General features: G+C 72.6%; 54 protein-coding genes, 2 pseudogenes and 1 riboswitch (1 of these 57 running past the window's edge). Of the genes and pseudogenes, 32 read left to right on the forward strand and 24 right to left on the reverse strand.

All coding sequences use genetic code 11. The annotated features are described in order from the left end of the window. Window positions 1-515: 515 nt before the first annotated feature. The gene (locus tag CHF16_RS41015) at window positions 516-1001 is read right to left on the reverse strand and encodes a hypothetical protein (protein WP_218826896.1); all 486 of its coding nucleotides are present in this window, start codon (window positions 999-1001) and stop codon (window positions 516-518) included. A 38-nt stretch (window positions 1002-1039) separates the two neighbouring features. Between CHF16_RS41015 and CHF16_RS29290 the strand changes: the two are divergent. Then, window positions 1040-1637: pseudogene (locus tag CHF16_RS29290) on the forward strand (MFS transporter); the annotation flags it as partial. 137 nt (window positions 1638-1774) lie between these two features. On the opposite strand, the gene CHF16_RS29295 reads toward CHF16_RS29290, so the two are convergent. The 3 genes from CHF16_RS29295 to CHF16_RS29305 all read right to left on the reverse strand — a co-directional run bounded on the left by CHF16_RS29295 (window position 1775) and on the right by CHF16_RS29305 (window position 3978). Beyond that, the gene (locus CHF16_RS29295) at window positions 1775-2461 is read right to left on the reverse strand and encodes a hypothetical protein (protein WP_089329379.1); all 687 of its coding nucleotides are present in this window, start codon (window positions 2459-2461) and stop codon (window positions 1775-1777) included. A gap of 132 nt (window positions 2462-2593) precedes the next feature. Then, window positions 2594-3103, reverse strand: coding sequence for a GNAT family N-acetyltransferase (locus CHF16_RS29300; RefSeq protein WP_089329380.1), 510 nt, complete (start codon window positions 3101-3103; stop codon window positions 2594-2596). Window positions 3104-3105: 2 nt separating this feature from the next. Next, complete coding sequence (locus tag CHF16_RS29305; protein ID WP_089329381.1) at window positions 3106-3978, reverse strand: SDR family NAD(P)-dependent oxidoreductase; 873 nt, start codon at window positions 3976-3978, stop codon at window positions 3106-3108. A 77-nt stretch (window positions 3979-4055) separates the two neighbouring features. Here CHF16_RS29305 and CHF16_RS29310 point away from each other — a divergent pair, with 77 nt between their 5' ends. Beyond that, window positions 4056-4655 (forward strand): TetR family transcriptional regulator, encoded by a 600-nt coding sequence (locus CHF16_RS29310; protein WP_089329382.1) that lies wholly within the window; start codon window positions 4056-4058, stop codon window positions 4653-4655. Here CHF16_RS29310 and CHF16_RS29315 read toward each other — a convergent pair. From CHF16_RS29315 to CHF16_RS29330, 4 genes are read right to left on the reverse strand one after another with little or no spacing between them, the layout of a single operon-like run. Next, window positions 4621-5118, reverse strand: a complete 498-nt coding sequence (locus CHF16_RS29315) for a GNAT family N-acetyltransferase (RefSeq protein WP_089329383.1) — start codon at window positions 5116-5118, stop codon at window positions 4621-4623. The two genes, CHF16_RS29310 and CHF16_RS29315, sit on opposite strands and share 35 nt — an antisense overlap. After that, on the reverse strand, window positions 5115-5639 hold the full coding sequence (locus CHF16_RS29320) for a MerR family transcriptional regulator (protein ID WP_089329384.1): 525 nt from the start codon (window positions 5637-5639) through the stop codon (window positions 5115-5117). The genes CHF16_RS29315 and CHF16_RS29320 overlap by 4 nt, the downstream gene beginning before the upstream one ends. Window positions 5640-5653: 14 nt before the next feature. Further along, complete coding sequence (locus tag CHF16_RS29325; RefSeq protein WP_089329385.1) at window positions 5654-6661, reverse strand: MDR family NADP-dependent oxidoreductase; 1008 nt, start codon at window positions 6659-6661, stop codon at window positions 5654-5656. Window positions 6662-6717: 56 nt separating this feature from the next. Further along, on the reverse strand, window positions 6718-8136 hold the full coding sequence (locus CHF16_RS29330; RefSeq protein WP_245869459.1) for an MFS transporter: 1419 nt from the start codon (window positions 8134-8136) through the stop codon (window positions 6718-6720). A gap of 81 nt (window positions 8137-8217) precedes the next feature. Here CHF16_RS29330 and CHF16_RS29335 point away from each other — a divergent pair, with 81 nt between their 5' ends. Together CHF16_RS29335 and CHF16_RS29340 are read left to right on the forward strand one after the other, a co-directional pair. Then, entirely contained in the window at window positions 8218-8796 is a 579-nt protein-coding gene (locus CHF16_RS29335; RefSeq protein WP_089329386.1) for a TetR/AcrR family transcriptional regulator, read from the forward strand. Window positions 8797-8873: 77 nt separating this feature from the next. Beyond that, complete coding sequence (locus CHF16_RS29340) at window positions 8874-9281, forward strand: phosphoribosyl-AMP cyclohydrolase (RefSeq protein ID WP_089329387.1); 408 nt, start codon at window positions 8874-8876, stop codon at window positions 9279-9281. Here CHF16_RS29340 and CHF16_RS29345 read toward each other — a convergent pair. Then, entirely contained in the window at window positions 9274-11133 is a 1860-nt protein-coding gene (locus CHF16_RS29345; RefSeq protein ID WP_089329388.1) for a cellulase family glycosylhydrolase, read from the reverse strand. The two genes, CHF16_RS29340 and CHF16_RS29345, sit on opposite strands and share 8 nt — an antisense overlap. A gap of 86 nt (window positions 11134-11219) precedes the next feature. Here CHF16_RS29345 and CHF16_RS29350 point away from each other — a divergent pair, with 86 nt between their 5' ends. After that, entirely contained in the window at window positions 11220-11864 is a 645-nt protein-coding gene (locus CHF16_RS29350) for a TetR/AcrR family transcriptional regulator (RefSeq protein WP_179271756.1), read from the forward strand. A 137-nt stretch (window positions 11865-12001) separates the two neighbouring features. Beyond that, window positions 12002-12817 carry a transporter substrate-binding domain-containing protein gene (locus tag CHF16_RS29355; protein WP_089329390.1) on the forward strand — a complete coding sequence of 272 codons (816 nt, stop codon included), beginning with the start codon at window positions 12002-12004 and terminating at the stop codon, window positions 12815-12817. A 62-nt stretch (window positions 12818-12879) separates the two neighbouring features. Here CHF16_RS29355 and CHF16_RS29360 read toward each other — a convergent pair whose 3' ends face one another. Further along, window positions 12880-13623 (reverse strand): hypothetical protein, encoded by a 744-nt coding sequence (locus CHF16_RS29360; protein ID WP_089329391.1) that lies wholly within the window; start codon window positions 13621-13623, stop codon window positions 12880-12882. Continuing rightward, the gene (locus CHF16_RS29365) at window positions 13620-14249 is read right to left on the reverse strand and encodes an RNA polymerase sigma factor (protein ID WP_245869461.1); all 630 of its coding nucleotides are present in this window, start codon (window positions 14247-14249) and stop codon (window positions 13620-13622) included. Before CHF16_RS29365 ends, CHF16_RS29360 begins: the two co-directional genes overlap by 4 nt. Before the next feature lie 117 nt (window positions 14250-14366). Between CHF16_RS29365 and CHF16_RS39715 the strand changes: the two genes are divergently transcribed. The 3 genes from CHF16_RS39715 to CHF16_RS29375 all read left to right on the forward strand — a co-directional run bounded on the left by CHF16_RS39715 (window position 14367) and on the right by CHF16_RS29375 (window position 17864). After that, window positions 14367-14888 (forward strand): hypothetical protein, encoded by a 522-nt coding sequence (locus CHF16_RS39715; protein WP_143228164.1) that lies wholly within the window; start codon window positions 14367-14369, stop codon window positions 14886-14888. A gap of 2 nt (window positions 14889-14890) precedes the next feature. Continuing rightward, window positions 14891-17053 (forward strand): bifunctional polysaccharide deacetylase/glycosyltransferase family 2 protein, encoded by a 2163-nt coding sequence (locus tag CHF16_RS29370; RefSeq protein WP_245869463.1) that lies wholly within the window; start codon window positions 14891-14893, stop codon window positions 17051-17053. Between the two features lie 202 nt (window positions 17054-17255). Beyond that, window positions 17256-17864 carry a TenA family protein gene (locus tag CHF16_RS29375; RefSeq protein ID WP_089329393.1) on the forward strand — a complete coding sequence of 203 codons (609 nt, stop codon included), beginning with the start codon at window positions 17256-17258 and terminating at the stop codon, window positions 17862-17864. Between the two features lie 9 nt (window positions 17865-17873). Here CHF16_RS29375 and CHF16_RS29380 read toward each other — a convergent pair whose 3' ends face one another. Further along, window positions 17874-18998 (reverse strand): alkene reductase, encoded by a 1125-nt coding sequence (locus CHF16_RS29380; protein ID WP_089329394.1) that lies wholly within the window; start codon window positions 18996-18998, stop codon window positions 17874-17876. Then, window positions 18995-19387 carry a RidA family protein gene (locus CHF16_RS29385; RefSeq protein ID WP_245869465.1) on the reverse strand — a complete coding sequence of 131 codons (393 nt, stop codon included), beginning with the start codon at window positions 19385-19387 and terminating at the stop codon, window positions 18995-18997. The genes CHF16_RS29380 and CHF16_RS29385 overlap by 4 nt, the downstream gene beginning before the upstream one ends. Before the next feature lie 104 nt (window positions 19388-19491). On the opposite strand from CHF16_RS29385, the gene CHF16_RS29390 reads away from it, so the two are divergent. Then, window positions 19492-19929: a MarR family winged helix-turn-helix transcriptional regulator gene (locus tag CHF16_RS29390; protein ID WP_089329396.1), complete on the forward strand. Its 438-nt coding sequence runs from the start codon at window positions 19492-19494 to the stop codon at window positions 19927-19929. 86 nt (window positions 19930-20015) lie between these two features. Here CHF16_RS29390 and CHF16_RS29395 read toward each other — a convergent pair whose 3' ends face one another. Genes CHF16_RS29395 through CHF16_RS29405 form a run of 3 tightly spaced genes read right to left on the reverse strand, consistent with a single transcriptional unit; the run spans window position 20016 to window position 23590 of the window. Beyond that, on the reverse strand, window positions 20016-22295 hold the full coding sequence (locus CHF16_RS29395) for a heavy metal translocating P-type ATPase (RefSeq protein ID WP_089329397.1): 2280 nt from the start codon (window positions 22293-22295) through the stop codon (window positions 20016-20018). 32 nt (window positions 22296-22327) lie between these two features. Further along, window positions 22328-23323 (reverse strand): hypothetical protein, encoded by a 996-nt coding sequence (locus CHF16_RS29400; protein ID WP_089329458.1) that lies wholly within the window; start codon window positions 23321-23323, stop codon window positions 22328-22330. Window positions 23324-23383: 60 nt separating this feature from the next. Beyond that, entirely contained in the window at window positions 23384-23590 is a 207-nt protein-coding gene (locus tag CHF16_RS29405) for a heavy-metal-associated domain-containing protein (protein ID WP_089329398.1), read from the reverse strand. 199 nt (window positions 23591-23789) lie between these two features. Here CHF16_RS29405 and CHF16_RS29410 point away from each other — a divergent pair, with 199 nt between their 5' ends. Then, the gene (locus CHF16_RS29410; RefSeq protein ID WP_089329399.1) at window positions 23790-24653 is read left to right on the forward strand and encodes an Fpg/Nei family DNA glycosylase; all 864 of its coding nucleotides are present in this window, start codon (window positions 23790-23792) and stop codon (window positions 24651-24653) included. A 127-nt stretch (window positions 24654-24780) separates the two neighbouring features. Beyond that, complete coding sequence (locus CHF16_RS29415) at window positions 24781-25656, forward strand: LURP-one-related/scramblase family protein (protein WP_089329400.1); 876 nt, start codon at window positions 24781-24783, stop codon at window positions 25654-25656. A 258-nt stretch (window positions 25657-25914) separates the two neighbouring features. Here CHF16_RS29415 and CHF16_RS29420 read toward each other — a convergent pair whose 3' ends face one another. After that, window positions 25915-26376 (reverse strand): SSI family serine proteinase inhibitor, encoded by a 462-nt coding sequence (locus CHF16_RS29420; protein WP_089329401.1) that lies wholly within the window; start codon window positions 26374-26376, stop codon window positions 25915-25917. 47 nt (window positions 26377-26423) lie between these two features. Between CHF16_RS29420 and CHF16_RS29425 the strand changes: the two genes are divergently transcribed. The 4 genes from CHF16_RS29425 (at window position 26424) to CHF16_RS29440 (ending at window position 31328) form a co-directional block, all read left to right on the forward strand. After that, the gene (locus CHF16_RS29425) at window positions 26424-26759 is read left to right on the forward strand and encodes a rhodanese-like domain-containing protein (protein WP_089329402.1); all 336 of its coding nucleotides are present in this window, start codon (window positions 26424-26426) and stop codon (window positions 26757-26759) included. Window positions 26760-26814: 55 nt separating this feature from the next. Continuing rightward, a riboswitch (TPP riboswitch) is annotated at window positions 26815-26932 on the forward strand. Continuing rightward, window positions 26925-28328 carry a purine-cytosine permease family protein gene (locus tag CHF16_RS29430; protein WP_089329403.1) on the forward strand — a complete coding sequence of 468 codons (1404 nt, stop codon included), beginning with the start codon at window positions 26925-26927 and terminating at the stop codon, window positions 28326-28328. It overlaps the preceding riboswitch by 8 nt. A gap of 76 nt (window positions 28329-28404) precedes the next feature. Then, window positions 28405-30411: a sensor histidine kinase gene (locus tag CHF16_RS29435; protein ID WP_089329404.1), complete on the forward strand. Its 2007-nt coding sequence runs from the start codon at window positions 28405-28407 to the stop codon at window positions 30409-30411. Between the two features lie 395 nt (window positions 30412-30806). Then, window positions 30807-31328 carry an ATP-binding protein gene (locus CHF16_RS29440; protein ID WP_281259408.1) on the forward strand — a complete coding sequence of 174 codons (522 nt, stop codon included), beginning with the start codon at window positions 30807-30809 and terminating at the stop codon, window positions 31326-31328. A gap of 431 nt (window positions 31329-31759) precedes the next feature. Here the strand turns inward: CHF16_RS29440 and CHF16_RS29445 are convergent, their stop codons facing one another. Further along, window positions 31760-32962, reverse strand: coding sequence for an arginine deiminase (locus CHF16_RS29445; protein WP_245869467.1), 1203 nt, complete (start codon window positions 32960-32962; stop codon window positions 31760-31762). A gap of 34 nt (window positions 32963-32996) precedes the next feature. Here CHF16_RS29445 and CHF16_RS29450 point away from each other — a divergent pair, with 34 nt between their 5' ends. The 3 genes from CHF16_RS29450 to CHF16_RS29460 all read left to right on the forward strand — a co-directional run bounded on the left by CHF16_RS29450 (window position 32997) and on the right by CHF16_RS29460 (window position 36831). After that, entirely contained in the window at window positions 32997-34214 is a 1218-nt protein-coding gene (locus CHF16_RS29450) for an MFS transporter (protein ID WP_179271757.1), read from the forward strand. 349 nt (window positions 34215-34563) lie between these two features. Then, complete coding sequence (tuf, locus tag CHF16_RS29455; RefSeq protein WP_089329408.1) at window positions 34564-35748, forward strand: elongation factor Tu; 1185 nt, start codon at window positions 34564-34566, stop codon at window positions 35746-35748. Window positions 35749-35952: 204 nt separating this feature from the next. Next, window positions 35953-36831: an endonuclease/exonuclease/phosphatase family protein gene (locus tag CHF16_RS29460; protein WP_089329409.1), complete on the forward strand. Its 879-nt coding sequence runs from the start codon at window positions 35953-35955 to the stop codon at window positions 36829-36831. Window positions 36832-36888: 57 nt separating this feature from the next. Here CHF16_RS29460 and CHF16_RS29465 read toward each other — a convergent pair whose 3' ends face one another. From CHF16_RS29465 to CHF16_RS40510, 3 genes are all read right to left on the reverse strand, one after another. Beyond that, window positions 36889-38445, reverse strand: a complete 1557-nt coding sequence (locus CHF16_RS29465; protein WP_089329410.1) for a long-chain-fatty-acid--CoA ligase — start codon at window positions 38443-38445, stop codon at window positions 36889-36891. An 87-nt stretch (window positions 38446-38532) separates the two neighbouring features. Continuing rightward, the gene (locus CHF16_RS40505) at window positions 38533-38703 is read right to left on the reverse strand and encodes a hypothetical protein (RefSeq protein ID WP_179271758.1); all 171 of its coding nucleotides are present in this window, start codon (window positions 38701-38703) and stop codon (window positions 38533-38535) included. Window positions 38704-38819: 116 nt separating this feature from the next. Further along, window positions 38820-39395, reverse strand: coding sequence for a hypothetical protein (locus tag CHF16_RS40510; RefSeq protein WP_089329411.1), 576 nt, complete (start codon window positions 39393-39395; stop codon window positions 38820-38822). A 135-nt stretch (window positions 39396-39530) separates the two neighbouring features. Between CHF16_RS40510 and CHF16_RS29475 the strand changes: the two genes are divergently transcribed. Together CHF16_RS29475 and CHF16_RS29480 are read left to right on the forward strand one after the other, a co-directional pair. Next, window positions 39531-40238, forward strand: a complete 708-nt coding sequence (locus tag CHF16_RS29475; RefSeq protein ID WP_089329459.1) for a response regulator transcription factor — start codon at window positions 39531-39533, stop codon at window positions 40236-40238. Continuing rightward, entirely contained in the window at window positions 40235-41359 is a 1125-nt protein-coding gene (locus tag CHF16_RS29480; RefSeq protein ID WP_245869469.1) for a sensor histidine kinase, read from the forward strand. The genes CHF16_RS29475 and CHF16_RS29480 overlap by 4 nt, the downstream gene beginning before the upstream one ends. Window positions 41360-41445: 86 nt before the next feature. Here CHF16_RS29480 and CHF16_RS29485 read toward each other — a convergent pair whose 3' ends face one another. Then, window positions 41446-41829 (reverse strand): hypothetical protein, encoded by a 384-nt coding sequence (locus CHF16_RS29485; RefSeq protein ID WP_245869471.1) that lies wholly within the window; start codon window positions 41827-41829, stop codon window positions 41446-41448. A gap of 203 nt (window positions 41830-42032) precedes the next feature. On the opposite strand from CHF16_RS29485, the gene CHF16_RS29490 reads away from it, so the two are divergent. From CHF16_RS29490 to mptB, 3 genes and pseudogenes are all read left to right on the forward strand, one after another. Beyond that, window positions 42033-42368, forward strand: a complete 336-nt coding sequence (locus CHF16_RS29490; protein ID WP_089329461.1) for an STAS domain-containing protein — start codon at window positions 42033-42035, stop codon at window positions 42366-42368. A 165-nt stretch (window positions 42369-42533) separates the two neighbouring features. Beyond that, complete coding sequence (locus CHF16_RS29495; protein WP_089329413.1) at window positions 42534-43265, forward strand: glycosyltransferase family 2 protein; 732 nt, start codon at window positions 42534-42536, stop codon at window positions 43263-43265. A gap of 80 nt (window positions 43266-43345) precedes the next feature. Then, window positions 43346-44086: pseudogene (gene mptB, locus CHF16_RS42300) on the forward strand (polyprenol phosphomannose-dependent alpha 1,6 mannosyltransferase MptB); the annotation flags it as partial. Window positions 44087-44603: 517 nt separating this feature from the next. Here the strand turns inward: mptB and CHF16_RS41605 are convergent. Then, on the reverse strand, window positions 44604-46841 hold the full coding sequence (locus tag CHF16_RS41605) for a hypothetical protein (protein WP_089329417.1): 2238 nt from the start codon (window positions 46839-46841) through the stop codon (window positions 44604-44606). A 54-nt stretch (window positions 46842-46895) separates the two neighbouring features. Between CHF16_RS41605 and CHF16_RS29520 the strand changes: the two genes are divergently transcribed. From CHF16_RS29520 to CHF16_RS29555, 8 genes are all read left to right on the forward strand, one after another. Beyond that, the gene (locus tag CHF16_RS29520; RefSeq protein WP_245869480.1) at window positions 46896-48200 is read left to right on the forward strand and encodes a glycosyltransferase 87 family protein; all 1305 of its coding nucleotides are present in this window, start codon (window positions 46896-46898) and stop codon (window positions 48198-48200) included. Continuing rightward, the gene (locus CHF16_RS29525; protein WP_089329418.1) at window positions 48200-48655 is read left to right on the forward strand and encodes a DUF4446 family protein; all 456 of its coding nucleotides are present in this window, start codon (window positions 48200-48202) and stop codon (window positions 48653-48655) included. The genes CHF16_RS29520 and CHF16_RS29525 overlap by 1 nt, the downstream gene beginning before the upstream one ends. A 112-nt stretch (window positions 48656-48767) precedes the next feature. Beyond that, the gene (gene pheA / locus CHF16_RS29530; protein ID WP_089329419.1) at window positions 48768-49709 is read left to right on the forward strand and encodes a prephenate dehydratase; all 942 of its coding nucleotides are present in this window, start codon (window positions 48768-48770) and stop codon (window positions 49707-49709) included. A gap of 57 nt (window positions 49710-49766) precedes the next feature. Further along, window positions 49767-50480 carry a DsbA family oxidoreductase gene (locus CHF16_RS29535; RefSeq protein WP_089329420.1) on the forward strand — a complete coding sequence of 238 codons (714 nt, stop codon included), beginning with the start codon at window positions 49767-49769 and terminating at the stop codon, window positions 50478-50480. 124 nt (window positions 50481-50604) lie between these two features. Further along, a complete protein-coding gene (locus CHF16_RS29540) occupies window positions 50605-52239 on the forward strand; it encodes a hypothetical protein (protein WP_089329421.1) in 1635 nt (544 codons plus the stop codon). 20 nt (window positions 52240-52259) lie between these two features. Further along, window positions 52260-53060, forward strand: a complete 801-nt coding sequence (locus tag CHF16_RS29545) for a class I SAM-dependent methyltransferase (protein ID WP_089329422.1) — start codon at window positions 52260-52262, stop codon at window positions 53058-53060. Window positions 53061-53139: 79 nt separating this feature from the next. Next, window positions 53140-54399 carry a serine--tRNA ligase gene (serS, locus tag CHF16_RS29550; protein ID WP_089329423.1) on the forward strand — a complete coding sequence of 420 codons (1260 nt, stop codon included), beginning with the start codon at window positions 53140-53142 and terminating at the stop codon, window positions 54397-54399. A gap of 63 nt (window positions 54400-54462) precedes the next feature. Further along, on the forward strand, window positions 54463-55266 hold the full coding sequence (locus tag CHF16_RS29555) for a Cof-type HAD-IIB family hydrolase (RefSeq protein WP_089329424.1): 804 nt from the start codon (window positions 54463-54465) through the stop codon (window positions 55264-55266). 69 nt (window positions 55267-55335) lie between these two features. Here CHF16_RS29555 and CHF16_RS29560 read toward each other — a convergent pair whose 3' ends face one another. After that, a protein-coding gene (locus CHF16_RS29560) for a bacterial proteasome activator family protein (RefSeq protein WP_089329425.1) crosses the window boundary here: on the reverse strand, window positions 55336-55631 show its 3' portion. The gene runs 253 nt beyond the window's last position; 296 of the gene's 549 nt are visible here — the last part of the coding sequence; its start codon lies beyond the right edge, outside the window — the gene reads right to left on this strand; its stop codon occupies window positions 55336-55338.

The following is a 55631-nucleotide window of genomic DNA, read 5'->3' on the forward strand; positions in this document are numbered from 1 at the left end:
CCCGCAACTGGCCCTGGGCCGACGCCTGGCGGCAGTTGTTCACCACCCTCCACGCCCCACCCGACAGCCGCTGACCTGCCGTTATCCACCGCCCGAGCGGGCCCGACCGGAACCGAACACGTGGAAAAGCTGGGCAGACCAGCCGATCACCCCTGCCCGCGGGCGGCCGACAACTCAACCGTCCTCCCGAAAAGACCGAGAGATCGACCTCGATACACCATCGGTGGATCGAGGCTAAGAGGCGCCCTCCGGGCGGTTCCTCGAGCATCCGCGCATGCCTGCACCGTCCAAGTCGCACCGTCGGCGCCGGCCCGGCATCGTGTACGGCGGCGCCCCACCCGTGCGCCCACTACTTGGCGGCCTCATCCCTGAGCCGACCCCCGAACCCGGTCGGCACCACACCAGACCAAGCCACGGCAAGCCCCGCCTGCGCCCCGGCCTGAAGCGCCGTTGCGGCCCCGAGCCATCGCCGTCCTACGGCAGTACGAGCGCACCCGAGAAGAAGGGGCCACGATCTAGCTCCGCGGTGCGAAGTCGGGTGCCGATTCACGTGAGCAGGACGACGTGCGCAGGCTGATCCTCATGATGATGGTACGTGCCGATGCTGGCCCATTCAGAGGGAGACGGCGGCCGGGGGCGTGCGGCAATGGGTGGGCTAAATCAACCTTCGGCGGGCAGGATGATGGCGGAAACTCGCGACAGATTTTCTGATATCGGCTGTTGGGTGGGATGCGCTTCCACTGAAGTTTCTCCACCCACAGGACGGAATCGATGTCCATGGCAGGCACCGCCACGTCGCCGCGCTCGTCGACGGCAGGCTGGGCGGCGGTGCTTTCGGTGACGATGGGGATCTTCTCGATCGTCACCACCGAGATCCTCCCGATCGGACTGCTGACCTCCATCGGCCCCGGCTTCACTGTGTCAGACGGAACGGCCGGGTTGATGATGACCATGCCCGGATGCTTGGCGGCGGTCGCGGCTCCGACGGTCACCATCGCCACGGCGCGGATCGACCGCCGGCCGAATGCTGTGCGCCTGCATGGTGCTGCTGGCGTCGGCGAACTTCCTCGCGGCCGCCGCGCCGGGCTACTGGGCGATGCTCGTGTCGCGCGTCCTGGTCGGAGTCGTCATCGGCGGCTTCTGGTCGGTCGGCGCGGGTCTGGCCGACCGGCTGGTGCCCGCGGGCTCGACGCGCCAGGCCACCGCGGTGATCTCCTCGGCCGTCCCGCTGGGGTCGGTGCTCGGTGTGCCGCTGGGGACGCCGGTCGGCGATCTGGCCGGGTGGCGGGCCAGTTTCGCGGTGATGGGCGTGCTGTCAACGGCGGTGCTCGCCGCCCTCGCCGTGCTGGTTCGCGCTGCTGACGACCTTTCTCGTCGTCCTGGCGCATTTCGCCGCCTACACGTACGTGACGCCCTCTCTGGAGCGGGTCACGCATGTGCCGTCGGAGCTCACGGTGTTCCTGCTGATCTACGGGCTCGCCGGAATACTCGGCAATTCCCTCGGGGGCGCGGCGGTCGCTCGTTATCCCTTCGCCGCCTTCGGTGTCGCCGGGGGGCTCATCGCGATCGCCACGCTGGCCTTTCCTCTTCTCGGCCGATGGGAGGCCGACGCCATCGCGCTGCTGATCGTGTGGGGCGTCGGCTACGGCGCAGTTCCGGTCTGCTCGCAGATGTCGTTCATCAAGTCCGCCCCGCGGGCCATGCCGGTTGAAGGCCGCGCGGAGAATCATTCGCCTGAACTGGGCTGGGCGAAGGCGGCCGATCGCGTGCCGGGTCAGGGCCAGGCGGGTGGGGGTGGGCCGAAGGCGCGGCGGCTGGCTCGGACGGTCAGGGATGCCATGGCGGCGTTGGCGCCGCCGCCGATCACGGCGCCGATGCCGAACGGGGCCACCCGGCCGAGGACGATGATCCCCTGCTTGGTCCCGAATTTGGTGATGAAGTTCTTCCCCAGGATCTTGTTGATCTGGCGCAGTGTCTCGACCGGTACCTTGGCGACGACCTGACGGCCCCAGTGCTGGCCCGTGCGCTCGGCGACCTTGGAGATGGTGGCGGAGCCGCCTCCGCCGAGCATGATGCCCATCACGATCGTCCGGCGCCGCTCGAGCTCGTCGATGGAGACTCCGTGGATCTCGGCGACCGAGAGCGCGAAGAGGGTGCTCAGCTCCAAGGTCGAGAACGTCTCGCCCGCCGACAGCGCCAGCGCGACTCCCGTGCCGACTCCGGGCGCGGCCGCGGTTCCGCCGACCGCGGCGCCCGCACCGGTCACAGCGCTGACGTACATCTTCTCCAGCGTGCGGATCACCTGTTCCGGTGTCGCCTCCGGATCGCGCTGGCGGGCCCGCGCGATGTTCCTGCGCACCAGGGGGCTCTGGATGTCGATCGCCTTGTCCAGGAGCTCGAGGACTCGCTGCCCGCGTCCGGCCGCTTCCGGAACCAGTTCGCCGGGGGCATCTGTCGTCATGCCTTGAACTCCTCGGGTCCGCCATGTCCTGACCGCCCCACTCAAGCAGGCGAGCGAATCTTGCGGTGTGGAAATCCGGACGGAGAAAGGCCGAAGTCGGCCAGTCATTTCTGACCGGGAATCGTCAGCTCTCTACGAGGCGGGGTTCTGCTGGCCGTAGATGAGGGCGGGGGAGTTCTTGTAGTCGGTTTCGCGGAGGAGGCGGTGGCCGATGCGTTCGGCCACCGAGATGGAGCGCTTGTTCCCCGGACGGATGACCGAGATGACCTCGTCGGCCCTCAGGTCGGTGAAGCAGTAGGCGATGGCGGCGCGGGCCGCTTCGGTGGCGTAGCCCTTGCCCCAGTGCGGGCGGGCCAGGCACCAGCCCACGCCCAGACCCGGGAAACCGTGCGGCTGCCAGGGGCCTGCGCGTCCTATGAATCGGCCCGTGGCGCGTTCGATCACGGCCCAGTGGGAGTAGCCGCGGATTTCTCGGTGCCCTATGAACAGGGCCAGGCTGCGCCAGGCGTCGGCGGGTGTGCGGCCGATCGGGTCGGCCAGGCCGTCCGCCACTTCGGGGTCGGCCATCATCGCGGCGTAGTCGTCGAAGTCGTCTCCGGTGAGGGGGCGGAGGGTCAGGCGTTCCGTTTCCAGGACGGTCATGATCACAGTGTGCGCGGGCTCTGGAGGGTGAGGCCCGAGAGTTGCTCGCAGAGGCGCTGGACGGCCTCGGCGGTCTGTTCGTCGCGGGCTCCGGGCGGCCAGGGCACGCGCTGGAGTCTCGCGTTGACGTAGATGTCGGTGACGCCGTCCAGGGTGGGGCTCGCGGCCAGGTGGACGCTTGAGCGTGCCGCCTTTGCCAAGTCGTTCAGCAGGCGAGGGCCGAAGAAACGGATGAGCGGGGCCACGGGCCGGTAGGCGTAGGGGAATGCGCTGATCGCCGTGGCCTTGTTGCCCGGCGTGTAGGCGTGGCCGGGGTAGGCGACATTGACGGTGATGTCGTCGGGGGCTAGGTAGTCGGCCATCCTGCGGCTTACGGCCATCAGTGCTGTCTTTGCGTGGTTGTACTGGGAGAACGTCCAGCCCAGGTACTTCTTCTCGCCCTGGAGATTGGCGACGTCCAGGGGCTTGCCCGGGAACCCGCCGGTCAGGTTGACGACGCGCGCCCCTTGCGTGGCGCGCAACTGCGGCAGGAGTCGGCACGTCAACGCGTAGGGCGCCAGGACGTTGAGGGCGAAGGTCCTTTCCACGCCATCTTCGGTGAGGGCGCGGGACGGGCTCATGCCGCCGGCGTTGTTCACCAGGACGTGCAGGTGGCTGTGCCGGTCCGCGATCTCGTCGGCCAGGCGGCGCACGCCGTTCAAGGTGGTGAGGTCGCCGGTGCAGGCGGTCGCTCCGATCTCGGCGGCGGCCGCCTCGGCCCGTCCGGCGTCGCGCCCGATGAGGATGACGCGGGCGCCGAGGCGTGCGAGTTCCCGCGCGGTCTCCTTGCCGATCCCGCCCGTACTGCCGGTCACCAGGGCGGTCTTACCGCTCATCGGTTGCATGACGCCTCCTGTCATGTGTGGCACTTAGTGCCATACACGCTAACAGGTGCCAGAAGTATCCTCCATGCGTGAGCGGTGGAGAGCGGGCGGGGCTGCGGGAGCGGACGCGGCGGGCGGTTCGGGCGGAGCTGTCCGCGCTGGCGGTCGAGCTGTTCCTGGAGCGCGGCTACGAAAGAACGACGGTTGAGGACATCGCGACGGCGGCGGGGATGTCGCGGCGCAGCTTCTTCCGCTACTTCCCGTCCAAGGAGGACGTGGTCTTCGGCGAGGCCGGTGACGTCGCCGAACGGGTCGCCGACGCGATCCGCGATCGTCCCGGCGAGGAGGCGCCATGGGCGTGCCTGCGTGCGGTGCTGCGCGAATGGCAGGACGCGATCCACACGGTCGACCTGCGGACGCTCCGGCTGATCGAGGAGGCGCCCGCACTCCGGGCGCGGCTGCACGCCGAGCGTGACCGGATGCGCGAGCTGGTCAGCGCCGCGTTGCGGGAGCATCCCGGCGGAGTCGACGCCTTCACCGCCGACCTCCTCACCGGAGCGGCGGCCGCCGCCCTGGACGCCGCCGACCGGGAGTGGCTCCGCAGCGGCGGCACGGCCGACCGCGCCGCCCTGCTCGACCGCGCGTTCGGTGTGCTCAGCCTGCCGGGTGAGGGGCGTCCAGGTCCTTGACGTAGCGGTGGACGGGGACGTTGACGGTGCCGGACGCGGTCGGGGCTTGGTAGGTCATGAGGCCGGTGTCGCGCCAGCCGTGGAACTCGTAGAAGCGGCGGGCGCGCGTGTTGCCGGGGACCACCGCGAGCCACGTCTGTGTATGCCTGCCCTGGAAGCGGTCTTCCGCGGCTTGTAGCAGCGCGCCGCCCACGCCCCGGCCTCGGGCCGACTCGTCGACGGCGAGCTGGATGACCTCGCCGTCATCGTCGCCGAGGATGATCAGGCCGAGGATCCCGTCGGTGGGATCGGCCGCGACGAGCGTGGAGCCCGCGTACTTCTCGATGTGGGACGCGAAGTGGTCGGGGCCGCGCGCGTCCATCAGCGCTGCGGGGACGTGGCCGGTGTGGCCGTCGAGCCACGCCGCTCGCCACAGCGGTGCGAGCACCGGCAGGTCGGCGGGTTCGGCCGGTCGGACGATCATCGGGTCACCTTTCTCGGGCGGTGCGGCTCGGACGGTGCGGCTCGGACGGTGCGGCTCGGACGGTGCGGCTCGGACGGTGCGGCTCGGACGGTGCGGCTCGGACGGTGCGGCTCGGGCGGTGCCGGGTGTGCGGCGCCGGGGTCGGTGTCGCGAGGTGGGACGCCTATCTCGGCGGCCAGGCGGTTGCGGAGGGCGAGCAGGCGGGTGATCTCGGTGTCGAGGGCGGCGAGGCGGCGTCGGGCGGTGCCGCCGGTGCTCTGCGCGCAGGCGGGGCCGTCGTAGGGCGGGAGTTCGTCGCCGTCCAGGAGGTGGAGCCGGTCGGCGCAGCCGCGGACATCCTCGATGGTGAGACCCAGGGACAGCAGCCGGCGGATGGTCCGGACGCGGGCGACGTCGGCCGGGTCGTACCGGCGCTGCCCGCTGGACGTGCGCGCCGGCGGCGGCAGCAGGCCGCGCTGCTCGTAGAAGCGCAGCGCCCGCGGGGTCGTCCCGGCCGCCGCGGCGGCGTCGCCGATCCGCATGGGTCCCCCTCCGGCTACGGTTCCACGATGACGGCGCCCAGGTGCTGTCCGGCGATCAGATCGTGCAACGCCCGCGGGGCGTTGTCGATGCCCGTGACGCGTGCGTGCGGGAAGGTGACGTCGCCCGAGCGCAGCCAGTCGCCGAAGTGCTTCGCCCACGGGACGTCGGCGTCGAGTCCGGCGAAACCGCGCATCTCGACGCTCTTGGCGATCAGCTGGAACGTGTCGATCTCGACAGGGGCGGTGGTGCCGGTCAGGTTCGGTGCGAGCTGCCCGGCCAGGGTGCCCACCAGGACGAAGCGCGCGCCCGGCCGGGCGGCGGCGATCGCGGCCCGCAACTGCTCTCCGCCGACGTTGTCCACCAGGACGTCGATGCCCTCCGGTGCTGCGTCCGCCAGTTGTGCCGAGATGGGGCGTTCGCCGCGGACCAGGGCCGCGTCGTAGCCCAGTTCGCGCAGCATGCGGTCGGCCTTGTCCCGGGAGCCGGTGCTGCCGATCACGCGGCCCGCGCCGAGGCGCCGGGCGAACTGACCGGTCAGCGAACCGACCCCGCCGGAGCCGCCGGACACGAACACCGTGTCGCCGGGGCGGAGCCGCGCGTCCCTTGTCAGTGACGCGTACGCGACGCCCGCCTGGCCGAGGTGGGCGGCCGGGTCGGGGAGCGTGTCGTCCAGCGGCGTGCACTCGGCGGCCGGCATGACGGCGTGCTCGCGCCAGCCGAGCCAGTGCCGCACCAGGTCGCCGGGGTGCAGGCCGGAGCCGGGCGGCGCCGCGACGACCTCGCCGACCGCCGCGCCGAACAGCGCGTCGCCCGGACGCAGTGGCGGGAAGGGGGTGCCCTCCACGCCGCCGCCGATCAGGGTGCGCAGCGAGGGAAAGACCTGGAAGAAGCGGTTGCGGACGAGCACCTCGCCTTCGCCGGGCGCCGGGACGGGCTCCCGGACGACGGCGAAGTGCTCCGGCCCCGGCAGCCCGTCCGGCACGGCGGCGAGACGGACGATCCGGGACTTGTAGGACGGCATCGGACACTCCTCAAGGGTGAGGTTCCGGGCGCGGCACCCGGAAGCGCGCCGTGACGCTATTCGCTGACCCGCACGTCAGGGTCAAGCCCCGCGGGACGCTCGGGCGGGGTCGCCGGGCGCTTGGGCGGGGTCAGGGCGGCGGCCGCCAGGGCGGCGACGGCGGCGGCGATCGCGGCCAGGACGAAGCCGTCGGTGAAGCCGTCGAGGGTGTCGCCGGTGAGGCTCGCGGCGGCGACGCTGGAGATCACCGCGGCGCCGATGGACGCGCCGAACTCGTGGAACGTGCTGACGATGCCGGACGCGATGCCGGATTCGTGCGGTGCCACCTGCCCCAGCGTGGTCGCCGACGCGACGACGAACATCGCGCCCGTGCCGGCGCCCGCCACCGCCGTGCCGATCACGACCGACACCGGGTTCAGGGACAGGACGGGCAGCGCCATGCCCAGCGCGGCGGTGAGCAGGCCGATCACGGCCGGGCGGCGGGCGCCGGCGGTGGCGATCGTCCGGCCGGTGACGTTGGCGCCGGCCATCGTCGCGACGGCCACCGGCAGGAACAGCAGGCCGGTGCGCAGGGCGCCGTAGTCCTCCGCGTGCTGGAAGTAGAACGTGCCGAGGAAGAACACCGCGATCATCAGGGCGGTCGCCATCAGGATCAGGAAGGTGCCGGTCGCGACCGGCCGCCTGACGAGGAGCGCGAGGTCCATCATCGGCGAGCGCGCGGTCCGCTGCCGGACGACGAACGCCAGGTAGCCGAGCGCGGCGAGCAGGACCAGCACGCCGGTCGCGGCGGTGAGCCAGCCGCCGTCGCCGGCGCGGATGAGCGCGTAGATCAGCGAGCCGGACGAGGCCGTGACCAGGACCGCGCCGAGCACGTCCAGCCGGGGCCGGGGCGCGGTGACCGGCTGGGACGGCAGCATGCGCGCCAGCGCCGCGATGATCACCACGCCGATGGGGACGTTGACGAAGAAGACCCACGCCCAGCCGGGGCCCGCGGTCAGCGCCCCGCCGAGCAGGACGCCCAGCGCGGCGCCGCCACCGCCGAGCGCCGACCAGATGCCGAGCGCCCGGTTCCGCTCGTCGCCGTCGAACAGGCCGACCACCAGGGAGAGCGCGGAGGGGGAGAGCAGCGCGGCGCCGAGCCCCTGCGCGACGCGTCCGCCGATCAGGACCTCGGCCGATCCGGCTAGGCCGGTGGTGAGGGACGCGGCGGTGAAGACCAGGAGCCCGACGAGGACGACGCGCTTGGCGCCGATGAGGTCGGCGGTCCGGCCGCCGAGGAGCATCAGCCCGCCGAACGTGAGCGTGTAGGCGCTGACCGTCCAGGTCACGGCCTGGCGGCTCAGGCCCAGGTCGGCCTCCATGTGCGGCAGCGCGATGGCCACGACGGTGACGTCCAGGATCAGCATGAGCTGGGCCACACCCAGAAACCCCAGGATGCGCCAGCGCAGCGGGTGCGCCGATGTCTGCTCTTGCACCGTGTCCTCCTTAAGTCGTACACCTTCATACGATTTCTTGGAGAGTAACACGTACTGCGGTGTACGAGTTAGGATGCGGGCATGCCCACCGCCTCCTCCGGCCGCCGCCGGCGCGCGGACGCCGAGCGCAGCATCGCCCGCATCGTGTCCGCGGCCCGCAAGTGCCTGAGCGCCGACCCGAACGCGAGCATCGACGACATCGCCGCGGCCGCCGGCGTCGGCCGGATGACGCTCTACGGCCACTTCCGCAACCGGCGCGAACTGGTCGAGGCCGCCCTCACCGACGCGCTCCGCGCCGGTGAGGAGGTGCTGTCGGACGTCGATCTCGACGGGCCCGCGCGGGACGTGCTGGGCCGCCTGCTCGAATCGAGCTGGGCGCTCGTGGCCGAGTCGACCGCGCTGCTGGCGGCGGCCCAGGGCGTCCTCCCCGCCGGACGCATCCGGGAGATGCACGCCGGGCCCGCGAAGCGCGTCGAGGGGCTGGTCCGCCGAGGCCAGGACGAGGGCGCCTTCCGCACCGACATGCCGCTCGAATGGCTGGTCAACGTCGTGCAGTACGTCCTGCACGGGGCCGCGGAGGAGACCCGCGCCGGCCGGTTGCGGCCCGAGGAGACCGGCCGGGTCGTGATCGCGACCGTCCAGTCCATCCTGGCCGCGTAGCGGCGACCGGCGGCGGGCGGGACGCCGGGCGAGTGTCATGGGGCGCGGCCGGACGGTCCGGCGGGCAGGATGGCGGGGTGAACGAACTCGAAGAAGGCACCCGGCTGACCCTGGACTTCGACAAGCTCGCCGGCGTCGCGGCGACCGGGGCGCGCGTCGTGCCCGTCGTCCTGCAGGACGCGTCGAGCGGCGACGTCCTGTTCATCGGCTACGCGAACGACCAGGCGCTCAAGGCCACGCTGGACGAGCGGATCGCCGTGCTGTGGTCGACGTCCCGCAACGAGCTGTGGCGCAAGGGCGCGACCTCCGGGGACGTCCTGGAACTGGTCGACGTCCGCGTCAACTGCGAGCAGAACTCCCTGCTGTACCTGGTCAACCGGACGACGGGCGGGGCCTGCCACACCAAGGACGCGTCCGGCGAGGCCCGGCCGACCTGCTACTACCGTTCGGTCACCGACACCGAGACCCTCCGCCACCTCAGCTAGCGGCGGGGAACTCCTCCGTCAGCCACGTGGACAGGGCGGTGCGGGTGGCGTCGAGCTGCGCTTCGGTGGGCCGGGTGCCGGTCGCGGTATTGACCACCAGAGCGAAGTGGGCGGCGCCGTCCTGCGCGGTGATCCGCAGTTTCCGGGCCGTCGCGGACCCGGTTTCGGTGACGGCCGCGACCGGGCCCGACGCCGGGACGCCGTTGAGCACCGCCAGGTCGCTGACAACGGCCGTGCCGGACGGCGCGAAGGAGTTCGGCAGGTGCAGTTCGGTGGGCGCGCCGGCGCCCGACGAGCGCCACACGAGAATGCCGTACTGGCGGCCCTGGAGAAGGGCGGAAAGGGACGGCATCGAGGACGGGACGGTCAGCCACGCCTTCTCCTGGCCCGCGCCGCCGTAGCCGGAGCGCGCCAGGTCCTCGAAGGCGAACGCCAGGGTGTCGCCATTGACGGCCGACGGGTAGAGCCGGTCGAGGACGCGCCGGTCCAGCCGGAGCGCGACGTTTCCCGCGCCGTCGGTGGCGACCACGGAGTGGTCCTCGTCGTTCCAGCCGTCGCCTTCGGTCTGCACCTTGTCGGGATTGCCGTTCATCAGCTCGTGGTGCCGACCGCTGTAGATGTCCCAGTGCCATTGCATGGACGACAGCACCTGCCCGCCGGACGCGGGGGCGCTCCACCAGTTCCTGCCGGGAACGCCGTAGTCCATCGCCTGGTACATGGCGCGGACCATCCACGGGGTGCGGCCGTCCGACATCCTGTTGCCGAATTCCGAGACCAGCGGCGCGGTGCCGAGGTCGGCGGCGCGCCGCCGGATCTCGTTCATCGCGGCGTCGTAGGTGCCGTCGGACGCGGCGGTCGGGTCGAGCGTCATGCGCGCCCCGTCGTAGTAGTGGCTGTTGAACACCGCCCGGGTGCCGAGCCGCCCGACGGTCGTCATCCCGCCCTGCTCGAAGAAGCCGGTGTTCCAGAAGACGAGCGGCTCGGCGAAGACCGGTTTGCCCGCCCATCCGGCCTCGTCCATGGCGGTGCGGACGCGTTCGTAGAACGGCATCAGGACGTTCTTCTCCCAATCCGTGCCGTTCTTGCCGTCGAGCCCGCCGTCGAAGGGCTCGTTGAACGCGTCGAGGCCGAGGATGTCGTCGAACGCCGCCCGGGGGAGCTTCTGCTTGAGGTAGGCCATGGTCGCCTTGGCCTGGGCGATGTAGGCGTCCTGGACACCGATCTGACCGGCCGGAGTGGTGAGCACGCGGTTGCGCCAGAAGTCGTAGGCGGCCTTGCGCACGGCGGTGTTCGTCTGCATGTTCTGGCCCCACAGGAGGCAGATCCCGCACGACTCCTTCGGGTAGCCGCCCGCGTCGATCACCCATTTCGGCGCGCCGTCCCCGGTGTACCAGCTCCCGGGATTGAACAGGTGCGACGAGTAGAGGTCCTGGTGGTAGTCCAGCAGGACGCGGATGCCCCGGTCGGTGAACGCCCTGATCTGCGCGATCGCCCGGTCGAGATAGGCGTGGTCGATCCGGTCGGGGGCCGGTTGGACGCCCTCCCAGCTGATCAGGAAGCGCACCGCGTTTGCGCCGGTCAGGTCGCGCATCGCCTGCGCCGACTTCGCGGCGTCGGCGGTGCTGCGGAACGGCAGGAGGCCGTTCTCGTAGAGCTTCGTGCTGCCCGAGACGTTGAAGCCGCGCAGCGTGACCTCGCGGCCCGCGGCGTCCCGCAGCACCCAGTTCCGCTGCTGCGGGGAGACGACGACGTCCGCGTGCGCCGGAGCCGCGCCGACGGTCACCGCGCCCGCGGTGGCGATCACCGCCGCGGCCAGCGCGGTGCGGAGGGGACGGGCGGACGAAACGCGCATCGCTGCCATGGCGGGGCCTTTCCCGGGGGCTGTTGATCAGCAGTGTGCAAGAACCCTCTTGCATGCGCAAGAACTATCTTGCAGGCGTGCCCTCCACCACGCGCGACCGCGTCCTCGACGCCGCCCTGGAGCTGATCCAGCGGCACGGGTTCGGCGGCACCGCGGTCACCGACATCGAGGAGCTCGCGGGGCTCTCCCCCGGCAGCGGCAGCTTCTACCGGCACTTCCGCTCGAAGGAGGAGGTGTTCCGCGCCGTCCTGGAACGCGAGCTGGACCGGGCCCGGCGGTACCGGGAGGAGTTCGAGCGCGGCCCCGTGGACGACGATCCGCGCGCCGCGCTGGCCCGCCGGCTCGTCCAGCAGCTCGATTACCTGGCCCGGGTCCGGCCGCTGATCAATCTGCTGGCACGGGAGCACGGCCGGTTCCCCGAGGTGACGCGCCGGATCCGCAGCGTCCTGGTCGACCAGGGCATCGCCGAGGAGGCCGGGCACCTGGCCCGCGACCTGCCGGACGGGGACGGCCGCGACGACCCGCACGCCCTGCTCGCGGTCGTGGTGTCCGCGCTGACCGGGTACGAGCTGTCCCGCGGCTTCTTCGGCCGCCCGCCGGCGGACGTCGCCCCCGAGAGGTTCGCCGCCGCCCTCGCCGCGCTCGTCACCGGCCCCCCGGACCGCGACCCCCCGAAACGCGACACGCCGGAACGCGACACACCGGACTCCCGCACGCGCTAGCGTGCCGGGACCGGATGCGGTCACGGGCTGGAGCCGCCACCGATCGGCTGCGACGTTTGATCCGGATGTGCCCCGCGCTCCGCCGGGGCGGACCGCGCTGACGAGTCGGGGGTCCGGAACATGCGGCGACTGGGATCATGCGGCGACTGATCGCGGCCGGGACGGCGGCGGCCGCGTCGGCGTGCGCCGCGCTCGGCGGGTGCGGCGGCGCCGAGACGGCGTCCATCGTCGCCAAGGACACGCTGGTGGCGGGCGTCCGGCCGGACCTGCCCGGCATCGGGTTCAGGCGCCCCGACGGGGAGTTCGAGGGCCTGGACGTCGACGTGTCCCGCTACCTCGCCCGGCGCCTGGGCAAGCGGGTCCGGTTCGAGCCGGCGCTGGCGCGCGACCGCGAGCGCCTGCTCCGCGAGGGCGGCGTCGACATGGTCCTGACGTTCTGGCTGGAGCCCGAGTGGCAGCAGCGCCTCGCGTTCGCCGGGCCGTACCTGCTGTCGTACCAGGACATCCTCGTCCGGGACGGGGAGAAGACCGTGCGGGGCGTGCGGGACCTCGCGGGGCGCAGGATCTGCGCGGTCACCGGGTCGGGTGCCGCCGAGGCCGTGACCGTGGAGCGGGAGGTGCCGGCGGTGCCGGTCGCGGCGCGCTCCTACGCCGACTGCATGGCCATGCTGCGGGACGGCCGGATCGACGCGATCACGACGAACGACACGATCCTGGCCGGGCTGAAGACCCGGCAGGGCGCCGGGTTCCGGCTGCTGAACTCCCGGTTCGGCGAGCGGCGCACGGGCATCGCGATCCGCAAGGGCGACCCCGACGGGTGCGAGGCCCTCAACCGGGCCATCACCCGGATGTACCAGGACGGGACGATGGGCCGGCTCATGGGCAAGTGGTTCGGCACGTCCGGCCTGAAGCTGTCGGACCTGGAGGTCCCCCAGTTCGAAGGCTGCTTCTGAGCGACTGACCGCCTGACCGACTGCCGACTGGCCGACGGGGCGGTCAGTCGGAATCGTCGCGGTCAGTCGGAATCGTCGTCGTCGTCCTCGTCGGGGGCTTCGACCACCGAAGTGCCCTTGTCGCCGCCCTGGTCCTGGCCGTTGGCGGGGGTGCCGCCCGGCTTCTCACCGTTGCCGTTCCCGTTGCCCTGGCCGTTCCCGTTGCCGTTCCCGTTCCCGTTGTTGCTGCCGGGGCCGCGCGGCGGCGAACTGGTGCTGTTCGGATTCGGGCTCTGGGTCGAGTTGCCCGGCGAGGACGGCCTGCCGTGGTCCTGACCCCGTCCGGACGCGGAGGCCCCGGGCGTCGGCGGCGACGACGAGGCCGCTCCCGCCGACGCGCCCGAGGTCGAGGGCGACGGGCTGGGCAGCGCGGACGGCGAGTACTGCGTCCCGGGCGTGCTGTCGTGGCCGTCGCCCTCCTGCTCCTGGTGCGTCGGGGACGGCGCGGGCGCGGGCTCCATGCCGGGGAGGTTCCCGGTCGCCCACGCGACGCCGCCCGTCAGCGCCAGCAGCGTGCCGCCGACGAGCGCGATCACCTTGGCGGTCAGGAACCGGCGCAGTACCGCCAGGCGGGTGCGGCGGACCGCCGCGGGCGCGGACCGGAAGGCGGCGACGGCGGCGTCCTCGCCCGCGAGCTCCGCCGGGCGGGCCGGTGCCGCGGCCGCCGCGAGCACGGAGCGCAGGGCGGAATGCCCGTCGGCGGCACCGGCGAGCAGGCGCTCGGCGGTGCGCTGATCGAGCTGCCCGGCCTCGGTGTGGTCGCTCATGACACCCCTTCAGCGCCGGTACCGCCGCTTTTGTCACCCCGGACCAGGGGCAGTTCGGCGCCCGTGTCCGACGGCCGTTCGGCGCCGGTGTCCGACAGCCGGTCGGCGAGGCGGCGCAGGCCGCGGTAGGCCGCAGTGCGGACGGCGCCCGAGCGCTTGCCGAGGACCCTGCCCGCCGACTTGGCGTCCAGGCCGACGACGACGCGCAGCAGCACCGCCTCGGCCTGGTCGCGGGGGAGTTCGGAGATCAGCCGGAGTGCCTCCTCGGTGGCGATGCCGTCCAGTGCGTCGAGTTCGGTGTCCCCGTCCGCGGCCATCGTGACCAGTTCCTCGGCGGGCAGGTCAGAGGCGGGGCGGCGGGACTTGCGGCGCAGGTGGTCGAGCGCGCGGTGCCGGGTGATCGTCGCGGTCCAGCCGCGGAAGCCGTCGAGATCGCCGCGGAACGAGCGCAGGTCGCGGGCGATCTGCAGCCACGCCTCCGACGTCACGTCCTCGGCGTCCGCGCCGACGATCGCGCCCGCGAACCTGATCAGGCGCGGCTGGACGTCGCGGTAGAGCATGCGGAAGGACTCCTCGTCGCCGTCCTGCGCCGCCCGGAGCGCACGACCGAGTTCCTCCTCGCCCACCGCGCCATTGTGCAGAAAATCTCATCGTGGTGTGACAAGTACGCGGGGGTCGGCGCTGAACGGATGACTCCCGCGCCGCCGGGACGTCCACCCCCCGCCCGCGAATGATGGACGACAATGAACGGCAACAGCCCGCAGAACCGGGATGAACTCCTAGTAACCGGCATCCCGTCGGTCGCGGACCCGCCGCCGGAGCCTCGGGCCGACCCCGGCACCGAGACGAAACCGTTAACCGCCGCGGAGCCCGTCTTCGTGGACGCGTCCGGATGGCGGACGCGCCTCGGGCGGCGGCTGGGCCTGCTCACCGGCGCGCTCCTCATCGTGTTCCTCGGCGCGCTGGGCCTCGGCATGACGACGGGGACCGATGTGCCGCTGACGCCGTGGAGCGAGCCGTCCCCGCACCCGCGCGTGCAGGTGAGCCATCCTCCCAAGGCCAAGCCGACCCCGACCAAGAGAACCGCACCGCCCAGTACCGGGCCGACGCCCACGAGCCGGGTCGCGGCACCTGCCGCCCCTGCGACGCCCAGGGCGTCGTCCACGCCGACGACCGCTCCGGGGAGGGCCGCGTCCACGAGCAATCCGGGCAGGTCCACGGCGCAACCGCCGGCATGGGGGCGCAACAAGAAGAAGAACCCCTGACCGTGCGACGCGGCGAACCGCGAGGCCACTGGGTCCTGCTGCTGCTCGGCGGGCTGGCCCTCTCCGTGCTCCTCCTGCTGGACGGCTTCGCGAACGGCGCCGTGGGCGAGGCGCCCAGGGACGAGCCGGCGCACCCCGCGCCGGCCCCCTCCCGGGCTCTCACCGGCGGTCCCGTACTGAACCTCGCGGACGCCACGCCGCGCAGCCGCAGCATGCCGCCGAAGACGATCGCGCTGACGTTCGACGACGGCCCCGACCCCGTGTGGACACCGCGGATCCTGGACGTCCTGCGCCGCCACGACGCCCGCGCCACGTTCTTCACGGTCGGTTCGCGCGTCGCCGAGAACCCGGCGCTGACCCGCCGCATTCTCCGCGAGGGCCACGAGATCGGCTCGCACACGTACACGCACGCCGATCTCGCCACCGCGCCCGCGTGGCGCGGGCGCCTGGAGTTGGACCTCACGCAGCGGGCGCTGGCGGGCGCAGCGGGCGTCCACACCCGGCTGATGCGGATGCCGTACTCGTCCCGCCCGGACGGGCTGACCGCGCCGGAGTGGCGGGCGGCCCGGCGTGCGGGCGAGGACGGGTACATCGTCGTCCTCACCGACCGCGACACCGAGGACTGGGCGCGGCCCGGCACCGGCGCGATCGTCCGGACGGCGCTCGCGGCGGAGCGGCGCGGCGAGGGCGCGGTGGTGATGCTGCACGACTCGGGCGGCGACCGGGCCGACACCGTCGCGGCCGTCGAGCGGATCCTCGACCGGCTCCAGCCGGAGGGATACCGCTTCACGACGGTCACCGAGGCGCTCGGCATGCCCTCGGCGGAGGTCGCCGTCCCGGCGTACGAGAAGGCCGCCGGCTGGACGCTGGTCGTCGCCCAGCGCGCGGCGTCCGCGCTCACCGGGACGATGGGCGCCGTGTTCGCCGCCGCCGGGCTCCTCTACGTGCTGCGGCTGCTCCTGCTGCTGGTGTTCGCGCACGTCCACATGCGCCGCGTCCGCCGACCCGGCCCGCCCGCGCCGCCGGACTTCGGGGAGCCGGGGGAGCTGCCGCCCGATCCGTTCCCGCCCGTGTCGGTGGTCGTCCCCGCCTACAACGAGGAGGCGGGGATCGCGGCGACGGTCGCGTCCCTCCTCGACACCGACTATCCCGGCGGCGTCGAGGTGATCGTGGTGGACGACGGCTCCTCCGACCGCACCGCCGCGATCGTCGAGGAGCTCGGCCTGCCCGGCGTCCACCTGATCCGCAAGGCGAACGGCGGCAAGCCGAGCGCGCTCAACGCCGGGCTGTTCGTGGCCAGGGCCGACATCCTGGTGCTCGTGGACGGCGACACCGTCTTCCAGCGCGACACCCTCCGGCACCTCGTCGCGCCGTTCACGGACCAGAGGGTGGGGGCGGTCAGCGGCAACACCAAGGTCGCCAACCGGGGCGGAGTCCTCGGCCGCTGGCAGCACATCGAGTACGTCATCGGCTTCAACCTCGACCGGCGCATGTTCGACGTCCTGCAATGCATGCCGACGGTGCCCGGCGCGATCGGTGCCTTCCGGAGGCGGGTCCTGGCCGAGGTGGGGTGCGTACCGGACGACACCCTGGCCGAGGACACCGACCTCACCATGGCGATATGCCGCACCGGCGCGCGTGTGGTCTACGAGGAGAAGGCCATCGCCTGGACGGAGGCCCCGTCGTCCCTCCGGCAGTTGTGGAAGCAGCGCTACCGCTGGTGCTACGGGACGATGCAGGCGATGTGGAAGCACCGCCGCTCCCTCATCGAACGCGGCGGCTCGGGACGCTTCGGCCGCCGTTGCCTTCCCTACCTGACGGTGTTCCAGGTGCTGCTTCCGCTGTTCGCACCCGCCGTGGACCTGTTCGCCCTGTTCGGCATGGTCTTCCTGGACCCGACCCTGCCCGTCCTCACCTGGACGGCGTTCGTCGCCGCGCAGGCGGCCGCCGGTGCGTACGCCCTGTGGCTGGACGGTGAGTCCATCCGCCCGCTGTGGGCGCTGCCGCTCCAGCAGTTCGTCTACCGGCAGCTCATGTACCTGGTGGTCGTCCAGTCCGTGGTCACCGCGCTGCTGGGGTCGCGCCTTGGCTGGCAGACGATCAGGCGCACCGGGACCTTCTCGGGGGGCCGGGAACAATCCTGGGGACCCGTCGGTTACACCTGATGGCCGATGTGCCTGGTGTCCCCGGGCCTCACCTATTGCCTTCACGGAATACCGTTCGGCTGGAGCCGTGTTGTGCCTTTCGCCGAGAGGCGACCCGTACATCGGCCGCACGACCAGGACCCCGCCGGGTTTCGATCCGGCGGGGTCTGGTCATGTCCGGGCCAAATCCGGGTCAGGCGGGGGCTGGGGCAGACTGGCGGCCATGAGTCTCGCCGCGCATCTGGAAGAACTCGGCCGCCCCCTGGTGGAGGAACAGCTCAAGCACCCCACCGTGGCGGGCATCGCCCAAGGGAACCTTGACGAGGCCGTATTCCGCTCCTGGCTCGAACAGGACTACCTCTACCTGCACGACTACGTGCGCGTGTTCTCCCGTCTCGCCTGGCAGGCCCCCGACGCCCACCTGGGCGACCTCGTGGACCTCGCCTACTCGACCTTCCACGACGAGATGGAGCTGCACCGCTCCCTCTCGGCCGAGTTCGACGCCGACCTGGACGGCGCCGAGAAGGGCCCGGCCTGCGTCGCCTACACCTCGTTCCTGCTGGAGAGCGCCGCCGTCTACGACGAGGGCCTCGCCGCGCTGTACCCGTGCATGTGGGGCTACTCCACGCTCGGACGGCGGCTCGCCGAGAACCCGCCGTCGGAGCCGCGCTACCGCCGCTGGGTCGACACCTACGCCGACCCCGCGTTCGCGGAGCTGACCGCCCGCATCGCGCAGATGATCGACGAGTGCGGCGCCGACACCGGGACGGCAGAGCGCTTCTTCCTGGAGGGCATGCGCCACGAGCTCGCCTTCTGGGACGTCCCGCTGTAGGACCCCCGACTACACCCTTTCAGCCGTCTGCGCTGTTTGCGCGGGTGTGGCGGAGTGCGCGGTGGTGAGGGCCGGGTAGTCGACGTAGCCCTCACCGCCGCCGCCGTAGACCAGCTCGGGGACGTGCCGGTTGAGCGGCGCGTCCGCGGCGAAGCGGGCCGGCAGGTCGGGGTTGGAGATGAACAGCCGCCCGAAGGAGAACAGGTCGGCGAGCCCCTCCGCCACGACCCGCTCCCCGGCCTGCCGCGTCGTCGGCTCCGGCCCGTTGAAGTTCCCGATCAGGGTGCCCGACCAGCGCGGCCGCAGGTCGGCCAGCGCCTCGTAGGCGCCCCGCTCGATCACGTGGAGGTAGGCGAGCCCGAGCGGGTCGAGGGCGTCGACCAGCGCCCGGTAGGTGCCCTGCGGGTCCTCCTCGGCGATCTCGTTCTCCGGGTTGTCCGGGGAGATGCGCAGGCCGACCCGCTCGGGGCCCACCTCGGCGGCCACGGCCTCCACCACGTCCAGGGCGAACCGCAACCGCCCCTCGCGCGAGCCGCCGAAGCGGTCGGTGCGCCGGTTGGTGTTCTCGGCCAGGAACTGCTGGATGAGGTAGCCGTTCGCGCCGTGCACCTCCACGCCGTCGAACCCGGCGCGGATCGCGTTGCGGGCCGCCGCCGCGAAGCAGGCGACCGCCTCCTCCGCCTCGGCGGTGGTCATGGGGCGCGGCGTGACGTGCTCGACGTCGCCCGCGGACGTGAAGATCTGCTCGTTCTCGATGCGGACGGCCGAGGGTGCGACCGGCGTGGCACGGTCCGGCAGGTTGAGCGGGTGCGTCATCCGTCCCACATGCCAGAGCTGGGCGTAGATCGTCCCGCCCGCGGCGTGGACGGCCGCGGTGACCTCGCGCCACCCGGCGACCTGCGCGTCCGTGACCAGGCCGGGGATGCCGGGCCCGCCCTTGCCGAGGACGTGCGGCCACAGCCCCTCGGTGACGATGAGCCCGGCCGTCGCGCGCTGCGCGTAGTAGGTGGCGGTCAGCGGATGCGGGACGCCGGTCGCGTCGTCCGCGCGCCCGCGCGTCATGGGCGCCATCACGATCCGGTTGGGCAGCGCGAGGTGCGGGCCCTCGTAGGGGGTCAGCAGCGTGCCGGTCATCGCGCCGTCCTCTCGATCGCGACGGCCTCGACCTCGATCCGCCAGTCGGGCTGCGCCAGGGAGCTCACTTCGAGGAGCGTGTCGGCGGGGTAGGGCTCGCTGAGGAACTCCTCGCGGAGCCGGATGACGCCGTCGAGGTCGGCCGCCATGTCCCGGACGAAGATGCCGATCTTCACGACGTCGGTCAGGTCGGCCCCCGCGGCCTCCAGTACCCGCTGGACGTTCTGGAACGCCCGGCGCCCCTGCTCCATGAAGCCGCCGGGGACCGTCCGCCCCTGCTCGTCGATGCCGGCCTGCCCGGACACGTAGATGAACCCGCCGGCCCGGATCGCCTGCGAGATCCGGTACGGCTCGTACCAGTCGGGGGTGGTGGCGACGCGTTCGATCACGGTGACCTCCTCCTTTGCTATTTGCATGTACATGCATGTTTTGTATGTACATGCAGATATTCGCATTGCATGTAAGCTGGTGTCAACCAGGAAGCGGGTGCGGGATGAGCGTGGACGAGAAGGCCCCGGTCACGGCGGACGGGCAGCTCTGGGACGGTGTGGTGACCCTCCACGGACGCGTCGAGCACCGGCTCGCCAAGGCCCTGCAGAGCCGGCACGGCATCGGCCTGTCGGAGTTCCGGGCGCTGTGCCGCCTGTCCCGCGCCGCCGACGGCGAGCTGCGCATGCAGGAGCTGGCCGACCTCATCGGCCTCAACCAGAGCTCCGTCAGCCGCCTCGTCGCCCGGCTGGAGGCCGCCGGCCTCACGCGCCGCGACATGTGCCCCAAGGACCGCCGCGGCGTCTACACCGTCATCACCGACGAGGGCCGCGACGTCCACCGGGACGCCGCCCCCACCTACGCGGAGACCCTCACCGCGGCCCTCGACGACGCCGCGGACGACCCGGCGCTCGCGCAGCTCCTGGCCGTCCTGCGCCCCTGACCTCTGAAGACGCCGAAGCGCGCGACCCCGGGAAAGGGCCGCGCGCTTCAACATCGCGCTTCAGCATCGCGCCTCGGCTCCGCGCCTCAGCCGGCCGACGGCGCGGCGGTCTCGCGGGCGCCGGTCAGCGGCTTGAACCGGCGCAGGCGGAGGCTGTTGCTGACCACGAACACCGAGGAGAACGCCATCGCGCCGCCCGCGATCATCGGGGTGAGCAGGCCGGTCGCCGCGAGCGGCAGCGCCGCCACGTTGTAGGCGAACGCCCAGAACAGGTTCCCCTTGATCGTGCCGAGCGTGCGCCGCGACAGCCGGATCGCGTCGGCGGCGGCCCGCAGGTCGCCCCGGACGAGGGTCAGGTCGGACGCCTCGATCGCCACGTCCGTCCCGGTGCCCATCGCGAGCCCGAGGTCGGCCTGGGCGAGCGCGGCGGCGTCGTTGACCCCGTCGCCGACCATCGCCACCGTCCGGCCCTCCGACTGGAGCCGCTTGACGACGTCCACCTTGTCCTGCGGCAGGACCTCGGCGATGACCTCCCCGATCCCGACGGCGTCCGCGACCGTGCGGGCCACGGTCTCGTTGTCGCCGGTCAGCAGGACCGGACGCAGCCCGAGCGCCGTGAGCTGCTGGATCGCCTCCCGCGAGGTCGGCTTGACCTGGTCGGCGACCGTGATGACCGCGCGGGCCGCGCCGTCCCAGCCGACCGCGACGGCGGTGCGGCCGAGCGCCTGCGCCTCCGCCATCGCGCGCTCCAACTCGGGCGTGAGGTCCTGCGACCACTCGGCGAGCAGCCGCGGGCGTCCCGCGAGGACGCCGTGGCCGTCCACCACGCCCTGGACGCCGAGGCCCTCGACGTTGGCGAAGTCCTCGACCGCGCCCAGCTCGCCGACCCGGTCGGCGGCGCCGCGCGCGATCGCCTGCGCGATCGGGTGCTCGGACGCGTTCTCGAGCGCCCCCGCCAGCCGGAGCACGTCCTCCTCCGCGACGCCCTCGGCCGTGACGACGTCGACCAGGGCCATCTTCCCGGTGGTGACCGTGCCGGTCTTGTCCAGGACGACGGTGTCGACGGCGCGGGTGGACTCCAGCACCTCCGGGCCCTTGATCAGGATGCCGAGCTGCGCGCCGCGCCCCGTCCCGACCATGAGGGCGGTCGGGGTGGCGAGGCCGAGCGCGCACGGGCAGGCGATGATCAGCACGGCCACCGCGGCGGTGAACGCGCCGGCCAGCGGTTCGCCGGTGCCGATCCAGAAGCCGAGCGTGCCGACGGCGAGCGCGATCACGATCGGGACGAAGATCCCGGAGATCCGGTCGGCGAGCCGCTGCACCTGCGCCTTGCCGGTCTGCGCCTCCTCCACGAGCCGCGCCATCTGCGCGAGCTGGGTGTCGCCGCCGACCCGGGTCGCGCGGACGAGCAGCCGGCCGCCCGCGTTCACCGTCGCGCCGACCACCGCGTCGCCCGGCCCGACCTCGACCGGGACGGACTCGCCGGTCAGCATGGACGCGTCCACGGCGGACGAGCCCTCCTCGACCGTCCCGTCCGTCGCGATCTTCTCGCCGGGGCGGACGACGAACACGTCCCCGACCGCGAGGTCGGCGACCGGGATCCGCTCCTCGCGGCCGCCCCGGACGACCGAGACCTCCTTGGCGCCCAGCTCCAGCAGGGCGCGCAGCGCGGCCCCGGCGCGGCGCTTGGACCGCGTCTCGAAGTAGCGTCCGGCCAGGATGAACATGGTCACGCCGGCCGCGGCCTCGAGGTAGATGTTCATCGACCCGTCCGAGCGGGTCATCGAGAACTCGAAGCCGTGCTTGATCCCGATCTCGCCGGCGGTGCCGAAGAACAGCGCCCACAGCGACCAGCCGAACGCGGCGATCGTGCCGAGCGAGATCAGCGTGTCCATGGTCGCCGCGCCGTGCCGCAGGTTGATCGCCGCGGCCCGGTGGAACGGCCAGCCCGCGTACACCACGACGGGCGCGGCGAGCGTCAGCGACAGCCACTGCCACCCGTCGAACTGCAGCGCGGGGACCATCGCCATCGCGATGACCGGAACCGACAGCACGACCGAGGTGATCAGCCGCTGGCGCAGCGGGCGGAGGCCGTCGTCCGGCTCCGGCTCGTCCCCGCCCTCGGTGCCGCCCTCCGGCGAGGCGGGCAGCTCGGCGCTGTAGCCGGCCTTCTCGACGGTGGCGATCAGCTCGTCCGGGGACACCCCCGGCGCGAACTCGACGCTGGCCTTCTCGGTGGCGTAGTTGACCGTCGCGGTCACGCCGTCCATCTTGTTGAGCTTCTTCTCGATGCGGTTGGCGCACGACGCGCACGTCATCCCGCCGATCGCCAGCTCGATACGCGCGGACTCGGTGTCCGTGCTCATCGCTCCTCCTCTGCCTCGATCGAGTGGGACGCTCAGTGCGTGTGCGGCGTCTCGTCGTGCCCCTGCCCCGGCTTGCCGGAGGGCTCATGCCCCGGCTTCCCGGAGGGCTCGCCGGACGGCTGCCCGGCGGGGACGGCGGCGTCGCCGGCGTGGACGGTGAACTCCGCCGTGCGGACCTTGCCGCCGTGCTTGAAGTCCAGGTAGAGACGGTATGCGCCGCCGCTGGGCGCCTCGGCGAAGAACGTGATGCCGGGGCCCGGCGCCGTCTTCCCGTCGCCCGGCGCACCGTCCGGGTGGACGTGGAGGTAGGCGAGGTCGCCCTGCCGCAGCGCGACCAGGTGGCCGTACGCCTCCAGGTACGACTCCAGGTCGGTGACCGGTTTGCCGTCCTTGCTCACTGTAAGGGTGAGTTCGGTGGACTTGCCGGGCGTGAGGCCGCCGGTGAGCGCGACCTCGTAGCCGTCGACCTTCGCGACGCGCACGGGCTCCGGCAGCGGCGCGGGCCGCAGGTCGCCCGGCGCGAAGACGTCCGTGCCCAGGGTGAGCTGGCGCGACGCGCCGTCCGGCTGGATGTCGGTGAAGAACCGGTACACGCCGGGCTCGGGCAGCTCGATCGGGACGCTCCACACCCCGCCCCCGACCTCGGTCGGGTGCAGGTGCTGGAAGCCGGACAGGTCGCGCTGGGCGACGATCAGGTGCAGCCGCTTGCCGTGCAGGGGCTTGAAGCCGGTGACCGGCCGGCCGTCCGGCCCGTTGATCGTGAACCGGAAGTCGGTCTTCTCGCCCGGGGCCACCGTGGTCGTGCGCGGGGCCAGCGTGTAGCCGTCCTCGGAGACCTGGAGGCCGCCCGGGGCGTGCGACGCGCCGCCGCCGTCCCCGCCGTGGTCCCCTCCGTGGCCGCCGCCCTCATGGGACGCCATCTCCGCGGTGCCGCCGACGGGCCCGACCGCCTTGCCGACTCCGGCGGCACCGCCGAAGACGACGGCGAGGCCCAGGGCGTACGCGCCGACCTTGGTCGCGCTGTTCATGCCGATCCACTCCACTCGCTGTCCGTCCGGGCGCGCCCCCGGGAAGGGGGCGCGCACCGGTCATGCCTGCAGCTGGTATCCGGCCTCTTCGACGGCGTCCTTGACCTGGGCGACGTCGAGGGGGGCCTCGCTGGTGACGGTGACCTTGCCGGTCGGGAGGTCGACGTCGACGGCGGTGACGCCGGCGATCTGCTCGACCTCCTCGGTGACCGAGCTCACGCAGTGGCCGCAGGTCATTCCGGTGACGGTGTAGGTGGCGGTGCTCATCGGCGTCTCCTTTGCTTTCCGGGCGCTTACCCCTAGGGGGTATCTTCCGAGCCTCATGCTGCCATAACGTTCACCCCGTGGCAACCGGTACCCCCTATGGGTTATTTCGAGATCCCGGTCACAGGCGCTCCCCAGGGTTTTCCACAGGTATCCACAGCCCTGTGGACGAACCTCCGGCCGGGTCGCCGATACTGAGGTCATGCCTGAGCTACCAGAGGTGGAGGCGCTGGCGGGGTTCCTGCGCGAGCGCGCGGTCGGCCACGCCGTCGCCCGCGTCGATGTTCTCGCCATCTCGGCGCTGAAGACCTACGACCCGCCGGTGACGGCGCTGGGCGGGCTGACCGTCACCGGCGCGTCCCGGCACGGCAAGTTCCTCGACCTGGACGTCGACGGGCTGCACCTCGTCATCCACCTCGCCCGCGCGGGCTGGCTGCGCTGGCGGGACGAGATCCCCGCCAAACCCGTCCGGCCGGGCGGCAAGAACCCCCTCGCCCTGCGCGTCCACCTCGACGACGGCTCGGGCTTCGACCTCACCGAGGCGGGCACGAAGAAGGGCCTCGCGGTCTACGTCGTCCGCGACCCGTCGGACGTGCCGGGCGTCGCCACGCTCGGCCCCGACCCCCTCGACGACGCCTTCACGCCCGAGGCCCTCGCCGCGATCGTGGGCGGCAAGCGCACCCAGATCAAGGGCCTGCTGCGCGACCAGAAGGTGATCGCCGGCATCGGCAACGCCTACTCCGACGAGGTGCTGCACGCGGCGAAGATGTCCCCCTTCAAGCTCGCCGCCGCGCTGACCGGGGAGGACGTCGCCGTCCTGCACGAGGCGATCGTCACCACCCTCCGGGACGCCGTGGAGCGCTCGCGCGGCCTGGAGGCGCAGGACCTCAAGGGCGAGAAGAAGACCGGCCTGCGGGTGCACGGCAAGGCCGGCCAGAAATGCCCGGTGTGCGGTGACACGATCCGCGAGGTGTCGTTCGCCGACTCGGCGCTCCAGTACTGCCCGACCTGCCAGACCGGAGGCAAGCCGCTGGCCGACCGCCGGATGTCGCGCCTGCTGAAGTGAAACCACCGGGGGGCAATCCGCCGGGGGGCAATCCGCCGGGGGAATCCGGCGACCCGGCCCGGACGCGGCCCCGCGCGGGCGTATCGTGTCGCGAGAACCCCGGTGATCGTCTCGTGCAGGAGCCGTCATGGGATACCCCCCACCCCCACCCGCCGGTCCAGGCGGCCCCGGCTACGGTCCACCGCATCCGGGCTATGGCCCTCCCCAGCCGGGCCACGCCCCGGCTCCGCCCGCACAGCCCGCCCAGCCCTACGCGCCGCAGCCCGGGTACGGATATCCACCGCAGCAGGGCGGCTACCCGCCCCAGCAGGCCGGGTACCCGCCCCAGCAGGCGCCTTACGCGCCACCCCAGCAGGGCGGCTACCCGCCGCAGCAGCCGCAGGTCCCCCAGCAGCAGGGGTTCCCCGACCTGTACGGCGCGCCGATCCTCGTCTACGACCAGCCGGCGCAGTTCTTCTCGACCGAGGCGAACTACACGATCTGGAGCCCGCAGGGGCAGCCCGCGGCCTACGTCCGGGAAGAGGGCGTGAGCGGTGCGAAGAAGGCGTTCCGCGTCCTCAACCAGGCGAGCCAGACCAAGGCCGAGCGGAAGCTGACGATCTACCGCCCCGACGGGATGCCGTACTTCCTCTTCTACAAGCCCTACGGCTTCATGGGCACGCCCCAGATGCAGGTGCTCACCCCGCAGGGCGGTCTCATCGGGCACCTGCGCAAGCGGGCGCTGCGCGGCTGGGAGATCCTGACCGCGCAGGAGCGCCAGATCGGCTACTACGAGCTGCTGAGCGGGCGGATCACCGACTGGCAGCAGCAGGAGCTGGCCCGCATGCAGCGCGGCTTCGACGGCTACGGCGAGTTCCTGTCGCAGATGTTCACCGGCGCCGACCGCTACGTCCTGCAGATGCACGTCCAGCCGCCCGAGCCGATGCGCACCCTGATCCTGGCCTGCCCCCTGGCCTTCGACACCGCCGTCTCCCAGAACCGCAGCATCGGCGGCTGGATCTAGCCGCATCGGATGGAGCCGCATCGGATGGAGCCGCATCGGATCCGGCCGCATCGGATGGAGCCGCATCGGATGGCGGCGCCGTCCAGGCCCCGCGGTGCCGCCACCCGATGCACCCTTCTGCGCGTGGATGCACCCCTCTGCGCGCGTGAACGATTCAGGGCGTGAACGAGTCAGGCCCCGGCGGGTGCCGGGGCCTGACGATGGAGACTGACGATGGAGAACCGAGCCGGAACGGGGAAGGCTGGTTCGGGACCGGTCTCAGCGGACCTTCGGCACGTCGCCGAAGACGGGGCCCACCTCGGTCCAGCGGTGGAGCTGGCAGCCGTCGCCACGGGTGAACTTCGTGTCGATCGGCTTGTCCCGCCAGGTGCCCTTGACCGTGGCGATCTCAGGACCGCCGTAGATCTTGGTGCACATCTGGTCCTTGGGGACGGGTTTGAAGGGTTCCTTGGCCTTGGTCAGGGCCGCGCAGGCGTCGGCGGCCTTCGGATGGGTACCGCCTGGAGGATCGCAGGTCAGCGTCCAGGTCTTGGCGGGGGCCTCCGCGGAGGCCTTGACGGTGATGGTGAGCGTGTCCGCCGGGGTGCCGGAGGGCTGCACGGACGTGGTGCCCGAAGGCTCCGCGGCGGGATTTCCGTTGGCCTGTTCGTCGCCGCAGGCGGCCAGGGTCAGGAGCGTGGCCACACCGGGCGCGGCGAACAGGAGCGTCCGATACCGCATGCGTGATTCGACGCGGTGCCGGTTCGCGCGGTTCCATGGGGGGCGTGATGAATTTCGGGGAAGAGGTGCCCGCCGTCGGCGCCGCCGACGTACCGCGGGACGGCTACCTGCTCGACGTCCGGGAGCAGGACGAGTGGGACGCCGGGCACGCGCCCGAGGCGGTCCACATCCCGATGCGCCAGCTCGGCGACCGGGCCGGCGAGGTCCCGCGCGACCGGGAGGTCTTCGTGATCTGCCGGTCCGGGGCGCGGTCGGCGCAGGTGACGGTGGCGCTGAACCAGGCGGGCTGGCTGGCCAGGAACGTCGCGGGCGGGATGCAGAGCTGGGCGGAGGCCGGGCGTCCCATGGAGGGCGCCGGGGACGGCCCGCCGTACGTGGCGTGATCCGTACCGTATGCCCCCTTCTGGGGGACGACGGGCGGTTGTACGATCAGGGCTGACCGATAACCGCGGGAGCTCGGGCCAGAAGCCGGGCTGAGAGGGCGGCCACCAGGGCGCCGCCGACCGCATGAACCTGTCCGGGTAATGCCGGCGTAGGGAGCGTGTCCCGTGACGTCCGACGTCGAAAAGCGCCCTCACGAGGGCGGGCGGTCCGCCGACGAGGCCCCCCTCACCCTCGACGAGCCCGCCCCGAAGGTCCTCGGCTTCTGGGACCAGAGCGCGTTCTGGGCCAACCTCGGAGTCAGCCTCCTGGCCTTCTCCGGCGCCTACACCGTCCTCGCGCCGGACGCCGACGGCAGGCCGACGATCTCCATCATGGCGGGCATCGTCGCGATGGCCGTCGGGACGGCGCTCGGCGGGCTGATGCTCGGCCTCGCCGCCGTCCCCGGCGCCCGCACCGGGCAGCCCGCGATGGTGCTGCTGCGCGGCCTGTTCGGCGCCCGGCTGTCGTACGCACCGACCGTGCTGAACATCGCGCAGCTCGTCGGCTGGGGGACGTTCGAGCTGATCGTCATCGCCGACGCGGCCCGCGAGCTGTGGGACGGCGTGCCGCGCTGGGGCTACGTCGTCGCCGCCGGCGCGATCACGACCGTGCTGACGGTCTGGCCGCTCGGCTCGGTGCGGCTGTTGCGCCGCTACGTGACCGTCGCCGTCGGGATCGCGCTGGTCTACTTCTACGTGGAGCTCGTCCGGCAGCCGCTGCCCGACCTGTCGGACGGCTCGTGGGGCGGCTTCTGGATCGGCGCGGACGCCGCGCTCGCGGTGTCGATCTCCTGGGTGCCGGTCGCCGCCGACTACACCCGGCACTCGCGGACGGAGCGGGCGGCGTTCGGCGCCGCGTCGATCGGCTACTCGGTCACGCAGATCATCGCCTACGTCCTCGGCCTGCTGGCGCTCGCGCTGGTCGCGGGCGACAGCACCCGCGTCTTCGACCCGTTCCTCGGCGCCACGCTCGGGGTGGTCTTCTTCGCGGTCTTCGTGCTGCGGGAGGCGGACCAGTCGTTCGCCGACACCTACTCCACCGCCGTGTCGATCCAGAACCTGTTCCCGCGCGCCGACCGCCGCGTGCTGAGCGTGGCGCTCGGCGCGGTCATCACCGTCCTCGCGCTCGTCCTGGACATCGGCGACTACGCGGGCTTCCTGACGCTGATCGGGTCGGTGTTCGTGCCGATGCTGGGCGTCCTCGCCGCGGACTTCTTCCTCGGCCGCCGCCGCACCCCGCGCGGCGCGGAGGGCGCGGAGGGCACGGAGGGCACGGAGGCCGCCGGGCTGGACGGGTGGGACGTGTCGCGGCGCGCGCCGTCCCGTTGGGGGATGATCGCGGCCTGGGCGGTCGGGTTCGCGGTCTACCAGTTGATCAACCCGGGCACCGTCGCGCACTGGGCGGGCTTCTGGCGGGACGTCCAGGAGGCGCTGCACTTCACGCCGCAGAGCTGGATGAGCGCATCGCTGCTGTCGTTCCTGGTCGCGGGCGTGGCCGCGCTCCTCATCGGGAGGCTTACCAGGCGGTAGCCTTGCCGGAAGGTAAGGTTCCCGTGGCAATTTTCGATGCAAGTTACCCGGCGCCGCGCCGGAGTCCGGTGGCACGATGACAGACGTGTACGAGCACGTCCACGATCCCATCGCGCGGGCCGTCATCGAGAGCGCCGCCGACGCGATCGTGGCGGTGGACCAGCGGCACCGGGTCACCGTCTGGAACCCGGCGGCCGAGCGCATGTTCGGCTGGACCGCCGCGGAGATGATCGGGCGGGTCCCGCCGATCGTCCCGCACGAGCTGAAGGCCGAGCACAACGCCGTCCAGGAGCGGCTGCTCACCCGGCCCGCCGGGCCGGGCGACAGCGGGCAGATCTCGATCGCGACCCGCCGCTTCCACCGCGACGGCCGCCTCATCGACGTGCGCATCGACACGAGCCTGCTGAAGGACCCGAGCGGCACGCTGCTCGGCTGGGTCGGGGTGTACCACCCGGTCGAGGAGGACGAGCTCGTCCAGCACCACATGACCGAGCGGGCGCGGCTCGTCCGGCGGCTGAACGACATCGTCGCCGACCTGAACGCCGAGCTGGACCTGAACGTCGTCCTCGACCGGATCACCACCGCGCTGATCGAGCTGACCGGCGCCGACGCGGGCGGGTTCGTCCGGATCGAGGGCGAGCGGCTGCGGCTGGTCAGCATGTCCGGGCTGCCGGAGCACATGCGCGACCGCACCGCCGACCTGCGCACCAGCCTCGTCGGGGAGCTGCTGCGGTCCGGCAAGACCGTCAAGCTCGCGACCGGCGCGCGGCGCCTCGGCGACCTGATCTGGTCCGAGCTGCCCGGCCTGCACACGATCGCGCTCGGCCTGTCCTACCTGCAGAACCGCCCGTACGGCGCGCTGTACGCGCTCTTCTCCGGCAGCAAGGCCGGGCACACCGAGCTGGAACTGCTGGAGCTGCTCGCCGGGCACGCCGGCGTCGCGGTCGGCAACGCCGTCGCCTACGCGGAGGTCGTCCGGCAGCGGGCGCACGAGCGCGCGGTGATCGACTCCAGCGCGGACGGCATCGCCGTGCTCGACCAGGATCTCGTCGTCCGGCAGTGGAACCCGGCCGCGCACGCGCTCACCGGGATCCCGCCGGAGGAGGCGATCGGCCGCCCGCTGCCGTTCGGCATGCCCGCGCTCGGCGAGATGCTCACCTTCCGGCTGGAGTCGGGGACGTGGCTGAACGTCCTCGCCGCCGAGATCGAGGAGACCGGCGAGCTGGTCGTCGACTTCCGCGACGTGTCCGAGGCGAAGGCCCTCGAAGAGGCCAAGGACCTGTTCCTCGCCACCACCAGCCACGAGCTGCGCACCCCGATCACGGTCGTGCGGGGCTTCGCGTCCACCCTGGTCAACCGGTGGGACGAGCTGGCCGACGCCGACCGCCGCACCGCCGTCGCCACCATCGCCGAGCGCGCCCAGTCGCTCGCCCGCCTCGTCGAGCACCTGCTGCTCGGCTCGCGGGCCGGGGCCGACGAGCTGGCCGTGACGATCGAGCCGTTCGACCTGAGCCGGGTGCTGGAGGGCGTCGTCGCCGGGTTCCGGTCGCTGTCGCCGCTGCACCGCGTGGAGCTGGAGATCGCGCCCGACCTGCCGCCCTGCCGGGGGGACGCGATGGCGACCGACATCGTGCTCGGGCAGCTGCTGGAGAACGCCTTCAAGTACTCGCCGGACGGCGGGACGGTCCTCGTCCACGCCTACCCCGAGGGCTCCGACATCGTGGTGAAGGTCGTGGACGAGGGGATCGGCATCCCGGCCGGCGACCACGAGCGGGTCTTCGAGCGGTTCGTCCAGGGGGAATCCGGCGACCGCCGCCGCTTCGGCGGCATCGGCCTCGGGCTGTACATCGTGAAACGGCTGACCGAGGCCCAGGGCGGGAGAATCTCAGCCCATCCGGCTGAACGTGAGGGATATCACAGTAGAACCTCCGACATCACTATTGGTGGTGAGGTGTCGGAAATGGAACGGACCAACAACCGGCCGCACACCCTGCTCCGGGCGGCCCCCGGGCGCGGACCCGCAGGTGGCGCGCGTGCGGGCGAGGGAACGTGCATGCGGCTCGTGCTGCGCGGTGCCCGATGACCGAGATTGGTTACTCACCGTGACGACACTCCCTCGGGTGCGGCCCGGTGAGACCGTTGTGACCTGGGCGTTCAGCGGTCTCGATGGGTGGCAACCTTGCCTCGTGCGAGAAAGTACGGTGACCGCAGAGTGTGATGGACGAAACGCGTGCGGGAGGAGTAAGTCCGCCGTTGGCTGGATAGATCCTTTGTTGGTTGCCGTTGGTGACGAGATTCCGTTCGGGGGTGATCACCGTGACCGGACGGCCAGTGACTCGTTGTGCAGGTGATGGCCTGGAGGGTCCGGGTTTCCGGTCCCGACCATCAGGGCATTCCGGTCGTACCGGAAAAGCGGCGAACGGGACTCGTCCGAGTAGTGCAACCAGGGGGAGGTGAGGGCGTCTGAGCGTCGTACTGCTGCCACACGCACCGTCCAGCGTCGCGGTCGCCCGGAGGCGCCTCAGCTCGGAGCTGGTCGACTCGGGCGTCTACGAATCCGTCGTGGACGACGCCAGCGTCATCGTCAGCGAACTCATCAGCAACGCCCTGCGCCATGCCCGCCCGCTCCCGTCCGGCGAGGTGCGGGTGTGCTGGCTGCGTCGCGGGGACGTCCTCGAACTGGAGGTCAGCGACGGCGGAGCGATGACCGAACCGCGCCGCGGGCCGGGCACGCTCTCCTCGCTCGGCGGCCGCGGCCTCGGCATCGTGGAGGCCCTGTCCGACGGCTGGGGGGTCCGCCACGAGGAGGGCGCCACCACGGTCTGGGCCGTCCTGCGCGCGCCCAGGTCGGGGGAGGATGACGACCGCTCCGCCCCCACCGGGATGCATGCCGTCGTGCCTGATCTGTCCGACTTTCCGGACCTGCTGGACGAGCCGGACGAGGATCTGTGCGACCGAACCAGGAATGGAAGTACCCCAAGCGGGGCATATCCGGCATAAGAGGGCCCCGCCTGGAAGGAACCCCGCCCGACCTTGTATGGTCCTCCCAAGCTCGGGCGCTGTCGTGCCCCCGTCGACACCGCCCGAGCTGTTTTCATTGCTTCGCTCTCGGCGTCAGGCGCTGGGGCGCCTTCCTTCCACGAGCGAAGCGGCGATCGCTGCATCGCTCCGATCTCGCCTTGCGGCTCGCTCCGCGATCAGGTTTCTCGCAGGCTCGAAACCTGCCTTCGGACGCGATCGCAACGCGCGGCTCGCTGTCAGCTGAGCTTACGGACGATCCTCTGACGGTGACCTGTGGCTGAGGACCTGGTGCTGGTGTCCTTGCTTGTCCGCTGGGCGGTGCGGGGTCCGCGATGAGTCGTTATTCGGGTTCGGGCGCATGAGCGGGGCTCTGGGGGCTCGGCCGCGACGCACTGTCAGATGTCGTCTTGTCAGATGTCGTCGCGGAGGACGGGGCAGGACATGCAGCGGGGGCCGCCGCGGCCGGTGCCCAGTTCGCTGCCGCTGATGCGGATCACTTCGATGCCCGACGCCTCCAGCTGGGCGTTCGTCTCGATGTTGCGCTCGTAGGCGACGCAGAGGCGGGGGGCCACCGCGAGGGTGTTGTTGCCGTCGTCCCACTGCTCGCGCTCGGCGGTGACCGGGTCCAGGCCGGTGTCGATCACCTTGAGGCGGTCGAGGCCCATCGCCTCGGCGGCGGCCTCCAGGAAGGGGCGCGGCTCCGAGACGCGCAGGTCGCCGCCGGCCAGGGTGACCGTGTGGGCCGTGAGCGAGTGCGCCACCGGCGGATACATGACGACGGTGTCGACATCCACCATCGTGCAGACGGTGTCCAGGTGCATGGTGGCGCGCTCCTGGGCGATCGGGACGGCCAGGACGGTGTGCGCCAGGTCCGCGGCGAAGACCTGGCGGGCCAAGCGCTCGACGCCGGCGGGGGTCGTCCGCTCGCCGGTGCCGACCGCGATCACGCCCGGAGCCAGCAGGAGGACGTCCCCGCCCTCGACGTGCTCCAGCGACGGCGAGTACACCGGCTCCACCCCGGAGAAGCGGGGGTGGTGCGCGTAGACGAGGCCCGTCAGGGCGGACTCGCGGCGGCGCGCCTCCATGGCCAGGCTCGTCACCGCGACGCGGTCGCCGATCCAGGTGCTGTTGTCGCGGGTGAACAGCAGGCCGGGCAGCGGGTCGATGATGAAGTCGAGCCGGTCCATGAGCCGGTACACCAGGCCGTGCCCCGACTTCAGCTCCTCGTGCGCGAGGCCGCCGATCAGCGTCTGGGTGAGGTTCTCCGGGGTGAGGTCGCGCAGGTAGTCCTCGACGACGCGGCGGAGCTGGTCGCCGAGGCGCAGGTCGCCGACCACGTCGGCGATCGCCTGGTCGCGCGCCGGCTCGTACTCCAGCGCGTCCTGGAGCAGCTCGGTCAGGTAGAGGACCTCGACGCCGCGGGAGCGCAGGGCGTCCGCGAACGCGTCGTGCTCCTCCTGGGCGCGGCCCGCCCACGGGATCGCGTCGAACAGCAGCTTGTCGCTGTTGCGCGGGGTGAGCCGTCTCAGTTCCGCGCCGGGGCGGTGCAGCAGGACGGTCCGCAGCCGTCCGACCTCGCTGGTGACCCGGTGCTCTGTCTTCGCTGCCGTCACTCTTCGCAGTCTAAGCATGTGCCAGCATTCGATCGTGATCGGACGGAGCGCGGCGCTGCCGCTACACCTCACCTCGGCGACGCTGCTGCGGGTGTCGGCCGAGGGCGTCGCGACGGCGCTGGTGCTGACCGTCGAGGCGCGGACGGGCGACGCGGCCACCGCCGGATACCTGCAGACCGCGATGACGCTGCCGTACGTGCTGAGCGGCCCGATCATCGGGAGCGCGCTGGACCGGGTGGCGCGCCCCCGGTCGGTCGCGGTCGTCCTCGCCGCCTGCTACGCCGTCGCGACGGGGCTGCTGCTGGCCACGGCGGGAAGCTCGCCGCTCGTGCTGGCGCTCGCCGTCGCCGCCGTGATCGGCTGCACCGAGCCGATCGTCGTCGCGCTGACGAGCCTGCTGCCGAGGTTCGTCCCGGAAGGACGCCTGTCGCGCGCCTATGGGCTGGAGGCGTCCAGCTACAACCTCGCGGGCATCGCGGGGCCCGGCCTCGCCGCGGCGCTCGCCTCGCTGGCGGGCGGCCAGTACGCGGGCACCGTCGTGGTCGCCGTGGGCGTCCTGGGCCTGCTGACCCTGCCGCTCCTGCCGTTCCCGGGGCCGGAAGCCGGTCCGCCGGCGAAGCGGCCGGGCGGGCTCTCGGTGATCACGGGCGGGCTCGTCGTGCTGGTCGAGGGCCGGGTCCTGCGGGCGCTGACGGCGGCCACGACCCTGGCCTGGACGGGCTTCGGAGGCGTCGCGGTGACGGCGGTACTGCTCGCCGAGCACATCGGGGCCCCGCCGAGCGCGGGCGGGCGGCTCCTCGTGGCGCTGGCGGTCGGGTCGCTGATCGGCTCGCTGGCGTCCAGCCGGTGGCTGACGCCGAAGCACGCGGAACCGGTCATGATCGGCGGGCTGGTCGCGTTCGGGGCGGCCCTCGCGGCCCTCGCCGTCGCGCCCTCGCTGCCGTGGGCGACGGCGGCGTTCGTCGCGGCGGGGATCGCCGAGGGGCCGGTGTTCGCCGCCACGCTGATGCTCCGCCAGCGCGAGGCGCCGCCCGACCGGCTCGGCCAGGTCAACACCACGGCCGGCAGCCTGAAGATCGGCGCGTCCGCGCTCGGCGCCGCGCTGACCGCCGTCGCCGCGGACGCGGCCGGGCCCGTCGGCCTGGTGCTCGGGATCGCCGGATTCCAGTTCCTCGGCGCGGCCGTCGGGCTGGTCCTGCTGTACGTCCCCCGGCGCGAAAAATCGGTCGACGTGGACGTTGTTCGTCCTTAATGTCCGGAGGGTAGAGCCCGCAGCCGGCGCCTGGACGCTCGCGGTCACCATCCCGCTGACGCGCGGCGCCGGCTGCCTCCTTCCCCGCGGAAAATGCATCGACTTCCCTTCGCGGGCTCCGTAGTGTGCGGGGCATGTTCTTCCCGGCCGGCACCCTCACGCTCGCAGGCATCGACCTGCCGGGCGCGCTGCCGGCCGCCCTCTTCGCGGCAGCGGCCGCCGCGGACGGCGTCCGACGCTGACCCCTCTCCGTCCCGCCTCCGGAGAACCAGCGGAGGGGGGTCGACCGAGTGACCGCGGCCTGAGCGCCGCGCGGGTTCTCACGTTCGGATCATCGTGAGGACGGATCATGGCGAAGAAGCTCTACGAGCGCGACAAGCCCCACCTGAACATCGGGACGATGGGGCACGTCGACCACGGCAAGACGACGCTGACCGCGGCGATCACGAAGGTGCTCGCCGAGCGCGGGCTCGCGTCGGCGGTGCCGTTCGACCGCATCGACCGGGCCCCGGAGGAGCGCGACCGCGGCATCACCATCAACGTCGCGCACGTCCAGTACGCGACCGCGACCAGGCACTACGCCCACGTCGACATGCCCGGCCACGCCGACTACGTGAAGAACATGATCTCCGGTGCCGCCCAGGTGGACGGGGCCGTGCTCGTGGTCTCCGCGCAGGACGGCGCCATGCCGCAGACGCGGGAGCACATCGTGCTCGCGCGGCAGGTCGGCGTCGAGCACATCGTGGTGGCGCTGAACAAGGCCGACATGGTGGACGACACCGAGCTGCTCGACCTCGTCGAGCTGGAGGTCCGGGAGCTGCTGTCCGAGTACGGGTTCCCCGGCGAGGAGATACCGATCGTCCGGGTGTCCGGGCTGCGGGCGCTGGAGGGCGACCCGTACTGGACGGCCCGCATCGGCGACCTGCTCGACGCGATCGACGCGTACGTGCCCGTCCCGCGCAGGGTGCTGGACGCGCCGTTCCTCATGCCGGTCGAGAGCGTGCTCACGATCACCGGGCGCGGCACCGTCGTGACCGGGGTCGTGGCGCAGGGCTCGGTCCGGCTCGGGGACGCGGTGGAGGTCGTCGGGCTCGGCGAGTCGTTCGGCACCGTCGCGACGGGGCTGGAGACGTTCGGGCAGACGATGGACCGCGCGGAGGCGGGCGACAACACGGCCATGCTGCTGCGCGGGGTCAAGCGCGACCAGGTGCGGCGGGGCCAGGTGGTCAGCGCGCCGGGCGCGATCCGGCCGCACCTGCGGTTCCGGGCGCGGGTCCGGGTGCTGACCGCCGCCGAGGGCGGCCGGTCCCGGCCGTTCTTCCACGGGTACCGGCCGCAGTTCCACTTCCGCACGACGGACGTGGTCGGCGGCATCGACCTCGGCGGCGAGGGCGGCATGGCGCTGCCCGGCGACACCGTCGACATGGCCGTCGAGCTGGGCAAGCCGGTCGCGATGACCGCCGGGCTCGGCTTCGCGGTGCGCGAGGGCGGCCGGACGGTCGGCGCCGGCACGGTGACCGAGCTGCTCGACTAGCGGGGGCTGCTCGACTAGCGGGACGGCCGCGCGACCAGCGGGGCGGGGGCCCGGCGGAGGAATCCGCCGGGTCCCTTAGCCTGTGGAACGCCCGGAATCGCCGCATCCTGGATGACCGCGTGGTCGGGAAACGCTGGCGGATGCGATCTTGATGTGGTGAGATTTCGGCATTACCCCCGCAGATAGCCCCATTCTGGAGAACGTGTGCGATCCCCCCGCGCCCTGATCCCCCTGCTCTCGGTCGGCGCGGCCGCCGCGGTCGTCACCGCGGCCGCCGCCGGCGCGAGCATCGACGGCCTGCCGGGGGGTGGCGGACCCGCCCACGCCGACGCCCCGGCCCCCCGCCCGGCGGCGGTGACGATCAACGCGGTCACCTGGAACGTCTGCGGCGGCCCCGGCTGCCCGTCCGCGGCGGCGCCCGCCGCGCTCGCCAAGCAGATCGTCCAGCGGACGAAGGCCACCGAGGTCGGCGGGCGCAAGGTCAGGACGAACGCCGTCCTCCTCCAGGAGGTCTGCGAGGGGCAGATCCGCACCGTCAAGAAGTCCGCGTCCACCTGGACGTGGGCGTTCGCCGCCTCGCCCGGCGCCGCCGCCTGCGCGCAGGGCCAGGGCCGGGTCGGCGTCGCCATCGGCACCGACAGCCCGTTGACCGAGACCCGCCAGGCCAAGCTCCCGGCACCGGCGGGCCAGACGCGGATCGCCCTGTGCGGCGAGGTCGAGTCGTGGGCGACGCGGGTGTGCGTCACGCAGTTCAACCCGTCCGAGGGCGGCGACTGGCGGCAGAAGCAGGCGCGCGCGCTCGCCGTGCTCGGCGGCACCGACCGCGTCCTGCTCGGCGGCGACTTCGCCGACAGCCCGGACAGCCCGGCGCTCGACCCCCTCTACGACGCCTACGCCGAGTGCGACCAGTCCGGGTCGTCCCGCACCGGCGCGATGACCCGCCAGAACTGGCAGGGCAGCGCCGTGCAGAAGACGGACTACCTGTTCCTCCCGAAGTCGGCCGGGGTCTCGTGCAGCGTCCCCGCCGCCCGCATCCGGACGTCCGACCACCGTCCGATGTCCGCCGAAGTCCGCTTCAAGTGACCACCGGGCCCCGGCCCACCGCACCGCGATGGCCCGAGGCCCGGCCTCCTCAGTCGGCTAATGCACTGACCTGTCCTTGCCCTCCCAATAAGGGGCGCGGAGTTCGCGCTTGAGGATCTTGCCGGTGGGGTTGCGGGGGATCTCGTCGCGGCGCTCGACCGAGCTCGGGCACTTGAAGTGGGCGAGGCGCTCGCGGCAGTACTCGATGATGTCCTTCTCGGGGACGTCCGAGGACAGCACGACCAGCGCCTTCGGGGTCTCGCCCCACCGCTCGTCCGGGACGCCGATGACCGCGCAGTCGGACACGGCGGGGTGGCCCATCAGGACGTTCTCCACCTCCGCCGGGTAGATGTTCTCCCCACCGGAGATGATCATGTCCTTGACGCGGTCGTGGATGTAGAGGTAGCCGTCCTCGTCCAGGTAGCCCGCGTCGCCGGTGCGGAACCAGTTGTCGTCGGACAGGGCGCTCGCCGTCGCCTCCGGCATCCCCCAGTAGCCCTTCATGTTCTGCGGGGTCTTGCACAGGATCTCGCCGACCTGCCCGGCGGGCACCTCCTCCTGCGTCGCCGGGTCGACGATCCTCAGGACGGTGTTGTCGTTGGCGAGCCCGGCGCTGCGCAGCCGGTGGGTGTTCGGGCCGTCCGGGTCGTGGTCGGCGGCGGGCAGCATCGTGATCGCGCCGGTGACCTCCGTCAGCCCGTACACCTGCATGAACTTGGTGTTCGGCAACATCCGCATGGCGCCGCGCAGGACGTCCTCGCTGATCGGGGACGCGCCGTACAGCATGAGCCGCAGGCTGGACAGGTCGCACGCGGCGACCTCCGGGATCAGCTGCATGAACTGGAGCAGCACCGGGACGAGGAAGATGTGCGTCACCCGGTGCCGCTCGATCGCCTGCGCGATCCGGGTGGGGTCGGGCTCGCGCGCGATGACGCCGGTGATCGCGTTGTAGATCGCGGAGACGGTGAGGACGTTGCCCGCGACGTGGTACATCGGCATCGCGACCATCAGGACGGACGACTCGTCGATGTCCCAGACGTCGGTCGTCACGCTCAGCGCGGCGAGGAAGTTGTCGTGCGTGAGCATGACGCCCTTGGGCAGCCCCGTCGTGCCGGACGAGTAGAGCTGGACGAACACGTCCGACGTCTCGGGCTCGTGGTCGGGCGGGGTGTCGGGCGCCGCGTCCACCCAGGCGGCGTAGTCCAGGTGGGAGTGGTCGGCGCCGTTCACGACCACCGTGTGGGTGGTGTGTTCGAGCTTGCCGGCGATCGCGTCCAGGACGGGGACGAACTCCGGCCCGACGATGAAGACCTTCGCCTGCGCGTTGTTGACGATGTAGGCGACCTCGTCGGGGGCCAGCCGGTAGTTCACGGGCACCTGGACGGCGCCGATGCGGGCCGCGCCGAACAGCTGCTCGGCGTACTCCAGCGAGTTCTTGTCCAGGATCGCGACCCGGTCGCCGCGGCCGACGCCCGCGCCGGCGAGGGCGTTCGCGACCCGGTCGGCGCGCCGGTCGAAGTCGCGGAAGGTGATCTCGCTGTCGCCCGCGATGTACGCGAGCCGATCAGGATGTGAACGTGCGCGTTCGCGCAGCACCTCAGTCAGACCGGGCACAGTATGTCCCTTTCGCCGATGACCGCCTGGTTATTCCGGCATCATGCGGTCACCGGCGAAGCCCCGCAAGGGGTATGAGCTGCTTGGTCAGCTCTTTCTGGACATCTTGGACACGGCGGTCACGGCGAGTACCACGATGACGGCGACGAATCCGATGAAGAAGAAGAACTTGAGCATCGAGATGATGGCGCCGATGACGGTCATCGCCAGCCAGATCGCGAGCACTACACCGATGATGGTCAGGATCGTCTTACCCATGTCTCCACCGTATGCGCCGGTTCCGCACCGGACATCACCCTTGGGGACGACCCTGGCCCCGACCCGTCCCCGACGCGCGGCGGAGCCGCACCCTGAGAACCCCTGGGGCCCGACCCCTACGGGCGCGGGAAGGGGCCGCCCGGCGGCGGACCCGACGGCGGGCCCGGAACAGGGGGCGCGCCAGGCCCCGGCGGGTACGGCTGCCCGTGGCCGCCGGGCGGCGGGAAGGGCGGGCCGGACGGCCCGCGCGGCGCGAGGCTGCCCGCGACCATCACGACCCGCAGGCCGCCGAGCGCACCCGCCGCCAGCGGGGCCAGCACGTCCCACTTCTCGAAGTGCGGCTTCAGCAGATCGGTGAGGAACCAGCCCGGCGTGCCGCCGTGCGTGGAGACGTACAGCAGGACACCGAGCCGCGTGCCGACGTACAGGGCGACGTAGGCCGCGACCACGGCGACGATCGGGGCGACCGGGCCGCGCGGGCGGGTGAGCATCAGCCCGATCGCCGTGAAGAAGCCCACGGCGAAGCACAGCACGGCGTAGTACCCCATCGAGCGCCGGACCTCCGCCAGGACGTCGGTCTCGTAGATGCCGAAGAACATCAGGAACGCGCCGACACCGGTCGCGACGGCGCCGCCGACGAGGATGGCGGCGATGGTCCCGATGACGGGCGTCGCGGTACGTGTCTGGGCCATCCGGACATTAAACAGGCGATCATGCGCTCGCGCAGCTCGCCAGGTCGTGGCTCCGCCGCCGGTGAATCCTTACGGGGTGGTGACGAGTCCGGGTGAACGCCCCATCCAGCGCATACGGTGTGCGGCGTGAACTCCATGACCCCCGCCGGACGCGTCCTCGTGGTCGACGACGACCCGACGGTGGCGGAGGTCGTCGCCCGCTACCTGGCCCGCGACGGGCACGAGGTGGCCTGCGTGGCGGACGGCCCGACGGCGCTGCGCCGGGCGCTCGACCACCCGCCGGACCTGATCGTCCTCGACCTCATGCTGCCCGGCATGGACGGCCTGGAGGTGTGCCGCCGCCTCCGCGAGACCTCGGCCGTGCCGATCGTGATGCTGACGGCGCTCGGCGCGGAGACCGACCGGCTCATCGGGCTGGAGACCGGCGCCGACGACTACGTGACCAAGCCGTTCAGCCCCCGCGAGCTGGCCCTGCGCGTGCGGTCGGTGCTGCGCCGGGCCCGCGGCGCGCTGGTCCCCGCCGTCCCGGCCGCGCCGCTGCGCGACGGCGACCTCGTCGTGGACGTCGGCGCGCACGAGGCGGAGCTGCGCGGCGAGCGGCTCGCGCTCACCTCCCGCGAGTTCGACCTGCTGGCGTTCCTGCTCCGCCATCCGCGGCAGGCGTTCACCCGCGACCAGCTCCTGGAACGGGTCTGGGACTGGACGTTCGGCGACTCGTCCACGGTGACCGTGCACGTCCGGCGGCTGCGGGAGAAGATCGAGGACGACCCGACCACCCCGCGCCGCATCGTCACCGTGTGGGGCGTCGGCTACCGCTACGAGCCCGCGGCGGGCGCGCCGTGATCCCCTTCGAGGACCTGCTCTGGGTCGCCTGGTACTCGGTGCTCGCCGCGTGCACCGTGGCGGCAGCGGCGCTCGCCGTGCTGTACGCCCTGCGCGACCGCTCGGTCGCCACCCAGCTCGTCGTCGTGGGCGTGGCGACGGTGCTGGCGACGATCTCCGGCATCATCGTGATCTCCTTCATGATGGTGCTGAACGACCATGACCGGTCGGTCGTCCTCGCGGTCGTGGCGGCCGCCGGCGTGGTCGCGATGGCGGTGTCGGTGCTGCTCGGGCGCCGCCTGGTGGCCGCGAACCGCACGCTCGTGGAGGCCGTCCGGGCCGACCGGTTCCGGCCCCCGGCGGCGCGCCTGCCCGCCGAGCTGGCCGAGCTGTCCCGCGAGCTGGAGGCCGCCTACGACCGGCTCGCCGCGTCCCACGAGCGCGAGCAGGCGCTGGAGGCGAGCCGCCGCGAGCTGGTCGCCTGGGTGAGCCACGACCTGCGGACCCCGCTGGCCGGGCTGCGCGCGATGGCCGAGGCCCTGGAGGACGAGGTCGTCGCCGACGCGCACACCGTCCACCGGTACCACGGCCGCATCCGCGTCGAGGTGGAGCGGCTCGCGGAGATGGTGGACGACCTGTTCGAGCTGTCCCGGATCCACGCGGGCGCGCTGCGGCTGTCCCGCGAGCGCGTCGGCCTCGCGGACCTGGTCGCCGAGGCGGTCGCGGGCACCGAGGCGCTCGCCCGCGCGAAGGGCGTGCGGCTGCGCGGCGACGCCCGCGAGGGGCTGCCCGTCCAGGTGGACGCGGGGGAGCTGGGCCGCGCGCTGCGCAACCTCGTCGTCAACGCGATCCGGCACACCCCGAGCGACGGCGCCGTGGAGATCATCGGCGAGGTCGCGGACGGGGAGGCGCGGGTGACGGTCGCCGACGCCTGCGGCGGCATCCCCGAGGACGACCTGCCGCGCGTGTTCGACGTCGCGTTCCGGGGCGAGGCGGCGCGCACCCCCGGCGGCGGCGCCGGTCTCGGGCTCGCCATCGCCCGCGGCATCGTGGAGGCGCACGCCGGGCACATCGGCGTCGCCAACGACGGGCCCGGCTGCCGCTTCGAGGTCCGCCTCCCCCTGACCGCCGTCTCCCCCTGACCGGCGCCTCCCCATGACCGGCGCCTCCCCATGATCGCCGTCGGCCCATGACCGTGCGGCCCCGCCCCTGACCGCCGTCCGGCGGGTCAGGTCTCCAGGGTCTCGGCGATCGTCCGGAACGTGGGGCAGGGCCAGCGGGACATGCAGGCGCGGCACCGGCGGATGGGCCGGTCGGGGTCGCTGGTGATGCCGCCGGCCTCCTGCGGGCGGTGCAGGTCGAGGAGCCGGACGCCGAGGTCGGCGAACGCGATGACCTCCTCCCGGGCGCCGGCGAGGAAGGCGAGGTCCTCGCGGGACAGGCGCGTCCGGACGGGGACGAAGCCGTTCCGGTTCACCAGGCGGGACAGCAGCTGCGTGGAGGTCCGCCACGAGCTGGACTTCGCCGAGCGGGTCCGGATCGCCTCCAGGCGCTCGCGGAGCCGGGTCTCTCTCGGATCGGCCTTCGGTTGCACCCGCTCAGCCTCTCTCACTCCGGCCTCCCGTGCGGGGGGAACCGCGGAGATGATCGGCCGGCGTCGCACCCCCGGCGAACCTGGAATCACGACATTACGGTACGTAGTAACCAAAGCGTGCGGGGCTGGCAAGGGGGCGACACGCCCAGGAAACACCCACGGCACAGGGGACTTGGCGAACTGTCTGGCCGACCGGCCGTTCCCGAGATAGTGTGCCGAACGTGGAGCTAAATGTCTCGACCGCGTCTCAAGGAGGTCACGCCGTCGTCACGGCGACCGGCGAGCTGGACCTGTACACCGCGCCCAGGCTGCAGGCGGCCCTCGCGGGGCTGCTCCGCGAGCAGGTCACCCGCATCGTGGTCGACATGAGCGGCGTCGAGTTCTGCGACTCGACCGGCATGAACGTGCTGCTCTCGGCCATGAAGCGGCTCAAAGAGCAGGGCGGTGCGCTCGAACTCGCCGCCCCGCGCCCGGCCGTCCAGCGGATCCTGCAGGTCACCGGGCTCGACACCGTCTTCACCGTGACGAAGGCCGCGCCCGTCCCGGACGCCGGCTGACCCGTCCGGGACGTCCCGGCCGCCCGGCCGGCCTCCCGGGCGACCCACCGTCCGCCGACCGGAGGCGGCCCGCCGGGTGCGCCCCGGGGGTCGCCGTGTCGGCACGCCGGTAACGGTTCGCGGCGCCTGCCGCCGACCGCGCCCCGGCCGGACTACCATCGCGTTATGCAGGACGTAGCGGTGATCATCCCGGCCAAGGACGAAGCCGACCGCATCGCGGCCACCGTCAAGGCCGCCCAGGAGCTGCCCGGCGCCGACCTCGTGGTGGTGGTCGACGACGGGTCGTCCGACGGCACCGGCCGGGTCGCGCGCGACGCCGGGGCCCGGGTCGTGCGGCACAGCCGCAACCGCGGCAAGGGCGCCGCGATGGAGACCGGCGCCGAGGCGGCGCGGCTGCTCGACGAGGGCCGCGACCAGCCCCGCCACCTGCTCTTCCTCGACGCCGACCTCGCCGAGACCGCCCGCGAGGCCGCGCCGCTCGTCGCGCCCGTCCGGGCCGGCGACGCCGACATGACGATCGCGGTGTTCACCACGACGGTGAAGCTCGGCGGGCACGGGTTCGTGGTGCGGCTGTCCCGCGAGGGCATCCGCCGCGCCACCGGATGGGAGCCGGACGCCCCCCTCAACGGCCAGCGCTGCCTGACCCGGGCCGCGTTCGACGCGGCGCTGCCGCTCGCCCCCGGGTTCGGCGTGGAGACCGCGCTCACCATCGACCTGCTGCGGCAGGGCTTCCGGGTACACGAGGTGGAGGTGCCGCTCGCGCACCGCGCCACCGGCACCGACTGGCGCGCACAGCTGCACCGCGGCCGCCAGTTCCGGGACGTCGCGCGGGCGCTCGCGACGCGCGACCCGGCGGTGGCGCGGCGGCTGGACCGGCTGCGCGGCAGCCGCCGGTGACCCGACTCGGGACGGGCGGGCTGTGGGGCGTCGGGGCCGGCATCGCCTGCTTCCTCGGCACCGCCCTGCTGGGCCCGTCGGTGTTCCAGCCGGAACTGGAGGGCGGCGCGGGGCAGCCGCCGTGGGCGCTGGAGGTCCACCCGTCGCCGTACCTGGTGATCGGCCTCGTCGTCGCGGGGATCGTCGCGAGCACCGCCGGTCTCGCGCTGTGCTTCGCCGCCGTCCGCAAGGGCTGGCGCGTCCGGGCGCTGCCGCTGGCCGCGGCCGGGCTGCTCGCGGCGGTCGCGTTCATGTGCATGCCGCCGGTCGGCTCCACCGACCACCTGAACTACGCGTCCTACGGGCGGATGGCGGCGACCGGCCACGACCCGTACGCGACGAGCGCCGAGGACCTCTCCCGCGACCCGGTCGCCGGGGCGCCCGAGGAATGGCGGACGACCCCGTCGGTGTACGGGCCCATCGCGACCGGCGAGCAGGCGCTCGCCGCGTGGATCGGCGACGGGTCCGTCCGGCTGACGGTGTTCGTCATGTCGGTGGTGAACGTGCTGGCGTTCGCCGTGACGGCGCTCATCCTCTACCGGTCGTCCAAGAGCGAGGAGCGGCGGCTCCGCACCGCGCTGCTGTGGACCTGCAACCCGCTCGTGCTGTTCCACCTGGTCGCGGGTGCGCACAACGACGTCCTCGCGATCGCGCCGATGGTGGCGGCGCTCGCGGTGTTCGGGCCGCGGGCCGGGTGGGCGCGGTCGCTGGCCGCCGGCGCGCTCGCCGGGGCCGGCGCCGCGATCAAGCTCCCGGCCGCGCTCGTCGCCGGCGGGCCCGCCTGGGCGCTGCTCCGCTCGGCGCGGGCCGGGCACCGGTGGCGGGCGCTCGGCCGCTTCGCCGCGCTGGCCTGCGGGGCCGCCGCGGTCACCGCGGTGTCCTACCTCCTCGCCGGGCCGCACTCCCTCGACCAGGTCCGCGAGGCGAGCGACATGGTGTCGTTCGCGACGCCCTGGCACCTGCTGGACGAGTCGCTCGGAGCCGGCTCCCAGCGCGACGTCATCAAGACGGGCGCGATGCTGCTCGGCCTGGTGCTGTTCGTCCTGCTCGTCCGCGCCCTGCCCAGGGAGGGCGTGGACGAGGACCGCCGCGTCACCGCCGCTCTCGTCCTCGCCTGGCTGCTCGCCGCCCCCTACGCGCTGCCCTGGTACGACGGGTTCGGCTGGGCCGTCCTCGCGCTGCTCCCCTGGGCCCGGATCGACTGGATCCTGCTCGCCCACACGGCGGCGCTCAGCCTCGCCTACCTGCCGGCCCGCGCCCCCGCCCGCATCCGGCTCCCGGACGACCTGGAGTGGCTGTTCACCGTCGTTCGGCCGACCGTGGTCCCGTGGACGCTCCTGGCGATTCTGGCCGGGCTGGTGGCGGCGTGTCTGCGTTCCGCAGATCGACCTCCAGTGACCGGAGCCCGGCCGCGAGCATCAGCGGGGTCGCCAGGCTGAACGCCACCGACAGGATCACCACGCCGGAGTCGTTCACCAGCGTCCCGATGACGCCGACCGTCAGCGCGCAGATCAGCGCCGGGCGCATCGACCGGCTCTGCTTGTAGGCGCCCCGCAGCAGCGACACCCGCCACCGCGTCGGCCGCGCCAGCACGAAGAACAGGAACACGACGGCGGCGGCGATCGCGAGCGTGTACGGCCAGTACCCGAGGCTGTTCAGCATCGCGTTGAACTTGCGGGTGACGATGCCCCAGGCGTCCCCGTCCACGAGGTCCTGCCAGAAGCGGCCGAGGTGCGTCGGGTTGTCGCTGCGCGCGTTCAGGTAGGAGATGAACAGCACGATCGCGGCGCCGGCCGCGAAGAACGCGGCGAGCAGCGGCGCCGACACGCGCCGCCCGGTGACCATCAGCCCGAGCATCGCGAACGCCGGGACGATCGCGAGCACGCCGCCGAAGTCGCTGCCGAACGCGGGCAGGCCGTCCACCAGGACGGCGGCGGTGCCGAGCACGGCGACGATCGCGACCGCGACGAGCTTGCGGCCCTGCCGCAGCGGATGCTCGGTCAGCCACGCCGCCGTCAGGATCGCGGCGACGGCGAACAGCGAGAACGCCTGGTTGCCGAAGCCGTAGAACCGGCCGGCGACCAGCGCCGTGTACCCCATCAGGGTGTTGAGCTGGAGGTTCGACCCGGTCATCACGTCCAGCGCGAGGACGGCCGCGGTCGCCCCGGTGATGATCAGCGCGGGGGTCACCACGGACCGCCGCCAGGGGCCGGCGAGCGCCACCCCGGTCAGCAGGCCCGCGAAGCCGAGCACGGTGCAGATCAGCACCGGGGTCGGATGGGCGGCCCGCCACCACGGCAGCAGCCCCGCGAGGAACGACGCGCCCGGCACGGCCCCGCCCAGCAGCGCTATCACGCGGGTGCCGCCCAGTATCCGCGCCCGGGACCGGCGGTCGCCGCCGAGGCGCCGCAGCGCCACCACCGCGATCCCGTACAGGACGAGCTGCGTCGCGAACAGCACCCAGTAGAAGGACGTCTGCACGTTGCGGATCGCCTGGGCGGCGACGTCCTCGTCCTCCAGCGCGTCGACCCGGTCCCGCGTGGACGAGTCCGACGGCTGCGCCTTCCACGCCGACCCGACCGCCTGCTTGGGCTGCGGCAGTCCGAGCAGCTTCATCGCCGTCGCGGTGAGGTCGGTGAGGGTGACCAGGCCCTCCTGCCGGGTGGCGCTGGACGTCATGAAGCCCGCCTCGTAGCCGCCGCCCTTCGCGACGGCGACGCGCAGATGCGGCTTGATGCCGGTGTCCGACAGCCCCGCCAGCAGGACGGTCGTGCCCTGCGGGACGCCCTTGACGACCTCCGCGACACGGCGGTCGGCGGTGGCGGCGGCGTCGGCGCGCTTGGCGTCCGACAGCGGGATCTGCTCGCCCTTCGGGTCGACGCCCGCGTCGAGGTAGGCGCGGAACAGGTCGTCCACGTCGACGGCGGCGAGCGGGCACCCCGCCCAGTCGGCGGCGGTGACCTTCGCGGGGGACTGGACGTACCGGTCGACCCGGCCGCCGCCGTCGCCCAGGCCGAACACCGCGCCGGGCCCGACCGCCAGCGTGCAGCCGCCCGCCCTGTGGACGGCGTCGCCGAGCAGGCCGATCTCGGCGTGGTAGTTGGTGCCCGCGTTGTCGCTCTTGATGGCCGGCCAGCCGGCGGCGATCGCGCCGCCCGCCGGCGGTGGGCCGGTGGGGGAGGGCTGCCCCGGGAGTATCGGCGCGGACGGCAGCGCGCAGTCGCCGTGCGGCAGCCGCGACCGCTGCCCCGCCGACAGCGTCAGCCAGCCGTCCGTGGGGCAGGTGTTGACCCGCGTCGTCCGGACGCTGAGGCCCGCGGCGGACCCGCCGCCCGTGAGCTCCCACAGCGCCGGTGTGTTCTCCCGGGTGACGTCGCTCCACATGAGCCCGGGGACGCCGACGATCACGACCCGCCCGGTGGGGGCGCCCGCGCCGGCCCGCTCCCCGGCGGACGCCGGCGACCAGCCGAGGACCCCGGTCAGCACCGTGCCGAGGGTCGCGAGGAACACGGCGATCTTGGTTCCCCGGCGCATCATGGCGACAAGGTTACAAGAGCACAACCACCGCATCGGGGCTCTATCCTGCGGGCTGTGGACGGTCCAGAGGCGCATCAGGTCGGCGGCGGACGGAACTGGCGGTCGCGCCTGCCCTTCCTGCTCGCCGGTGTCGCGGTCGCCGTGATCGCGGTCTGGCCGATCGCGTCCCGGTGGCTCACCAATCCGCCGGACCAGCGGCTCGTCGACCTGGAGGTGTACCGGGAGGGCGGCCTCGCCGTGCTGCGCGGCGCGCCGCTGTACGAGTTCCTCACCCAGCCGCCGCAGCTGCTGCCGTTCACCTACCCGCCGTTCGCCGCCGCGCTGGCCGTGCCGTTCACCCTGCTGCCGTGGCCGGTCGCGCAGTGGACCTGGGTCGTGCTGATCTACGCCGCGCTGGCGATCGCGGTGTGGTTCGCGTTCCGCGACCTCATCCGCCGGACCGGGCGGTGGGCGCCGCTCACCGCCGGGGTCCTGTTCGCCGCGATGGCCTGGCTCGACCCCGTCCGCGACCAGGTCCGGTTCGGGCAGGTCGGGCTGTTCCTGCTCGCGATGTGCCTCGCCGACTGCTGTGCGCGGACGCCCCGCTGGCCGCGCGGCGCGCTGGTCGGGCTGGCCGTCGCGATCAAGCTGGTGCCGGGCGTCTTCCTCGTCTACTTCCTGCTCACCGGGCGGCGCGACGCGCTGGTCAACGCGGTGCTGACCGCGGCCGCGGCGACGCTCGGCGGGTTCATGCTGCTGCCCGCCGACTCGTCCGCCTACTGGTTCGGGGCGCTGCTGCAGGGCGGCGACCGGACGGGCGCGGTCGACGGCACCACCAACCAGGCGGTCCAGGGGATCGTCGCGCGGATCTTCGACGAGGGGCCGGTCCGGACGGCGGTGTGGCTCGCCCTCGCGCTGGCCGTCGCCTGGTTCGGGTTCCGGTGGGCCCGCCGCGCCACGCTGGCCGCCGACGCGCTGACCGGTCCGGCCGCCTCCAGCCTGCTGCTGGCCGGGGTCGCGATCACCGGCCTGCTGTCGGTCATGCTGTCCCCGGTGGGATGGATCCACCACCTTGTCTGGATGATCGCGGTCATTGGGGCTTTGGCCGGTGATGGACGTGACACGCGAAGATGTCTGTTCGCGGGCGCGGTGTGGCTGCTGTTCCTGTGGCCGCTCCCCTGGTGGGGACGCGCGTGGATCGGCCCGGAGCACTCCGTCATCGCGGAATTCGCAGGCCAGGTGCTGCGCGACTCGTTCGGGATCGCGGCGCTCGCCGCCATGGCGGTGCTCGGCGGCTGGCTGGTGAATCGGCTGAAACCGGACGCTGCCCGGGAGGATCCTTCGCAACCTGAGGTCGAGGTGGGTACGCTCGCCCCGTGATGCTAGTCGCGGTGGCCGTCGCGGGCCTGGTCGCCGGTGTTGCGGGCCTCTCCATCGCGGTGGTCGCGCACAACCGGGTCAACCAGGTCGTCGACGAGTGCGGGGAAATGCTCAGGCGCCAGCTCCAGGTCGCCAGCGGATCGGTGGACGAGCGCGCGCTGCGCGACCTCGCCATCGTGCACTACGACGCACTGAAGGAGATGTCCGGGCACCGGTCCTTCTCCCTCGCGCTGATCAACGCGGTCGGCGACGGCGTCGTCCTCAGCTCGATCAACGGGCGCACGGAGACCCGCACGTACGCGAAGGTCGTGCAGGCCGGGCACCCGGTGGAGATGCTCTCCCCCGAGGAGAGCCACGCCCTGCGCGCCGCGCGGCTCGGCAAGGGACCGATCGTCTCGATGGACGACCCGCTGCCCGACTTCGGCGGCGGCGAGCGCACCTCCGCGCGCGCCTGACACGCCCGGCGCGCGGGCGGCCCCGGGCCCGTCCCCGTCCCGCCTGGACGTAGACTCGGGTACCTCGCCTCACGGCAGAGGCACTCCACCACACCATTCGCCCGGGGGACCCGTGACCGCAGACGACAGGCCAGCGCGCTACGCCTACCTGGGTCCGCAGGGCACGTTCACCGAGGCGGCGCTGCTCACCCTCCCCGGCGCCGCCGACGCCGAGCGCGTCCCCTACGCGACCGTCCCGGCCGCGTTGGAGGCGCTGCGCACCGGCGAGGCCGACACGGCGGTCGTCGCGCTGGAGAACTCCGTCGAGGGCTCGGTCCCGACCACGCTGGACGAGCTGGCCACCGGCGAGCCCCTGCAGATCGTCGGCGAGATCCATCTGCCGGTGTCGTTCGCGCTGCTCGTCCGGCCCGGCACGGCGCTCGACGACATCAAGACCGTCGCGTCCCACCCGATCGCGCAGCCGCAGTGCCGCCGCTGGCTGCTGGAGCACGTCCCGGACGCCGAGTGGCGCGCGGCCACGTCCAACGCCGAGGCCGCCCAGCGCGTCGCCGACGGCCACTACGACGCCGCGCTCGCCGGCTCGTTCGCGGCGGCCCGCTACGGCCTGTCGGTCCTCGCCGAGGACATCCACGACGTCGCCGACGCCGTCACCCGCTTCGTCGTCCTGCACCGCCCGTGCACGCCGCCCCCGGCGACCGGCACCGACAAGACGACCGTCGTCGCCTTCATCGGCGAGGACCACCCGGGCGCCCTGCTGGAGATCCTCACCGAGTTCTCCATGCGCGGCATCAACCTGACGCTGATCCAGTCCCGCCCGACGGGCGCGGGCCTCGGCTCGTACCTCTTCTGGATGGACTTCGAGGGCCACGTCTCCGACGCCCGCGTCGGCGAGGCCCTGATGGGCCTGCGCCGCGTCTGCGCCGACCTCCGCTTCGTCGGCTCGTACCCCCGCGCCGACAGCGTGCGCCCCGAGATCCGGCGCGGCACCCACGACTCCGACTTCACCGAGGCCGCCGCCTGGCTCACCGCGATCCGCACCGGCCGGACGGGCTGAAACAGATTCCGGCCCCCGCGTGTTGCAAGCGGGTGACTCCTAACGAAGGGTTGCCCCGTGCGCGTTGAGATCTGGTCCGATGTCGTCTGCCCCTGGTGCTACATCGGCAAGCGGCAGTTCGAGAAGGCACTCCAAGGGTTCGAGCACCGCGACCGGGTCGAGGTGGTGCACCGGTCCTTCCAGCTCGACCCGACCCTCCCGCCCGGCGAGACCGTGGACGTCGCCGAGATGCTGGCGGAGAAGTACGGCATGACGCGCGAGCGGGCCGTCGAGATGAACCGGCAGATGGAGGAGCGCGCCGCCGGGGTCGGCCTGGAGTACCACCTGGAGGGCGGCCGCGCGGGCAACACCCTGGACGCGCACCGGATCGTCCACCTCGCGGCGAAGCGGGGGAGGCAGGACGAGGTCGTCGAGGCCCTCTACAAGGCGCACTTCACCGACCGCCGCTCGGTGTTCGACCACGACTCCCTGGTGGAGATCGCCGCCGCGGCGGGCCTGGACGCGGACGAGGCCCGCGAGACGCTCGCGTCCGGCGCGTTCACCGCCGAGGTGGAGGCCGACCAGCGCGAGGCCGCCGCCCTCGGTGCGACCGGCGTGCCGTTCTTCGTCCTCGACCGCCGCTACGGCGTCTCCGGCGCCCAGCCGCCCGAGGCGTTCACCGAGGCCCTCAACCGCGCCTGGACGGACGCCAACCCGGCCCTGACGACGATCGGCGGCGACGCGGAAGCCTGCACGGACGACACCTGCGCCGTCCCCCAGCACCAGCACTGATCCGGCACCGGCAGCACAGCACGGGGTCTTTGTGATCATCTCGTGGCCGGAATGTCGGGTTTCGAGGTAAACCGGCCGGATGTGAGGTGCGTCTCCTCCGTGAACGCCCGATCATGGAGGCTCCGTGCGCCGACTGCTCGCCCTGCTCGCGGTCCTGACCACCGTCCTCTCCCTGACCGCCGTGCCGGCGGCAGCGGTTCCCTACCCGGTCCTGCGCTCGGTCACGGTCCTCACGCCGGGGGCGACGACCCGGCTCGAGGTGTCCGCGACCTCTGAGACCGACATCTCCAAGGTGCGCGCCCTCGTCCATCCCCTGGGCGGCGACGAGTCCACCGCGGTGGACGGCTTCGAGCTCGTCGAGGGCACCGCCAAGGACGGCGTGTGGCGCACGAAGTCCGCGCTCACCGTCGGCGAGGGCCGCTGGGGGGTCGACGTCGAGCTGACGAACGACTACCGGACGCTCGTCTTCAACGACCGGGCCGTCATCGAGAACGGAGCCGACACCGTCCTCACCGAGGTGGAGATCGGACCAACCACGATCGACGTGGAGAACACGCGCGGCACGTTCAAGGGGCGGCTGCTCTCCAAGGCCGCGGACGGGAGCCTGCAGCCGGTGGCGAACGCGACGCTGCGACTGGCGGGGCCCGACGGTCAGACCACCACCGCCGTGACCGGCGCGGACGGCCGCGCCGCCGGGACCGCCGAGTTCACCAAGGGGGGCGACGCCTTCCTGGAGTTCCGGGGCGATGCCGCGTACCGCCCCGTGAAGAGCGCGGCGACGCGCATCACCAAGCAGCGCCTCAAGACCCGCCTCAGCCTCTCCATGCCGGACCGCCTCATCGTCGGCGACAAGGTCACCGTCAGCGGCCGCCTGGAACGGCTGAGCCGGGACGGCGTCTGGGGCCCGCTGGCCGGTAAGGAGCTGGACCTCCAGTTCGACCCGGCGACCGGCGGCGACTGGCACACCATCGCCGCGCCGATCACCGACGCCGACGGGAACTACAGCGTCCATGTCACCATCACCGCCAGCGGCGGGTGGGTCGTGGATTTCGCGAACGACCCCGTCAACCTGCCGGACGACTACTACGGCTACGAGTTGTCCTATGCGGGCACCAATGTCCGCACGGTCGCGTACCGGACGTCCATGACCGGCTTCAACCCCGGCCCCGAACCCGTCGCGCTCGACAGGATGCTGACGGGGGGCGGCACGATCCTGCGGAAGATGGCCGACGGCACATGGGCGCCGGCTCCGGCCATCGGCACCGTGGTGCTGCAGTTCTCCACCGACGGCAAGTCGTGGACGAACAAGTCCGCCCAGGTGTTCGACGGGGACGGCAGTTTCCACTTCGAGGTCCCGCCGATGCGGGACGGGTACTGGCGCGCGATCGTCCCCGCCGGGGACTACACCGAGCCCTACACGAGCTGGGTCGACTACATCGACGTCAAGTACCGGACCTCCATGACGAGCTTCAACGCCTCGCCGGAGCCGGTGAGCAAGGGGAAGACCATCACGGTCAAGGGCCTTCTCTACCGCTACCGGCCCGAGTCGAGCCGGGCGCCCGGGGCGAAGATCTCCGTGTACTTCAAGGCCGTCGGCACGTCCACGTGGAAGTGGATGGCCGACACCAAGACCGGGAGCGACGGGTGGTTCCGGAAGACGTTCACGGCGTCCAAGGACGGCACCTGGATGGCCAAGTACCCCGGAAGCACCACCTACCTTCCCTCGAACGCGCCCACCGACTACGTGGACGTGCGCTGACATAGGCTGCCCTCGTGGCCATGGACTTCGATCTCTACGAGCGGGAGCTGTGGGCCGGGCGCGCCCCCGCGTACGAGCGGGGGTTCGCCCGGTTCACCCGCTACCTGGCCGGTCCGCTGCTGGACGCCGCCGGGGTGGGCGCCGGGACGCGCCTCCTCGAGGTCGGGACGGGGCCCGGGTTCGTCGCGCTGGAGGCGGTCCGGCGCGGCGCCGAGGTGTCGGCGGTCGACGCCGAGGCGAGCATGGCGGAGGCGGCCGCGCGCAACGTCCCCGGGCTGGACGTGCGGGTCGCCGTCCTGCCGGAGCTGCCGTTCGGCGACGGGGCGTTCGACGCGGTCGCCGGCAACTTCGTCATCAACCACGTGAGCGACCCGGCGACCGCGATCGGCGAGCTGCGGCGGGTGCTGCGGCCGGGCGGGCGGCTGGCGCTGAGCTGCTGGGTGATGCCGGGCAGCGGGGCCCTCGCCATCGTCCGGGAGGCGATCGAGCGGGCCGGCGTACCGTGGCCGGACGACATCCCCGAGCCGCCGTTCCTGCGGTACGGGGAGGCGACGGCGTTCCGGCGGCTGGTCGCGGAGGCCGGTATCGCCGAGGTGGCGGTCGAGGAGGTCACCTGGGAGCACGTCGTCGACCCCGAGGAGTGGTGGGAGACGGGCGCGCTGTCCAGGGTCGGCACCAACGGCGTCATCGTCGGGCGCCAGGACGCGGAGACCGTCGCCCGCATCAAGGACGCCTACGACACGATCATCGCCGGGTACCGGGCTGACGGCGGCAAGGTCGCGCTGCCCGCGCACGCGCTGCTGGCCAGCGGCGTCCGGTAGCCGCGTCCGGTAGCGGCGTCCGGTGGAAGCGCGGTTATGCGCGCGCGGACGCGGGGCCCGTACCGGTAGCCTCGGGTCTGTGATTGACCTGCGAGCTCTTCGAGAGGATCCGGAGCGGCTGCGCGCGTCGCAGCGCGCCCGCGGTGAGGATGACGCCGTCGTCGACCGGCTGCTCGACCTGGACGGGAGGCGCCGCTCCGCGCTGACCTCGTTCGAGCAGCTCAGGGCGGAGCAGAAGAGTTTCGGCAAGTCGGTGTCCAAGGCCAAGGGCGACGAGCGCGAGGCGCTGCTCGCCCGCGCGAAGGAGCTGGCGCAGCAGGTCAAGGAGCGCGAGGCGGAGGCCGACCGGCTCGGCGAGGAGCTCGACGCGCTGCTGAAGGGCGTCCCGAACGTCATCGAGGAGGGCGCCCCGCCCGGCGGCGAGCAGGACTTCGTCGTCCTGGAGCACGTCGGCGAGCCCACCGCGTTCGACTTCGAGCCGAAGGACCACCTGGAGCTCGGCGAGAGCCTCGGCGCCATCGACATGGAGCGCGGCGCGAAGGTGTCCGGCGCGCGGTTCTACTACCTGACGGGCGTCGGCGCGCGGCTCCAGTACGCGCTGCTGAACCTCGCCATGGAGACGGCCGTCGCGAACGGGTTCGTCCCGATGTACCCGCCGGTGCTGGTGAAGCCGGAGGCGATGGAGGGCACCGGGTTCCTCGGCGCGCACTCCGCCGAGGTGTACCGGCTCCCGGACGACGACCTGTACCTGGTCGGGACGTCGGAGGTACCGCTCGCCGCGTACCACATGAACGAGATCATCGACGAGCTGCCGCGGCGGTACGTGGCGTGGTCGTCGTGCTTCCGCCGCGAGGCCGGCTCCTACGGCAAGGACACGCGCGGCATCATCCGCGTCCACCAGTTCGACAAGGTGGAGATGTTCTCCTACTGCGACCCGGCCGACGCGCACGCCGAGCACCTGCGGCTGCTGGAGTGGGAGAAGGAGATGCTCGCGAAGGTCGAGATCCCGTACCGGGTGATCGACGTCGCGGCGGGCGACCTCGGCTCCAGCGCGGCCCGCAAGTACGACTGCGAGGCGTGGGTGCCGACGCAGCAGACCTACCGCGAGGTCACCTCGACGTCGAACTGCACCGAGTTCCAGGCGCGCCGGCTGTCGGTGCGGCACCGCGACGCCGACGGGAAGAACCAGCCGGTCGCGACGCTGAACGGGACGCTGGCGACGACCCGGTGGATGGTCGCGATCCTGGAGAACCACCAGCGGGCGGACGGCTCGGTGCGGGTTCCGGAGGCGCTGCGCAAGTTCCTCGGGCAGGACGTCCTGGAGCCGACCAAGCGCTGACCCTCGGGGGTCCGGCGTCGGTGGCGTCGCCTATGGTTTGTGGCATCTGCCCTGGAAGGTGACATGAGCCAGTCTTCGCCGCGCGTGATCGCGACCGACCTCGACGGCACGATCGTGCGCTCCGACGGCACGATCTCCGCCCGGACCGTCGACGCCCTGGCCCGCGTCGAGCGGGCCGGGGCGATGCTCGTCATGGTCACCGGCCGCCCGCCGCGCTGGATGACCGACGTCGCGGCGGCCGTCGACCACCACGGCGTCGCGATCTGCGCGAACGGCGCCGTCGTCTACGACCTGCACACCGAGACCGTCCTGGAGGCGCGGGAGATCCCGCCGAAGGTGATCGAGGAGGCGGTCGGGCGGCTGCGCGGCATCGCGCCGGAACTGCAGTTCGCGGTCGAGCACCCGGCCGGGTTCTACTTCGAGACCAGCTACCACCTCGGCCGCTGGGACGTGGAGGCGCTCGGCGGCCGGCGCGTGGACGCCGCCGAGCTGGTCACCAGGCCCGGCACCAAGCTGCTCGCCTTCCACCCGGACGCCGACCCCGACTCGCTCTCGGAGAAGGCGGTGCAGGCGGTGGGCGACATCGTCACGGTGACGCACTCGTCCGGGCGGGGGCTGCTGGAGATGAGCGCGCTCGGCGTCACCAAGGCCAGCGCGCTCGCCGCGCTGTGCACCGAGCATGGGTTCACCGCCGCTGACGTCGTCGCGTTCGGCGACATGCCCAACGACTTGCCGATGCTCACCTGGGCGGGCACGTCCTACGGCGTCGGCAACGCGCACCCGCAGGTGCTGGCCGCCGTGACGCACAGGACGTCCCGCAACGACGACGACGGTGTGGCCGAGGTCCTGGAGCGGCTGTTCCCGTAGCGGACGGCCGCACCCTCGCCGGAGGGTGCGGCCGGGGGCCTGCAAGCTGGGCTCTACAAGTTCGGCGGCCTACAGGTAGGGGCCGGACGAGCGCGGGCGGGAGGAGTGCTGCTGCTCTTCTTCGGCGCCGGGGGGCATCATGCCGGCGGGCAGTGCACGGCGCATCTGCTCAAGCTGCGCCCGCGCCGCCATCTGCTGCGCGAACAGCGTCGTCTGGATGCCGTGGAACAGGCCCTCCAGCCAGCCCACGAGCTGCGCCTGCGCGATCCGAAGCTCGCCCTCGCTCGGCACCGACTCTTCGGCGAACGGCAGCGACAGCCGCTCCAGCTCCTCGACCAGCTCGGGGGCGAGGCCGTCCTCCAGCT

The sequence above is a fragment of the Actinomadura meyerae genome (assembly GCF_900188445.1).
Lineage (GTDB): Bacteria > Actinomycetota > Actinomycetes > Streptosporangiales > Streptosporangiaceae > Spirillospora > Spirillospora meyerae.

What these genes read in the sequence shown, in the direction of transcription:
- CHF16_RS29295 (WP_089329379.1), bottom strand. Translation starts at nt 2,461, where the DNA reads ATGACGACAGATGCCCCCGGCGAACTGGTTCCGGAAGCGGCCGGACGC.
- CHF16_RS29300 (WP_089329380.1), bottom strand. Translation starts at nt 3,103, where the DNA reads ATGACCGTCCTGGAAACGGAACGCCTGACCCTCCGCCCCCTCACCGGA.
- CHF16_RS29305 (WP_089329381.1), bottom strand. Translation starts at nt 3,978, where the DNA reads ATGAGCGGTAAGACCGCCCTGGTGACCGGCAGTACGGGCGGGATCGGC.
- CHF16_RS29315 (WP_089329383.1), bottom strand. Translation starts at nt 5,118, where the DNA reads ATGATCGTCCGACCGGCCGAACCCGCCGACCTGCCGGTGCTCGCACCG.
- CHF16_RS29320 (WP_089329384.1), bottom strand. Translation starts at nt 5,639, where the DNA reads ATGCGGATCGGCGACGCCGCCGCGGCGGCCGGGACGACCCCGCGGGCG.
- CHF16_RS29325 (WP_089329385.1), bottom strand. Translation starts at nt 6,661, where the DNA reads ATGCCGTCCTACAAGTCCCGGATCGTCCGTCTCGCCGCCGTGCCGGAC.
- CHF16_RS29335 (WP_089329386.1), top strand. Translation starts at nt 8,218, where the DNA reads ATGCCCACCGCCTCCTCCGGCCGCCGCCGGCGCGCGGACGCCGAGCGC.
- CHF16_RS29345 (WP_089329388.1), bottom strand. Translation starts at nt 11,133, where the DNA reads ATGCGCGTTTCGTCCGCCCGTCCCCTCCGCACCGCGCTGGCCGCGGCG.
- CHF16_RS29355 (WP_089329390.1), top strand. Translation starts at nt 12,002, where the DNA reads ATGCGGCGACTGATCGCGGCCGGGACGGCGGCGGCCGCGTCGGCGTGC.
- CHF16_RS29360 (WP_089329391.1), bottom strand. Translation starts at nt 13,623, where the DNA reads ATGAGCGACCACACCGAGGCCGGGCAGCTCGATCAGCGCACCGCCGAG.
- CHF16_RS39715 (WP_143228164.1), top strand. Translation starts at nt 14,367, where the DNA reads ATGAACGGCAACAGCCCGCAGAACCGGGATGAACTCCTAGTAACCGGC.
- CHF16_RS29375 (WP_089329393.1), top strand. Translation starts at nt 17,256, where the DNA reads ATGAGTCTCGCCGCGCATCTGGAAGAACTCGGCCGCCCCCTGGTGGAG.
- CHF16_RS29380 (WP_089329394.1), bottom strand. Translation starts at nt 18,998, where the DNA reads ATGACCGGCACGCTGCTGACCCCCTACGAGGGCCCGCACCTCGCGCTG.
- CHF16_RS29390 (WP_089329396.1), top strand. Translation starts at nt 19,492, where the DNA reads ATGAGCGTGGACGAGAAGGCCCCGGTCACGGCGGACGGGCAGCTCTGG.
- CHF16_RS29395 (WP_089329397.1), bottom strand. Translation starts at nt 22,295, where the DNA reads ATGAGCACGGACACCGAGTCCGCGCGTATCGAGCTGGCGATCGGCGGG.
- CHF16_RS29400 (WP_089329458.1), bottom strand. Translation starts at nt 23,323, where the DNA reads ATGAACAGCGCGACCAAGGTCGGCGCGTACGCCCTGGGCCTCGCCGTC.
- CHF16_RS29405 (WP_089329398.1), bottom strand. Translation starts at nt 23,590, where the DNA reads ATGAGCACCGCCACCTACACCGTCACCGGAATGACCTGCGGCCACTGC.
- CHF16_RS29410 (WP_089329399.1), top strand. Translation starts at nt 23,790, where the DNA reads ATGCCTGAGCTACCAGAGGTGGAGGCGCTGGCGGGGTTCCTGCGCGAG.
- CHF16_RS29415 (WP_089329400.1), top strand. Translation starts at nt 24,781, where the DNA reads ATGGGATACCCCCCACCCCCACCCGCCGGTCCAGGCGGCCCCGGCTAC.
- CHF16_RS29420 (WP_089329401.1), bottom strand. Translation starts at nt 26,376, where the DNA reads ATGCGGTATCGGACGCTCCTGTTCGCCGCGCCCGGTGTGGCCACGCTC.
- CHF16_RS29425 (WP_089329402.1), top strand. Translation starts at nt 26,424, where the DNA reads ATGAATTTCGGGGAAGAGGTGCCCGCCGTCGGCGCCGCCGACGTACCG.
- CHF16_RS29435 (WP_089329404.1), top strand. Translation starts at nt 28,405, where the DNA reads ATGACAGACGTGTACGAGCACGTCCACGATCCCATCGCGCGGGCCGTC.
- tuf (WP_089329408.1), top strand. Translation starts at nt 34,564, where the DNA reads ATGGCGAAGAAGCTCTACGAGCGCGACAAGCCCCACCTGAACATCGGG.
- CHF16_RS40505 (WP_179271758.1), bottom strand. Translation starts at nt 38,703, where the DNA reads ATGGGTAAGACGATCCTGACCATCATCGGTGTAGTGCTCGCGATCTGG.
- CHF16_RS40510 (WP_089329411.1), bottom strand. Translation starts at nt 39,395, where the DNA reads ATGGCCCAGACACGTACCGCGACGCCCGTCATCGGGACCATCGCCGCC.
- CHF16_RS29475 (WP_089329459.1), top strand. Translation starts at nt 39,531, where the DNA reads ATGACCCCCGCCGGACGCGTCCTCGTGGTCGACGACGACCCGACGGTG.
- CHF16_RS29495 (WP_089329413.1), top strand. Translation starts at nt 42,534, where the DNA reads ATGCAGGACGTAGCGGTGATCATCCCGGCCAAGGACGAAGCCGACCGC.
- CHF16_RS41605 (WP_089329417.1), bottom strand. Translation starts at nt 46,841, where the DNA reads ATGATGCGCCGGGGAACCAAGATCGCCGTGTTCCTCGCGACCCTCGGC.
- CHF16_RS29525 (WP_089329418.1), top strand. Translation starts at nt 48,200, where the DNA reads ATGCTAGTCGCGGTGGCCGTCGCGGGCCTGGTCGCCGGTGTTGCGGGC.
- CHF16_RS29545 (WP_089329422.1), top strand. Translation starts at nt 52,260, where the DNA reads ATGGACTTCGATCTCTACGAGCGGGAGCTGTGGGCCGGGCGCGCCCCC.
- CHF16_RS29555 (WP_089329424.1), top strand. Translation starts at nt 54,463, where the DNA reads ATGAGCCAGTCTTCGCCGCGCGTGATCGCGACCGACCTCGACGGCACG.